This is a genomic window from Comamonas squillarum (genome assembly GCF_025309455.1).
In the GTDB taxonomy this organism is placed as follows: domain Bacteria; phylum Pseudomonadota; class Gammaproteobacteria; order Burkholderiales; family Burkholderiaceae_C; genus Comamonas; species Comamonas squillarum.
Genome location: NZ_CP104377.1, coordinates 4,998,245 through 5,054,724, shown reverse-complemented (window position 1 = coordinate 5,054,724; position 56,480 = coordinate 4,998,245). Strand labels below are relative to the sequence as shown.

Annotated in this window: 50 protein-coding genes and 1 riboswitch (2 of these 51 running past the window's edge); of the genes, 27 read left to right on the top strand and 23 right to left on the bottom strand. The window is 64.3% G+C overall.

The genetic code is table 11. The features are described 5' to 3' along the window. From N4T19_RS22920 to N4T19_RS22905, 4 genes are all read left to right on the top strand, one after another. Positions 1-524, top strand: partial view of a putative selenate ABC transporter substrate-binding protein gene (locus tag N4T19_RS22920; RefSeq protein WP_260719080.1) — the 3' portion only. The gene continues 358 nt to the left of window position 1, outside the view; the window shows 524 of its 882 coding nt (coding positions 359-882); the start codon falls outside the window, past its left edge; it ends in the stop codon at positions 522-524. Positions 525-594: 70 nt separating this feature from the next. After that, a complete protein-coding gene (locus tag N4T19_RS22915) occupies positions 595-1,443 on the top strand; it encodes a phosphonate ABC transporter ATP-binding protein (protein ID WP_260719079.1) in 849 nt (282 codons plus the stop codon). Continuing rightward, positions 1,434-3,008 carry a phosphonate ABC transporter, permease protein PhnE gene (phnE, locus tag N4T19_RS22910; protein ID WP_409935138.1) on the top strand — a complete coding sequence of 525 codons (1,575 nt, stop codon included), beginning with the start codon at positions 1,434-1,436 and terminating at the stop codon, positions 3,006-3,008. The genes N4T19_RS22915 and phnE overlap by 10 nt, the downstream gene beginning before the upstream one ends. A 12-nt stretch (positions 3,009-3,020) precedes the next feature. After that, positions 3,021-4,409 (top strand): PepSY-associated TM helix domain-containing protein, encoded by a 1,389-nt coding sequence (locus N4T19_RS22905; protein ID WP_260719077.1) that lies wholly within the window; start codon positions 3,021-3,023, stop codon positions 4,407-4,409. Positions 4,410-4,483: 74 nt separating this feature from the next. On the opposite strand, the gene N4T19_RS22900 is transcribed toward N4T19_RS22905, so the two are convergent. Next, entirely contained in the window at positions 4,484-5,698 is a 1,215-nt protein-coding gene (locus N4T19_RS22900; RefSeq protein WP_260719076.1) for a sugar transporter, read from the bottom strand. A gap of 114 nt (positions 5,699-5,812) precedes the next feature. After that, positions 5,813-6,334, bottom strand: a complete 522-nt coding sequence (locus N4T19_RS22895; protein WP_116927318.1) for a 6,7-dimethyl-8-ribityllumazine synthase — start codon at positions 6,332-6,334, stop codon at positions 5,813-5,815. 90 nt (positions 6,335-6,424) lie between these two features. Further along, positions 6,425-6,582, bottom strand: a riboswitch (FMN riboswitch). Positions 6,583-6,798: 216 nt separating this feature from the next. On the opposite strand from N4T19_RS22895, the gene N4T19_RS22890 reads away from it, so the two are divergent. After that, positions 6,799-7,332 (top strand): methylated-DNA--[protein]-cysteine S-methyltransferase, encoded by a 534-nt coding sequence (locus tag N4T19_RS22890; protein ID WP_260719075.1) that lies wholly within the window; start codon positions 6,799-6,801, stop codon positions 7,330-7,332. 55 nt (positions 7,333-7,387) lie between these two features. On the opposite strand, the gene N4T19_RS22885 is transcribed toward N4T19_RS22890, so the two are convergent. Beyond that, positions 7,388-8,518, bottom strand: coding sequence for a branched-chain amino acid ABC transporter substrate-binding protein (locus N4T19_RS22885; RefSeq protein ID WP_260719074.1), 1,131 nt, complete (start codon positions 8,516-8,518; stop codon positions 7,388-7,390). A gap of 540 nt (positions 8,519-9,058) precedes the next feature. Between N4T19_RS22885 and N4T19_RS22880 the strand changes: the two genes are divergently transcribed. Genes N4T19_RS22880 through N4T19_RS22870 form a run of 3 tightly spaced genes read left to right on the top strand, consistent with a single transcriptional unit; the run spans position 9,059 to position 10,877 of the window. Beyond that, entirely contained in the window at positions 9,059-9,550 is a 492-nt protein-coding gene (locus N4T19_RS22880) for a hypothetical protein (protein WP_260719073.1), read from the top strand. Between the two features lie 58 nt (positions 9,551-9,608). Further along, positions 9,609-10,061: a hypothetical protein gene (locus N4T19_RS22875; protein WP_182345233.1), complete on the top strand. Its 453-nt coding sequence runs from the start codon at positions 9,609-9,611 to the stop codon at positions 10,059-10,061. 39 nt (positions 10,062-10,100) lie between these two features. After that, positions 10,101-10,877 carry a DUF4124 domain-containing protein gene (locus N4T19_RS22870; protein ID WP_260719072.1) on the top strand — a complete coding sequence of 259 codons (777 nt, stop codon included), beginning with the start codon at positions 10,101-10,103 and terminating at the stop codon, positions 10,875-10,877. Positions 10,878-10,923: 46 nt separating this feature from the next. Here N4T19_RS22870 and N4T19_RS22865 read toward each other — a convergent pair whose 3' ends face one another. Continuing rightward, a complete protein-coding gene (locus N4T19_RS22865) occupies positions 10,924-11,916 on the bottom strand; it encodes an NAD-dependent epimerase/dehydratase family protein (RefSeq protein WP_260719071.1) in 993 nt (330 codons plus the stop codon). Positions 11,917-12,129: 213 nt separating this feature from the next. Between N4T19_RS22865 and N4T19_RS22860 the strand changes: the two genes are divergently transcribed. Together N4T19_RS22860 and N4T19_RS22855 are read left to right on the top strand one after the other, a co-directional pair. Beyond that, positions 12,130-13,185, top strand: a complete 1,056-nt coding sequence (locus N4T19_RS22860) for a CDP-6-deoxy-delta-3,4-glucoseen reductase (protein WP_260719070.1) — start codon at positions 12,130-12,132, stop codon at positions 13,183-13,185. 290 nt (positions 13,186-13,475) lie between these two features. Beyond that, entirely contained in the window at positions 13,476-14,447 is a 972-nt protein-coding gene (locus N4T19_RS22855; RefSeq protein ID WP_116927268.1) for a Bug family tripartite tricarboxylate transporter substrate binding protein, read from the top strand. A gap of 98 nt (positions 14,448-14,545) precedes the next feature. Here N4T19_RS22855 and folK read toward each other — a convergent pair whose 3' ends face one another. The 4 genes from folK to hda are packed head-to-tail and all read right to left on the bottom strand — an operon-like array spanning position 14,546 to position 18,126. Then, entirely contained in the window at positions 14,546-15,097 is a 552-nt protein-coding gene (gene folK, locus N4T19_RS22850; RefSeq protein WP_232539563.1) for a 2-amino-4-hydroxy-6-hydroxymethyldihydropteridine diphosphokinase, read from the bottom strand. Further along, complete coding sequence (pcnB, locus tag N4T19_RS22845) at positions 15,087-16,703, bottom strand: polynucleotide adenylyltransferase PcnB (RefSeq protein ID WP_116927267.1); 1,617 nt, start codon at positions 16,701-16,703, stop codon at positions 15,087-15,089. Before pcnB ends, folK begins: the two co-directional genes overlap by 11 nt. Continuing rightward, positions 16,700-17,398 (bottom strand): histidinol-phosphatase, encoded by a 699-nt coding sequence (locus N4T19_RS22840; protein ID WP_116927266.1) that lies wholly within the window; start codon positions 17,396-17,398, stop codon positions 16,700-16,702. The genes pcnB and N4T19_RS22840 overlap by 4 nt, the downstream gene beginning before the upstream one ends. Before the next feature lie 32 nt (positions 17,399-17,430). After that, positions 17,431-18,126: a DnaA regulatory inactivator Hda gene (gene hda, locus N4T19_RS22835; RefSeq protein WP_021025545.1), complete on the bottom strand. Its 696-nt coding sequence runs from the start codon at positions 18,124-18,126 to the stop codon at positions 17,431-17,433. 410 nt (positions 18,127-18,536) lie between these two features. On the opposite strand from hda, the gene purM reads away from it, so the two are divergent. Then, positions 18,537-19,586 carry a phosphoribosylformylglycinamidine cyclo-ligase gene (purM, locus tag N4T19_RS22830; protein WP_116927265.1) on the top strand — a complete coding sequence of 350 codons (1,050 nt, stop codon included), beginning with the start codon at positions 18,537-18,539 and terminating at the stop codon, positions 19,584-19,586. A 95-nt stretch (positions 19,587-19,681) separates the two neighbouring features. Then, a complete protein-coding gene (locus N4T19_RS22825) occupies positions 19,682-20,800 on the top strand; it encodes an AI-2E family transporter (RefSeq protein ID WP_116927264.1) in 1,119 nt (372 codons plus the stop codon). 465 nt (positions 20,801-21,265) lie between these two features. Here N4T19_RS22825 and ppk2 read toward each other — a convergent pair whose 3' ends face one another. From ppk2 to murJ, 3 genes are all read right to left on the bottom strand, one after another. Beyond that, positions 21,266-22,174, bottom strand: a complete 909-nt coding sequence (gene ppk2 / locus N4T19_RS22820; protein WP_021025542.1) for a polyphosphate kinase 2 — start codon at positions 22,172-22,174, stop codon at positions 21,266-21,268. Positions 22,175-22,256: 82 nt separating this feature from the next. Continuing rightward, positions 22,257-23,105 carry a SirB1 family protein gene (locus tag N4T19_RS22815; RefSeq protein ID WP_116927263.1) on the bottom strand — a complete coding sequence of 283 codons (849 nt, stop codon included), beginning with the start codon at positions 23,103-23,105 and terminating at the stop codon, positions 22,257-22,259. A gap of 160 nt (positions 23,106-23,265) precedes the next feature. Continuing rightward, positions 23,266-24,831: a murein biosynthesis integral membrane protein MurJ gene (gene murJ, locus N4T19_RS22810; RefSeq protein ID WP_116927262.1), complete on the bottom strand. Its 1,566-nt coding sequence runs from the start codon at positions 24,829-24,831 to the stop codon at positions 23,266-23,268. Positions 24,832-24,948: 117 nt separating this feature from the next. Between murJ and rpsT the strand changes: the two genes are divergently transcribed. Continuing rightward, on the top strand, positions 24,949-25,245 hold the full coding sequence (gene rpsT, locus N4T19_RS22805; RefSeq protein ID WP_021025539.1) for a 30S ribosomal protein S20: 297 nt from the start codon (positions 24,949-24,951) through the stop codon (positions 25,243-25,245). A 254-nt stretch (positions 25,246-25,499) separates the two neighbouring features. On the opposite strand, the gene N4T19_RS22800 is transcribed toward rpsT, so the two are convergent. Then, positions 25,500-25,871: a DUF3579 domain-containing protein gene (locus tag N4T19_RS22800; RefSeq protein ID WP_116927261.1), complete on the bottom strand. Its 372-nt coding sequence runs from the start codon at positions 25,869-25,871 to the stop codon at positions 25,500-25,502. A gap of 671 nt (positions 25,872-26,542) precedes the next feature. On the opposite strand from N4T19_RS22800, the gene N4T19_RS22795 reads away from it, so the two are divergent. Together N4T19_RS22795 and argF are read left to right on the top strand one after the other, a co-directional pair. Further along, complete coding sequence (locus tag N4T19_RS22795; protein WP_182345229.1) at positions 26,543-27,745, top strand: aspartate aminotransferase family protein; 1,203 nt, start codon at positions 26,543-26,545, stop codon at positions 27,743-27,745. Between the two features lie 17 nt (positions 27,746-27,762). Then, a complete protein-coding gene (gene argF, locus N4T19_RS22790; protein WP_116927259.1) occupies positions 27,763-28,683 on the top strand; it encodes an ornithine carbamoyltransferase in 921 nt (306 codons plus the stop codon). A gap of 120 nt (positions 28,684-28,803) precedes the next feature. Here the strand turns inward: argF and ahpF are convergent, their stop codons facing one another. Continuing rightward, positions 28,804-30,375: an alkyl hydroperoxide reductase subunit F gene (gene ahpF, locus N4T19_RS22785; protein ID WP_260719069.1), complete on the bottom strand. Its 1,572-nt coding sequence runs from the start codon at positions 30,373-30,375 to the stop codon at positions 28,804-28,806. A gap of 122 nt (positions 30,376-30,497) precedes the next feature. Further along, the gene (gene ahpC, locus N4T19_RS22780; protein ID WP_021025534.1) at positions 30,498-31,061 is read right to left on the bottom strand and encodes an alkyl hydroperoxide reductase subunit C; all 564 of its coding nucleotides are present in this window, start codon (positions 31,059-31,061) and stop codon (positions 30,498-30,500) included. A gap of 409 nt (positions 31,062-31,470) precedes the next feature. On the opposite strand from ahpC, the gene bfr reads away from it, so the two are divergent. Further along, positions 31,471-31,947 carry a bacterioferritin gene (gene bfr, locus N4T19_RS22775; RefSeq protein WP_116927314.1) on the top strand — a complete coding sequence of 159 codons (477 nt, stop codon included), beginning with the start codon at positions 31,471-31,473 and terminating at the stop codon, positions 31,945-31,947. A gap of 435 nt (positions 31,948-32,382) precedes the next feature. After that, complete coding sequence (locus N4T19_RS22770) at positions 32,383-34,518, top strand: TonB-dependent siderophore receptor (protein ID WP_260720331.1); 2,136 nt, start codon at positions 32,383-32,385, stop codon at positions 34,516-34,518. Positions 34,519-34,625: 107 nt separating this feature from the next. On the opposite strand, the gene N4T19_RS22765 is transcribed toward N4T19_RS22770, so the two are convergent. The 3 genes from N4T19_RS22765 to N4T19_RS22755 are packed head-to-tail and all read right to left on the bottom strand — an operon-like array spanning position 34,626 to position 39,886. Then, complete coding sequence (locus N4T19_RS22765) at positions 34,626-35,600, bottom strand: alpha-E domain-containing protein (RefSeq protein WP_021025531.1); 975 nt, start codon at positions 35,598-35,600, stop codon at positions 34,626-34,628. 54 nt (positions 35,601-35,654) lie between these two features. Further along, positions 35,655-37,142 carry a circularly permuted type 2 ATP-grasp protein gene (locus N4T19_RS22760; protein ID WP_116927257.1) on the bottom strand — a complete coding sequence of 496 codons (1,488 nt, stop codon included), beginning with the start codon at positions 37,140-37,142 and terminating at the stop codon, positions 35,655-35,657. Between the two features lie 59 nt (positions 37,143-37,201). Beyond that, positions 37,202-39,886, bottom strand: coding sequence for a DNA internalization-related competence protein ComEC/Rec2 (locus N4T19_RS22755; protein ID WP_260719068.1), 2,685 nt, complete (start codon positions 39,884-39,886; stop codon positions 37,202-37,204). A 157-nt stretch (positions 39,887-40,043) separates the two neighbouring features. Here N4T19_RS22755 and N4T19_RS22750 point away from each other — a divergent pair, with 157 nt between their 5' ends. From N4T19_RS22750 to N4T19_RS22740, 3 genes are all read left to right on the top strand, one after another. After that, complete coding sequence (locus tag N4T19_RS22750) at positions 40,044-40,505, top strand: RidA family protein (protein ID WP_021027680.1); 462 nt, start codon at positions 40,044-40,046, stop codon at positions 40,503-40,505. Between the two features lie 124 nt (positions 40,506-40,629). Then, positions 40,630-41,091 (top strand): RidA family protein, encoded by a 462-nt coding sequence (locus N4T19_RS22745; protein WP_116927256.1) that lies wholly within the window; start codon positions 40,630-40,632, stop codon positions 41,089-41,091. 124 nt (positions 41,092-41,215) lie between these two features. Beyond that, on the top strand, positions 41,216-42,364 hold the full coding sequence (locus N4T19_RS22740) for an MBL fold metallo-hydrolase (RefSeq protein WP_116927255.1): 1,149 nt from the start codon (positions 41,216-41,218) through the stop codon (positions 42,362-42,364). Between the two features lie 39 nt (positions 42,365-42,403). Here the strand turns inward: N4T19_RS22740 and N4T19_RS22735 are convergent, their stop codons facing one another. Together N4T19_RS22735 and N4T19_RS22730 are read right to left on the bottom strand one after the other, a co-directional pair. Continuing rightward, complete coding sequence (locus tag N4T19_RS22735; protein WP_182345223.1) at positions 42,404-43,384, bottom strand: Bug family tripartite tricarboxylate transporter substrate binding protein; 981 nt, start codon at positions 43,382-43,384, stop codon at positions 42,404-42,406. Positions 43,385-43,514: 130 nt separating this feature from the next. Beyond that, on the bottom strand, positions 43,515-44,975 hold the full coding sequence (locus tag N4T19_RS22730; RefSeq protein WP_182345222.1) for an amidase: 1,461 nt from the start codon (positions 44,973-44,975) through the stop codon (positions 43,515-43,517). Between the two features lie 107 nt (positions 44,976-45,082). Here N4T19_RS22730 and N4T19_RS22725 point away from each other — a divergent pair, with 107 nt between their 5' ends. Further along, positions 45,083-45,997, top strand: a complete 915-nt coding sequence (locus N4T19_RS22725) for a LysR family transcriptional regulator (RefSeq protein WP_260719067.1) — start codon at positions 45,083-45,085, stop codon at positions 45,995-45,997. Positions 45,998-46,076: 79 nt separating this feature from the next. Here N4T19_RS22725 and parC read toward each other — a convergent pair whose 3' ends face one another. Together parC and N4T19_RS22715 are read right to left on the bottom strand one after the other, a co-directional pair. Beyond that, on the bottom strand, positions 46,077-48,437 hold the full coding sequence (gene parC, locus N4T19_RS22720; RefSeq protein WP_182345220.1) for a DNA topoisomerase IV subunit A: 2,361 nt from the start codon (positions 48,435-48,437) through the stop codon (positions 46,077-46,079). A gap of 87 nt (positions 48,438-48,524) precedes the next feature. After that, positions 48,525-50,501 (bottom strand): DNA topoisomerase IV subunit B, encoded by a 1,977-nt coding sequence (locus N4T19_RS22715; RefSeq protein ID WP_182345219.1) that lies wholly within the window; start codon positions 50,499-50,501, stop codon positions 48,525-48,527. 239 nt (positions 50,502-50,740) lie between these two features. Here N4T19_RS22715 and N4T19_RS22710 point away from each other — a divergent pair, with 239 nt between their 5' ends. The 6 genes from N4T19_RS22710 to N4T19_RS22685 all read left to right on the top strand — a co-directional run bounded on the left by N4T19_RS22710 (position 50,741) and on the right by N4T19_RS22685 (position 55,580). Further along, positions 50,741-51,964: an MFS transporter gene (locus tag N4T19_RS22710; protein ID WP_260719066.1), complete on the top strand. Its 1,224-nt coding sequence runs from the start codon at positions 50,741-50,743 to the stop codon at positions 51,962-51,964. Between the two features lie 13 nt (positions 51,965-51,977). Then, complete coding sequence (locus tag N4T19_RS22705; RefSeq protein ID WP_182345899.1) at positions 51,978-52,151, top strand: hypothetical protein; 174 nt, start codon at positions 51,978-51,980, stop codon at positions 52,149-52,151. 3 nt (positions 52,152-52,154) lie between these two features. Next, positions 52,155-52,700: a class I SAM-dependent methyltransferase gene (locus N4T19_RS22700; protein WP_260719065.1), complete on the top strand. Its 546-nt coding sequence runs from the start codon at positions 52,155-52,157 to the stop codon at positions 52,698-52,700. A gap of 258 nt (positions 52,701-52,958) precedes the next feature. Beyond that, positions 52,959-53,216: a hypothetical protein gene (locus N4T19_RS22695; protein ID WP_133248204.1), complete on the top strand. Its 258-nt coding sequence runs from the start codon at positions 52,959-52,961 to the stop codon at positions 53,214-53,216. 133 nt (positions 53,217-53,349) lie between these two features. Next, complete coding sequence (locus N4T19_RS22690; RefSeq protein ID WP_260719064.1) at positions 53,350-54,888, top strand: ATP-binding protein; 1,539 nt, start codon at positions 53,350-53,352, stop codon at positions 54,886-54,888. Next, positions 54,885-55,580: a response regulator gene (locus tag N4T19_RS22685; RefSeq protein ID WP_260719063.1), complete on the top strand. Its 696-nt coding sequence runs from the start codon at positions 54,885-54,887 to the stop codon at positions 55,578-55,580. Before N4T19_RS22690 ends, N4T19_RS22685 begins: the two co-directional genes overlap by 4 nt. A gap of 9 nt (positions 55,581-55,589) precedes the next feature. On the opposite strand, the gene N4T19_RS22680 is transcribed toward N4T19_RS22685, so the two are convergent. Together N4T19_RS22680 and mgtA are read right to left on the bottom strand one after the other, a co-directional pair. Further along, entirely contained in the window at positions 55,590-56,309 is a 720-nt protein-coding gene (locus N4T19_RS22680) for an MgtC/SapB family protein (RefSeq protein WP_260719062.1), read from the bottom strand. A 37-nt stretch (positions 56,310-56,346) separates the two neighbouring features. Next, positions 56,347-56,480, bottom strand: the final stretch of a protein-coding gene (gene mgtA, locus N4T19_RS22675) for a magnesium-translocating P-type ATPase (protein ID WP_116927245.1). It continues 2,614 nt past the right edge of the window; 134 of the gene's 2,748 nt are visible here — the last part of the coding sequence; the start codon falls outside the window, past its right edge; the stop codon is at positions 56,347-56,349.

The following is a 56,480-nucleotide window of genomic DNA, read 5'->3' as shown; positions in this document are numbered from 1 at the left end:
TCTTCACCAGCAAGTTCATCACCGCCGACCCCAGCATCCAGACGCTGGCTGACTTGAAGGGAAAGACCTTTGCATTTGGCGCGCCCTCGTCCACCTCGGGCAGCCTGATGCCACGCTACTTTCTGCTGCAAGACGGCCTGAACCCGGAAAAGGATTTCAAGACCGTGGCTTACTCGGGCGCGCATGATGCGACCGTGGCCTTTGTGGCGGCCGGCAAGGCAGAGGCCGGTGTGCTCAACACATCGGTCTGGGACAAGCTGGTCGAGACCAAGAAGGTCGACACCAGCAAGGTGCGCGTGTTTGCCACCACCCCCACCTACTTTGACTACAACTGGACCGTGCGCGGCGACCTGGACCCAGCCATCACCAAGAAGCTGACCGATGCCTTCCTGGCGCTGGACCCAGCCAAGCCCGAGCACAAGGCCATCATGGATTTGCAGCGCGCCTCCAAGTTCATCCCGACCAAGCCCGAGAACTATGCCGGCACCGAAGCGGCCGCCAAGTCCGCCGGTCTGCTCAAGTAAGTGGCCGCCTGGCATGGGCGCTGGTGCAGTGCCCATGCCGCCTCTGCGGCGTTTTTCCAGCATTTGATCCATGAGCTTTGTGCTTGACGATGTGGGCCTGACCCACACCAATGGTTTTGTCGCGCTCTCGGGCATCGGCCTGTCTGCGGCCCAGGGCGAGAGCATTGCGCTGATCGGCCCGTCCGGCGCGGGCAAGACCTCGCTCTTGACGGTGATCGGCACGGCCCACCTGCCCAGCAGCGGCAGCATGCAGGTGCTGGGCCAGGCCTTGCCCAGCGCGCCTGCCAGCCCCACGGCGCGCCAGCTCAAGGCGCTGCGCAGCCTCATCGGCACCGTGCACCAGAGCGCCCCGATTGCGCTGCGCCAGCGCGTGGTCACCGCCGTGCTCGCCGGCCGCCTGGGCCAGTGGCCGCTGTGGAAGGCGCTGGCGTCGCTCGCTTACCCGCAAGACATGGCCGGTGCCCGCGAGGCGCTGGCCCGCGTGCAGCTGGAGGACAAGCTCTTTGCGCGCTGCGACCAGCTCTCGGGCGGCCAGCTCCAGCGCGTGGGCATTGCCCGCGTGCTCTACCAGCAGGCCCGGTTGATCCTGGCCGATGAGCCGGTCTCGGCGCTCGACCCCGCGCTGTCGCTCGCCACCGTGCAGCTGCTGGTGCAAGAGGCCGCCGCGCGCCAAGCCACCTTGGTCGCCAGCCTGCATGCGGTGGACCTGGCGCTGGGCTGCTTTGCACGCATTGTCGGTATCCGCGATGGCCGGATTGCCTTTGACCTGCCCGCCGCGCAGGTGAGCCAGGCACAACTCCAGGCCTTGTACGCCCATGCCGATGGCAGTGCGGCTGCGCTACCCACCTTGGGCAGCATGGCCAGTGCCGCGCCGCAGGTGGCAGCCAGCCCGGCGGCTGACGTGATCACATGCCGCTGATGCCAGCTGCTGCCACCCACACGCACCGCCGCGACCCGGCAGCGCGTGGGCGCCTTATCGCGCTGCTGCTGGCGCTGCTGGTGCTGTGGCCCATGCTGCAGACCTCGGGCTTTTCACTGGCGCCGTTTTTTGACAGCAACAACCTCAAAGTGGTCGGCGGCTTTCTGGCCCAGTTTCTGCCGCCCGAAACCAGCCCGGAGTTTCTAGGCTACCTGGGCCAGGCCAGCTTGGAGACGCTGGCCATTGCCACCGCCGGCATGGCGCTGGCGCTGGTTTTGGCGCTGCCGCTGTCCTATCTGGCGAGCGGCGCTGCGCGCGAAAAGGTCAGCCTCAACCCGATCACCCGCAGCGTACTGACCATTTTGCGCGGTGTGCCCGAGCTGGTCTGGGCGCTGGTGTTTGTGCGGGTGTTTGGCCTGGGCCCCGCCGCTGGCGTGCTGGCCCTGGGCCTGACCTATGGCGGCATGCTGGCCAAGGTCTATGCCGAGATTCTCGAATCGGCCGACCCGGCGCCAGCCCGCGCACTGCGCGCGAGCGGCGCAGGCCGCTTGCAGGCCTTGCTCTACGGCGCGCTGCCGCAAGCGGCGCGCGAGCTGACCTCGTACACCGTCTACCGCTGGGAATGCGCAATCCGCGCCTCGGTCGTCATGGGCTTTGTGGGTGCCGGTGGCCTGGGCCAGCTGATGGACCAGGCCATGAAGATGCTCAATGGCGGCGAGGTCGCCAGCATCTTGCTGGCCTTTATGGTGCTGGTGGCGCTGGCCGATCTGCTGTCCTGGTGGCTGCGCCGCGCGCTCGATACGCCGCCGGCAGCCCGTGCGCTGCCCTTTGGCTGGCGCAGTGCGGCCCTGCTGCTGCTCGGCGCTGCTGGTCTGTGGGCTAGCTTCTGGCTGCTCAACATCGACTGGTCAGCATTGTTCAGCCGCGATGCCGTGCAGTCGATGGGCAGCTTTGTCGCGGGATTCTTCTCGCCCGACCTGAGCGCCGCCTGGCTGCGCAAGGTGGCCCAGGGCGTGTGGGAGACCTTGGCCATCTCCGTCATCGGCAGCCTGCTGGCGGCAATGGGCGGGCTGATGCTGGCCTTGCCGCGCTGGCGCACGCCCTGGAACGCGCTGCTCAACCTGCTGCGCTCGGTGCCCGAGCTGGTCTGGGCGACGATCACCGTGCTGGCCGTGGGCCTGGGCCCGTTTGCGGGCGCCTTGGCGCTGGCCTTGCACACGGCTGGGGTGCTGGGCCGGCTCTATGCCGAGGCCTTGCAGAACACGCCCGCAGCCCCTGCCCGGGCGCTGCGCCTGGCCGGCAGCAGCCGCCTGCTGGCCTTTTGCTATGGCACGCTGCCAGCGGCCGCGCCGCAGCTGCTGGCCTACACCCTGTACCGCTGGGAGATGAACATCCGCATGGCGGCCATCCTTGGCTTTGTCGGCGCTGGCGGCCTGGGCCAGCTGCTGTATTTCGAACTCTCGCTGTTCCACTACGCGCAGGCCAGCACCGTCATCATCGCCATGCTGCTTTTGAGCATGGCGGTGGACTGGAGCAGTGCTGCACTGCGCCGCGCAATGCGCTAACCACGATCCTGGATGTCTCCCTCCACCCGCAAAACCTGGCAGCTGCTGATCCGCAGACTGCATCTGTATATCGGCCTGCTGGTCGCACCGTTCATCGTCGTGGCCGCCGCGACCGGCCTGCTATATGCACTGACGCCCCAACTGGAAAACCAGCTCTACCGCAGCGCGCTGCAGGCCGAATCGGTACCTGGCGCCCAGGCGCAGCTGCTATCCGCTCAGGTGCAAGCCGCCTTACAGTCCTTGCCCACTCCGGCAGCCGTGGTCGCTGTGCGCCCGGCGCCCGATGCGCGTAGCAGCACCCGCGTGATGGTGGCCGATGCGGCGCTGGGCCCCTCCGAGTACCGCAGCCTCTTTGTCAATCCCTATACACTGGCGCTGCAAGGCGACCTGACGGTCTATGGCACCAGCGGCGTGCTGCCGCTGCGCAAGCAGCTCGATCTGCTGCACCGCCAGTTGCTGATGGGCGAATGGGGCCGCACCTACAGCGAGTTGGCGGCATCCTGGCTGTGGGTGGCTGCGCTGGGCGGTGTGGCACTGTGGTGGCTGTCGCGCCCGCAGCGCGCCGGCGCCCAGGTGACTCATCCTCCGCTGCGCCGCTGGCACCATGGGCTGGGCCTGTGGCTGCTGGTGGGCCTGCTGTTCCTGTCGGCCACGGGACTGACCTGGTCGCGCTGGGCCGGCGGCCATTTTGGCCAGGCGCTGCAGCAGATGGGCTGGCAAACGCCACGCCTGAACACCAGCTTGGACACAGCAAACCATGGCACGCATGCGCACCAGCACGCGGCCGACCCGCATGCGGACCATGCCGAGCACCAGACCGCCCCGATGGCGCCAGCCGATAGGCTGCCTATGCCCGAAGACTTTGGTACCGCCTTGGCAATCGCTCGCCAGCACGGCCTGGCATCGGCCAAGCTGGAGATCCGGCCGCCAGCTGCCGCCAACAAGGCCTGGACGGTGACCGAAATCAACCGCTCCTGGCCCACCGAAGTGGATGCGCTGGCGGTGGACCTGGCGAACGGCCAGGTGCTGGACCACAAGCGCTTTAGCGACTACCCACTCGCCTCCAAGCTGACACGCTGGGGCATTGACCTGCACATGGGCAGCTGGGGTGTTTTGAACCAGGCAGTGCTGGTGCTGCTGGGCGCCGGCATTGTCGCAATGGCAGTGACTGGCTGGCTGCAATGGCGCAAGCGCCCGGGCCGCAGCCGCGAGTGGCTGCATGGCCAGCTGACCTTGGTCCACCAATGGCGCCAGTTGCCGCGTGTTTCAGCGTTGGCTCTGTTGCTGGTGGCAGTCGCCTTGGGCTGGCTGCTGCCGGTGCTGGGCTGCAGCCTGTTGGCACTGCTGGCGCTGGATGCCTGGATCTACCTGCGCCGATCGCCCCAAGCCACAAAACGGTAAGCCCAAAAAAATGCCCGGCACACAGGTGGTGCCGGGCAGGTGGATGGTGCTAGGGACGCTCCTTCGCTGGCCAGTTAGTGCGGCACAATGCGCGCCTCCGCCCCTGCGGGGGCAAAGCTGCTGCGCCACTTCCAGCCGGCAAAGGCACACCACAGCACCCCCAGCACGGCAATGCTGCCGCCCACGGGGCCCAGGTAGTGCAGTCCGGCATGCATGCCCACCTGGCTGCCCAGCAAGGCCCCCGCGCCAATGCCGATATTGAAAATGCCCGAGAACAGCGACATGCCCACATCGGTGGCGTCCGAGGCCAGGCGCAGCACCTTGGCCTGCAGCGGCAGCACCATGCACAGCATGACGACACCCCACACGGCGCAGACCAGGTAGAGCGCAGGCGGCCAGCGCGTGCTGGGCAGCAAAAGCCACAGGCAGGCTGTCAGCACCGCCATCGCACCGAGCAAAAAGCCGCGCGGCCAGCGCATGCCAAAGCTGCTGAACAGGATGCTGCCCACGATGCCCATGCCGCCGTACAGCAGCAGCACCCAGGTGGTGACCTGGTTGTTGAGCCCCGCCTCACGCTGGATCAGCGGCTCGATATAGCTGTAGACGGTGAACTGGGCCGTCACCATCAGGATCAGCAAGGCATAGGTGGCAGACAGCGCCGGGCGCTTGAACAGCATCGGAATGCTGCGCAGCGAGCCGGCATTCTCGCTGGGCAGCAGCGGCAGCATGCGCCACAGCACCAGCATGACGGCCAGCGCCAGCACGCCGATGATGCCAAAGGTCGTGCGCCAGCCCAGCGCCTCGCCCACCATGCGGCCCAAAGGCACGCCCAGCACCATGGCCAAGGTGGTGCCGGTGGCCAGCAGGCCCAGTGCCTGCGGGCGCTTGTCCTGCGGCGCAATGCGCACGGCCAGCGATGCGGTGATCGACCAGAACACGGCATGCGCCAGCGCAATGCCCATGCGGCTGATCAGCAAGGTGGCATAGTTCCAGGCCACGGCCGACAAGCCATGGCTCAGGATGAAGAGCGCAAACACCCCCATCAGCAGCTTGCGGCGCTCGACATTCTTGGTCATCAGCATGCAGGGCAGCGACGTCAATGCCACGATCCAGGCATAGATGGTCAGCATCAGGCCCACCTGCTCGGTGCCCATGCCAAAGCTGCCACCAATGTCGCTGAGCAGGCCCACCGGCACAAACTCGGTGGTGTTGAAAACAAAGGCGCCCATGGCCAGGGCAATCACGCCCAGCCAGGCCTGGCGGCGGGTCAAAGATGCGGAATCAGTCATAGCAATAAAAAAGCCGCAACTCCAAAGCGGAGAGCGGCTCGCCAGTGTGCCAAAAAATATTTAGCTGCCCAAGAAACTCAGGGAAAACCCTTTATTACAGGTTGTGGGCGCCTGTCAGGCTGCCAGCGTTTGGGGTTGCAGCTGTTGCAATTGCTGCGCTTCCAGCTTGCGGTGCAGTTGCACGGTGGCCGCGCAGGCGCGGGCCAGCTCGGCGCCCTTTTTCACAAAATGCTGGTGGAAGAAGTCATGGTGCTCCTGCGAGTCATGGAAGTCGCGCGGCGTCAGCACGGCCGAGAACACCGGCACGCAGGTGTCCAGCTGCACGCGCATCAGGCCATCGATCACGGCCGTGGTCACAAACTCATGGCGGTAGATGCCGCCGTTGACCACCAGGCCGCAGGCCATCAGACCGGCGTATTGGCCGCTTTGGGCCAGTCGCTTGAGCAGCAGCGGGATCTCGAAGGCACCGGGCACATCGTAGAGGTCGATCTGGTCGGCGGGCCAGCCTTGCTGGGCCAACTCGGCGAGGGCGGCATCGCGCGCCTGGTGCACGATGTCCGAATGCCATTGCGCGCTGACAATCGCCAGACGTGCGGCCTTGGTGATGGAGTGGGAAATGCTGGAATGCTGATTCATGGTTTTGCTGTCCTTCAATGACCTGAATCAGGGCGCGCGCAAGCCCATGGCAGCACTGCGCGCACCGGCGCAGGGCAGCTATCAGCTTTGCGCGATTCTCTTTCATCCGGACTGTGACCGTCGGCTCTGGCATCGCACCAGATCTGCTGACCTTGCCCGGCCGTAGGCCTTGCAAGCGCTCGCGGGCTCCTGGCTCCTCAAAGCCAGATACCGCCGGTGGGGAATTGCACCCCGCCCTGAGAATAACGCTGAGCCGCTGCCGGCAAGGCCCGGAGTGGACCCAGCCTGCTGCAGCTCGCCGGCCGATTGTAGAGGGGCTGCGATACAAACACCGTCACCCAGGTTTTTGATGCGCAGGTAACTTGTTATACGTGTAGTTTTACCGCTTTAGCCTGCCCGCCTCCACTAAGGCGCCAGCGCTCTACACTGCGGTACCTACGCCCCCCTCATCCCCCATCCCCACCATGGCCCCGCTGAACTTCGTGCTCTCTCACATCCCCAGCCCACAAGGCCCCATCTTGCTGCTCTGCGACGAGCAGCAGCGCCTGCGCGCGCTCGACTGGCAGGGCTATGAAGCGCGCATGGCGCTGCTGATGCGCCGCCAGTACCCGCGTGATGCCGTGCAGATGCACAGCAGCGCGGCCCCGCCAGCGCCGGTGGCAGATGCCCTGGCCGCGTATTTTGATGGCGAGCTGCAGGCGCTCGATCGCCTGGCGCTGGCACTGGGCGGCACCGATTTCCAGCGCCAGGTCTGGACGGCATTGCGCGCCATCCCGGCGGGCAGCACACGCAGCTATGCCAGCCTGGCCACGCAGATCGGGCGGCCGGCCGCAGTGCGTGCGCTGGGCATGGCCAATGGCGCCAATCCCATCAGCATCGTGCTGCCCTGCCACCGGGTCATCGGCAGCGATGCCTCGCTCACCGGCTACGCAGGCGGTCTGGCGCGCAAGCAATGGCTGCTGGCGCATGAAGCGAGGCACAGCAAAAAGCCCGCCTAGGCGGGCTCGGGGGTTGGGATCGGCACCCTTGCAGATGCCCAGAGCCACCGGCAGCTTACTCGCCGATAGGCGTCTTCTTGCCGTCGATGTAGTGGCTCAGCGTGTACAGAGGCACCTTCAGCTCGCCGTTTTCCTGGAAGGCAATCTTCGCGGTCACGCCGTTGTACTCGGACTTGCGCAGCTCGGGCAGGTACTTCTTGGGATCGGTGGAATCGGCACGCTTCATCGCGTCAACGATCAGCATGGTCGCGTCGTAGAAGTAAGGGCTGTAGACCTGGAACACGCCAGGGTTCTTGGCGTCGTAGCGCTTCTTCCATTCGATGCCGCCAGGCATCTTGGCCAGCGATGCACCGCCGTCGGCGCAGACCACATTGCCCAAGGTCTTGGTGCCCGTAGCCAGCTTGGCCAGCTCGGCCGTGCAGATGCCATCGCCGCCGAAGAACTTCACATTGGTCATGCCCAGCTGCACCATCTGGCGCAGCATGGGGCCCGCTTGTGCATCCATGCCGCCGTAGAAGATCGCATCGGGCTTCTTGGCCTTGATGGAGGTCAGGATGGCCATGAAGTCGGTGGCCTTGTCGTTGGTAAACTCCGACGCCACGATGTTCACGCCCTTGGCGCCCGCATCCTTCTTGAACACATTGGCCAGGCCTTGGCCGTAGGCGGTGCGGTCATCGATCACGGCCACGTTCTTGAGCTTCAAGGTATCGGCCGCATAGCCAGCCAGCGCAGCGCCCAGCGCGTTGTCGTTGGCAATGATGCGGAAGACGCCGGGGTAGCCGGGGCGGGTCAACTCAGGGTTGGTGGCCGCGCCGGTGATGAAAGGCACACCGCAGTCATTGAAGATCTTGGACGAGGGAATCGCCACACCCGAGTTCAGAATACCGGCGACCGCGGCGACCTTGTCATCGCAAAGCTTTTGCGCAGCGGCCGTGCCTTGTTTGGGGTCCGCCGCATCGTCTTCGGCCACCACTTCGAACTTGATCTTCTTGCCCCCGATGGTCACACCCTGGGTGTTAAGGTCTTCCACGGCAAAGCGCACGCCCGTGACGTTGTCCTTGCCATAGTGCGCCTGAGGTCCGGACAGCGGACTCATCGTACCGATCTTCACCACCTCCTGTGCGTTGGCAGCTACCGCCACACCTGCCACCAGCATGGCCACTGCGGCCTTGATACTTTTATCCATTGCGTCGTACTCCATCAAAAGCGTCTGTTAAGCGCCACCGGTACCGGCGTGTGCCGCCTCGCCCACTTGTAATGGGGGCAGCACACCTGGTACATCATCGAACTCGATAGCGTGAGTGAGATTTTTTATCTACCTGGGCCTACGACGGTATTAGGACAAGTCCTGTAAAAATAGCGACACAGTGGGTTTGAAATCGCATATAAGCGCCAGCGTGCAACACATTCCAGCGATTGCTGCATTGCATCAATCGACAGGCTGTGGCCGGTAATGAACCAAATTTCTCGATACTGACTCTTAAGAAGATAGCCCTGGTGTTCAGGGATGTCTCCTGCATGCGACGCCAGCGTGTCTGTAAAGATTGGAAAAACAACGCAGGACTGTGATGCAGCCGTCAACCCCCGAGGCCGGAAAAACGTCTTTACCTACATGGGCCCAAGTCTCCGGTATTGAGGGTGTAACGGTTAGCATTGGGAATCGCGATTGCTGGCCTTATGGCATCAACGCTAGTCCATGCCACCACACAACCAGAAAGGCTCAGATATGAACCATCGTCACTTGCTCAGCATTGCCACCATCGCGCTAGGCGCGCTGGTTACCACCGGCTGCGTTGCCACCGGCAGCGACGGCTACTACAGCGATGCAGGCTATGGCAGCTATGGCGGCGGTTACGGCTATGGTTACCAGCAGCCCTCGCAAACCATCTATGTGCAGGATCGCTACAACGACGACCGCTACTACCGCGAGCGTGACCGTGATCGCGACCGTGCGGCCCGCGAGCGTGAAGCGCGTGAACGCGAGCGTGATCGGGACCGTGACCGCCAGGCGCGTGAACGCGACCGCGACCAGCGCGCCCGTGACGAAGACCGCCGCCGCGCGCTGGAGCGCCAGGCACAAGACCGTGAACGCCAAAACCGTGAGCGCGACCGCAACCGCTTTGGCGAGAGCCGCCACCAGCAGGAATGCGCCGCGGCTGCACGCCAGATTGCAGCGGGCAGCGACAATGTGCTGACCCCCAGCCGCCCCTGCCGCTGATACCGCTGACCGGCCCACGTGCTGAGCGCGCGGGCCCATCCAACAAGGAGTTTCCACCATGCGTACCATTCGTCTCGGCACGATGGCCATCGCCGCGGCCAGCGCCCTGCTCTTGGGCGGCTGCGTGGTCGCACCCGCAGACGGCGTGTACTACGGCGATGCCTACTCGACCTATTCCACCCCGACCTATGGCTACGGCTATGGGGGTTACGGTTACGGCTACAACAGCTACCCCTACTACGGCAGCAGCTCTTTGGTGATCCAAAGCTCGCCAACCTATGTGTATGGTGGTGGCCGGCCTTACTACCGGCCTGGCGGCGGCTACTACCGCCCCGGCGGTGGCTATGACCGCCCAGGGCATGGCGGCAGCAGCCGCCCACCCTCACGCCCGCAGCAGCTCGCGCCCGGCACCGGCTCCAACTTTGGCCGGCCCTACGGCTCTGGCCCCCGCCCTGCAGCGCCCGCTTCGCGCCCCAATGGCGGCCGGTTTGGCGGGCAGTTCCAGCGCTAACCGCGGCGCCTAGACCCTGTGCAACGACGGGCCTCTCCGATGCGCCATACGCCACAACCCCGGCTGCCCCGCTTCCGCCTCGGCACTTGGCTGGGCCTGTGGTGCGCCTGTGCACTGGCCGCGCCGATCGCCCACGCGCAGGTTACCCGCTGCGTGGACCCGGGCACGGGCAAGGTGACCTATACCGATGGCGCCTGCGCCAGCGGCGCGCGTGCGACCGAGATCGAGCGGCGCAAAACCGATGAGGAACTGGCCCAGGACCGTGCCCGCGAGCAGGAGGCGCTGCAGGCCAAGGCCGAGCGGCGCGAGCAGGAGCTCGTCCAGCGCAGGCTGCAGGCCGACGAACGCGCCGAGGATTTGGCGCAACGGGCTGCCAACCGCCCCTCGCGCAGCAACCCCGCACAGTCCGCCGCCTGCCATCAATCGCGGGAGCGCTACAGCGCTGCCTCCGACGCAGCGGCTGACAAGGCCATGGGTAGCAGTGCGCAGCTCGAAGCGGCCAAGCGCCAGATGGAACTCGACTGCCTGGGCCCCGAGGCCTACAGCCGGCTCGAAGCGAGCCGCCCCGCGCCCAGCGCCGTGCTGCCCGCCGATCCCTACTGGGACCGCTACCCCTATGGCCGCCCGCCGCCACGCCCTCCAGTGGTAACCCCTCCAGCCCCGGCACCCAGCATCACCCGCTGCGATGTGTTCAAGTGCGTGGATGCCCAGGGCTACTCACACCCCCGGGGCCAGATTGGCGAGACCGTGCGGCCCCCCAGCCCCAGCGCCAACCCGCGCAGCTGCCGCAGCCAGGGCGGCACCGCGCCCTGCTAGCTGCCCTCTGGTAGCGGCTGCAAAAGCGCCCGCTTTCTGCCTGCGTTCAAGCGTCTGGGCCTTGAGCTTCGCCAGGCCCCACCAGATACACCGCCGCCTGCAAGCCATGGTGCACCGTCTGGTAGCGCAACACCACACCCAACTCATGCCGCATGCGGCTATTGCTCAGGCGACGCGACTCGCGCATAAAGCTCAGCAAGGTGGGGCTCAGTTGCTGCTCGGCCTCGGCCAGGCTGATGCGCGCGGGGTGCGGCAGGCGCCACAGATCAGCAGCCAGGTCAAAATAATCGCCCATCGGCATCGCGGAGTCATCGGCCACATTGGTGATGCGCTGGGGCCGGCCTCGCCACAGCGCCCGCTCGACGGCACGCGCCAGATCATCGGCGTGGATATGGCTGGTGTAGACATCGTCCTCACGCCGCAGCAGCGGCGTGCCGCGCTGCAGCCGCCCCAGCGGGGTTCCGCCCTCGCGGTCGCCGGCATAGATACCGGGGATGCGCAGCACATGCACCGCCGCGCCACTGGCCCCAAAGCGCAACGCCCATGCACGCAGCTGGCGCTCGGCATCGACCCGGCGCAGCGCCCGGGCGGTGCTGGCACGCAGCGGATGGGTCTCGGTGACCCAGGCCCCGTCCCAGTTGCCATAGACACCGCTGGTGGAGCCATAGACCAGGCGCGGCGCCTGGCCTGCACGGCCCACCAGCGCGCGCAGCAGGTGGCAGGTGCGCAGATCACGCGAGGCCGCCGCTGGCGCAGCTCCCGCAGCGGGCTGCGCAGGGGGGGCCAGGTGCACCACCCGCTGGGCCAGGCCCGCCAGCCGGCGCAGGCTGCGCGGGTCATCGAGGTTGCCCAGCAAAGGGGTAGCGCCCAGGGCGCGCAGACTCTCAAAGCGCTGCGGCGATGAGCTGAGCGCCCGCACCAGCGGGCCGCGCGCCGCCCGTGCATCCTGGCCCGGGCGCTGCCACAGCCGCAGCAGCCGCTGGCCGACATCGCCACAACCCACGATCAACACCCGCTGGCGCCGAAAACGCGCCGGCAAGGCCTGGCCTGCTGCGATGGCGCAGCGCTGTCGGGGCCCGCTTCGCGGGCTTTGGTTTAAAGGCACAATAAGCTTTCGTGGTTCAAATGGGCGGGGGCGCACACTGCAGTCTAGCGTCTCAAGCTGCTTGCAAACGGCTGCCCACCCCCCACTTATGCAAGCCCAGGCGCCGATGAGCGCCATTGTTTTGTGTCGATAAGGAATTTTGGTGCAATGAGTTCTTCGTCCAGCGCGTTTCACATCTCGGTCCTGCCCAGCGGACGCGCCTTTGCCACCCAGGCCTCGGAGGCCATCCTCACCGCTGCAATCCGCAGCGGCGTGGGCCTGCCCTATGGCTGCAAGGATGGCGCCTGCAGCTCCTGCAAATGCAAGAAGCTCAGTGGCACGGTCGTGCATGGTCCGCACAGCGAACGCGCGCTGAGCCCCCAGGAAGAGGCCGACGGCATGATCCTGCCGTGCTGCGCCGTGCCCACCAGTGATGTGGTGATCGAGTCGCGCCATGTCACCGATGAAAGCGCCTTTCCTATCAAGAAAATGCCGGTGCGCGTACAGACCATCGAGCGCCTCTCGCCCGATGTGGTCAAGCTGCGCCTGCAGCTGCCGGCCGCCGACAGCTTTCGCTACCACGCGGGCCAGTACATCGAGTTTTTGCTCGCCGGCGGTGTGCGCCGGGCGTATTCGATAGCCGTCGCGCCGCACCACCAGGAGACCGCGCCCGGCTTGGAGTTGCATATCCGCCACACGCCAGGCGGTCTTTTTACCGACCATGTGTTTGGCGCGATGAAGGAGCGCGAGATCCTGCGCATTGAAGGCCCGTTTGGCAGCTTCTATCTGCACGAGGGCGACAAGCCCATGGTCTTTCTGGCCTCGGGCACCGGCTTTGCGCCGATCAAGGCACTCGTCGAACATCTGCAGCACCACGACATCCAGCGCCCGGTGGTGGTGTACTGGGGCGGCCGGCGCCCGCAAGACCTGTACATGCACGACTGGATGCTGGAGCGCAGCGCTGAGATGCCCCAGCTGCGCTATGTGCCGGTGGTCTCCAACGCCCTGGCTGAAGACGGCTGGCAAGGCCGCAGCGGCTTTGTGCACCAGGCGGTGCTCGATGATTTTGCCGATCTGTCGGGCCACGAGGTCTATGCCTGCGGCGCGCCGATCGTGGTGGATTCGGCCCGTGCCAGCTTTACCAGCCAGCGCGGCCTGCCCGAAGACGCTTTCTTTGCCGATGCCTTTGTGACCGAAGCGGACAAGCAAAACCAGATCGTCTGAACAGCTGCGCCGCACAATGCCTGACATGGCGCAATCGCGCCCCTGTCCGACTGCCGCGTCACAGCAGCTACACGGCACAGCCGCTACACTAGAAAGTTTGGAGCCGCGAACACATCCCTTGGTGGGTGGTTGCCCCGTCTTGGCCTACCTTTGTACGGCCCAGGGCTGGGTGCCCAGCCTCCAACGCAAACCTTTGGTTGACTGGGCTGTGCTGGCGGCACTCAGGGGGTAGTACCTGCACACCGCAGGCGCTGCGTCGTTATTCACTCTCCTCAAGAAGACACACAAGCATGCAACGCAGAAATATCCTGTTATCCACCGTTTTGGCTGCCACCGCCTTTGCAGCACCGGCCGCATTTGCGGCCGATCCGGTGATCCGCCTGGTCGTGCCCTACGCGCCCGGTGGCCCACTGGATGTCACCTCGCGCATTCTGGCCGAACGTGTCCGCGACCAGCTGGGCACCGTGGTGATCGACAACAAGGCAGGCGCTGGCGGCAACATCGGTGCCGACATCGTCGCCAAGGCCGCGCCAGACGGCCTGACCATCGGCCTGTCGGCCACCGCCACGCACGCGGTCAATCCCTGGCTCTACACCAAGATGCCTTTCAACGCCGCCACGGACTTCAGCGCCATCACCCAGATGGTGCGTGTGCCCAATGTGCTGGTGATGAACACCGAGCGCGCCAAGTCGCTGCACATCAGCAATGTGCAGGACCTGATCGCCTACGCCAAGAAAAACCCGGGCAAGCTCAATTTCGGCAGCGGCGGCAACGGCAGCTCCGGCCACCTGGCCGGCGAGATGATGAAGCGCCAGGCCGGCATTTTTGCCGTGCACGTGCCCTACCGTGGTGCCAATCCGGCCCAGCTCGCGCTGCTGTCGGGCGAGGTGGATTTCAACATCGACAACCTGGCGGCCGCCTCGGCCAACATCCACAGCGGCAAGCTCACGGCTCTGGCTGTCACCAGCCTGCATGCCAGCCCCATGCTGCCAGGCGTGCCACCGCTGGCCGACACGCTCAAGGGTTTCGAGATCGACACCTGGTGGGGCCTGGTGGCACCGGCCAACACCCCGCCTGATGTGATCAACCGCCTCAACAAGGCCTTCACCGATGCGCTGAAGGACCCGAGCACCAAGACCCGCTTTGCCAGCCTGATGGCCGAGCCCGTGCCCACCACGCCGGCCGAGTTTGACAAGTTCATGGCCTCCGAGCGCAACAAGTACGAATCGGTGGTCAAACTCTCTGGCGCCAAGGTCGACTAAGCGCCGCGCTGCGCATCCCTAGCGCCCAGCAAAAAGCCCCGCCAGCGAAGCTGCTGCGGGGCTTTGTTCTTGTGGGGTGGAGTCTCTTTCTCGCTCGCTCAGCGCCACCAGTCCGGCCCCTGGCTGCGCTGCACGCCCTGCGCCAAAAGCGGCTGCAACTGCGCATCGCTGACCCAGGCCGGCTGCAGCTCTTGCAGCGGCGCCAGCACAAAGGCCCGTTGCCACATGCGCGGATGGGGCAGCTCCAGATCGGGCATCGCGATCGAGGTGTCGATGTCCGCATACAGCAGCACATCCAGGTCCAGGGTACGCGGGGCATTGCGGTAGGGGCGCTCGCGGCCGGCGGCCAGCTCCAGCTGCTGGAGCAGCAGCAAAAGCTGGTGCGCTGACAGCGCTGTGCGCAGCTCTGCGACCGCGTTCAGGTAATCGGGCCCTGAGGAATCCACTGGCCGGCTGGCATAGAGCGACGAGACCGCCTGCACCGCCACGCCCGTGCTGCGGGCCAACTGCTGCAAGGCCTGCGCCATCGCAGCACCCCGGTCGCCCAAATTGGCACCCAGGCCTATCCAGGCGCGCAAGGTCTGCCCGGCGGGCGGTGCGGCATCACCATTGGCCAGGCGCTCGGCCTGGCCCGGCACGTCAGTCACCATGGCCGGCGGCATCGGCGCCGTTGCCGCCAGCTGCAGCAGCGCCGGCGTCCGCGCCACCGGGTTTGCGGCGGCGGCGGCGGCGCTTTTTGGCTGGCGCATCGGCGCTGCCTGCGCTGTCGCTGTCCATGGCCTGCTGGGCCACCTGGTCCAGGCTGGAATCCTCTTGCGCCTCAGAGGCCGCAGTCGGCTTTCTCGGTGCACGCTTGGGTTTGGCCGCGCCCGTCTTGGGCTTGGCGCGCTGCTCTTCGCGCACCTGGGCGATCAGGTCTTCGCGGCGGGCCTCATCGGCCTGCTGGAACTCCTGCCACCAGTTGGCCAGCGCTTCGTCGACCTCGCTGACATCGGCGCGCAAACGCAGAAAATCGAAGCCGGCACGGAAACGCGCCTGCGCAATCATGCCAAACGGCGTGCTGCCGGTGCGCTTTTCAAAGCGCGGCTGCATCACCCAGATCTCACGCATGTCGGCGGCGAGCTTGCCCCGGCCGGAGACATCGCCAATGCGGTGGTGGAAGACATCGTCGATCGCATCCTGCAGCGCAGGGTGCGGGTGCTCGCCCTTGAGCATGCGCTTGTCCCAGCCGGCCTTGACGTCCTGCCACAGCACGCAGGCGAGCAGGAAGCTCGGCGCCACGCTCTTGCCTTCGGCCACGCGGCGGTCGGTGTCCATCAGCGCGGCCTGCACGAAAGGCAGGTCGGCGCGGTCCACCACGACATCCAAGAGCGGGTAGATGCCCTTGGCCAGGCCCAGCAGGCGCAGCTGCTCGATCGAGGCCAGCGAATGGCCCGTCTGCAACAGCTTGAGCATCTCGTCAAACATGCGGCTTTGCGGCACTTCCTGCAGCAGCTGCGCGCATTCGACCAGCGGCTTGGCGGTCTTGGGGTCGAGCGTGAAGCCCTTCTTGCTGAGCTTGGCGGCAAAGCGCACGGCGCGGATGATGCGCACCGGGTCTTCGCGGTAGCGGGTGGCCGGGTCGCCAATCATGCGCAGCACATGCTTTTGCGAGTCGCGGATGCCCTTGTGGTAGTCCACCACGATCTGGGTCTGCGGGTCGTAGTACATGGCGTTGACGGTGAAGTCGCGCCGCGCCGCATCCTCGTTCTGGGGGCCCCAGACGTTATCGCGCAGCACGCGGCCGCTTTCGTCGACCGCCAGCTTCATGCCGGCCAGCGCCGCCTTGCTGGTTTTCTCATTGCCCTGCACCTGCTCGGCCTTGGAGCTGTCCAGAAAGGCGCGGAAGGTGGTCACTTCGATGACCTCGTTCTCGCGGCCACGGCCATAGACCACGTGCACGATGCGAAAACGCCGGCCGATGATGAAGGCGCGGCGAAACAGGCTCTTGACCTGCTCGGGCGTGGCATTGGTCGCCACGTCAAAATCCTTGGGGCGCAGGCCCAGCACCAGATCGCGCACCGCGCCGCCGACGATATAGGCCTCAAAGCCCGCTTCCTTCAAGGTGCTGCACACGTCCAGCGCCCGGCGGTCCACCAGCTTGGGATCGATGTTGTGCACATCAACGCCCACTTCCTCGCGCTTGCCAAAGGGGTTCTTGGTCTTGCTGGCGGCCGTTGCCTTGCCCAGCAATTTATCGATGATGGTCTTGATCATGCGTGAGGCTCCAGCAGGTCCAGGATGCGCCAGCCGCGTTCGGCGGCGAGTTGGCGCAGGCGCGCGTCGGGGTTGGTCGCCACGGCAGTATCCACCTTTTCCAACAGCGGCACGTCGTTCATCGAGTCGCTGTAGAAGATGCTGTCTACGCTGTCCCAGCTCAGGCCGCGCTCGGCCATCCAGGCTTCCATGCGGGTGACCTTGCCGGCGCGCATCGTCGGCACACCGTCGATCTCGCCGGTGATCCAGCCAGAAGCGTCGCGCGCCAGGTTGACGGCCAGCAGGTGGTCGACGCCCAAGGCCTTGGCAATCGGGCGGGTCACGAATTCATTGGTGGCGGTGACGATCACGAGGGTGTCGCCCGCATCGCGGTGCTGCTGCAGCAGCGCCAGCGCTGCCGGCTGGATATGCGGCGTGATCACTTCCTGCATGAAGGCGCGGTGCGCTTCATCGGCGGCCTCAGGGCCGAGCTTGCGAATGGCCTCGGTGGCAAAACGCACATAGGCATGGATATCGAGCGTGCCTTTTTGGTAATCGGCAAAAAAGGCCGCATTGCGGCTGCCAAACTCCTGCTTGTCGCACCAGCCCTTGCGCAAGGTGAACTCCCCCCATTCGTAATCCGAATCGAGCGGCAGCAAAGTGTGGTCCAGGTCAAAAAGCGCAAGCCTTGTGCTTGTGCCAGCAGAGTTATTCATTCAAAAAATCTCGGTTGTAGCTGCAAGACCATTTACTCCGTCTCCAGCATGTCCTTGAGCAAGGGGATCGTCAGGCCCCGTTTGTTGCGCAAGGCAAAATTGTCCAGGTGGTCCAACAGTTGCATCAGGCTGCCCAAATCGCGTGAGAAGCGTTTGAGCATGTAATCCATCACATCGTCGGTCAATACCAGGCCACGTCGTTTGGCTTCATCCTTGAGCACATCCCTGCGCTGCGCTTCGCTCAGCAGGTGCAGCTGGTAGATCTCGCCCCAGCCCAGCCGGGTGCGCAAGTCGTCACGCAGTTTCAGGTCGGACGGCGGGACATCGCCAGCGGCCAGCACCCAACGCCGCGCACCGGTGGCCGGGCTGGTAGCGTTGACGAACCAGTTGAAGGCCGCCGCCTGCTGCACCGGGTTGTAGAACTGCACCTCGTCGAGGATCACGGCCGACCAGCGCTCGTTGAAGGCGCTGGGAAAGCGGGTGCTCGCATCGAGCCAGCCCACCGGCGCGCCCTGCTCACGCAAGGCTTCGGCCACCGCGCGCAACACATAGGTCTTGCCGCAGCCCATCTCGCCCCACAGGTAAGTGGGCACCGTTGAGCGCGGCGCGTCCCAGGCTTCATTGACCTGGGCATGCAAATGCGCAAGCGCTGCCTGGTTGGAGCCCGCAAAAAACCGGTTCAGGCTTGGCGCTGGCGCCAAACCCAGATCCAATGCCATTTGCTTCATGCGCCAACTCCTATCCGCGCCCAAGCCCGCCGTGCAACATGCACTGCGTTGTGGGTCATCAGATAAAAGGAAATCTCACGCATGGCTGCGTTCAATGAAAGAAAGCGTTCAGTGTGGTTGGCGCGATGCGCGCCAACTTGGGGCGCCCCTGCTCGGTTATGCAGTGGCCAGGGCCCTACATGCAAACCCGTTGATTTTAGTCGGTAGTCACGGCTGTGTGACACAAAAGGCCCCTCTGCCCCATTTATGCATGAAATCGGCCACAAAGCAGGCCGCCCCTGCGCGCTTTGGCGGTAACAGTGCACACCGGACGGGCATTCTGCCCCCTCGGGTATGGCTTGCGACATAAAATCGGCGTTTCTGGCCCCCGTTGGGTCAGCTTGTCAGCTTTATTGCCTTTGTAGTCCCTCATGAGCTCTTCCAATTCCTCCACCCCCCTTTCGTACAAAGACGCTGGCGTTGATATTGACGCTGGCGACGCGCTGGTCGAGCGCATCAAGCCCCTGGCCAAGAAAACCATGCGCGAAGGCGTGATGGCGGGTATCGGTGGTTTTGGCGCGCTGTTTGAAGTGCCCAAGCGCTACAAGGAGCCGGTGCTGGTGTCCGGCACCGACGGCGTGGGCACCAAGCTGCGCCTGGCCTTTGAATGGAATATGCATGACACCGTGGGCATCGACCTGGTGGCCATGAGCGTCAACGACGTGCTGGTGCAAGGCGCCGAGCCCCTGTTCTTCCTCGACTACTTTGCCTGCGGCAAGCTCGATGTGGACACGGCAGCGGCCGTGGTGGGCGGTATCGCCAAGGGCTGCGAGCTGTCGGGCTGCGCGCTGATCGGTGGTGAAACCGCCGAGATGCCCGGCATGTACCCGGACGGCGAATACGACCTGGCCGGTTTTGCCGTCGGCGCGGTCGAGAAAAGCAAGATCCTGACCGGCCAGAATGTGCAAGCCGGCGACGTGGTGCTGGGCCTGGCCTCGCATGGCGTGCATTCGAACGGCTTCTCGCTGGTGCGCAAGTGCATCGAGCGCGCACAAAGCCAAGGCGGCCTGCCCGAGACGCTCGACGGCAAGCCCTTCAAGAACGCCATCATGGAGCCCACGCGCCTCTACGTGCTCAATGTGCTCAAGGTGCTGGCCGCGCAGCCCATCAAGGCGCTGGCGCACATCACCGGCGGCGGCCTGCTGGAGAACATTCCCCGCGTGCTGCCCGAAGGCCTGGGCGCGCAGCTGGTCAAGGGCAGCTGGCCCCAGACCGAGCTGTTTGCCTGGCTGCAAAAGACCGCCGGCATCGATGACATCGAGATGAACCGTACCTTCAACAACGGCATCGGCATGGTGGTGGTCGTTCCCGCAGAAAGCGAGCAGGCCGTCAAGGACGCCTTCTCCGCCCTTGGTGAACAAGTGTGGACGATTGGCAGCATCGGCCCCCGTGGCGCTGAGGCTGCGGTCACGGTGCGCTAAGCTTCCCCGGCAGGGCAGGCGCACCAAGCCGTCTGCCCTGCGCGCAGCAAGGGCCAGATTCTGGCCTTCCGACTCGCTCAGATGGATGGCCTACCATGCAACCGGATTCCGCAAAGTCCCCGTCCAACAGCCCCGCACCCGGCCAGCCGGCCAGCGGCGCTGGGGACCAGCCGCATGTTTGGCGGCCGCCTCCTGCGCATTGGGGCGTCAGGGTGGCCTCCTATGTGCTGATGGCTGCGGCCTTGCTGCTGATCATGCTCAATGGCCTGCTCGTGGGCCTCTTGGCCGCCTGCGCCGGCTACACCTTCACCTTGTTTCTGGTGCACAAGATCCGAGAGTTGAGCCGCCTGCCCACCTCGCTGAACACGCCCCCTCCCCTGTGGATGGAATACCTGGCGGTCACCATCGTGCTGGTGGTGCCGGTGGTGCTGGTCACGCTGGGCCTGATCCACTCCCAAGGCTATCTGCTCAACGCACCGCAGCAGTACCGCGAGATGCTGGTCTCGATGGCCAAGACCTTGCTGGACCTGCGCAGCAAGCTGCCGCCCGAGCTGGCCAATGTGCTGCCCGATGGGGTACAGGACCTGCAGCAGCGCGCTGCCGAATACCTGGGCACCAAGGCAGGTGCCATTGCCAATATGGGCCGGCTCTGGCTCACCGGCCTGCTCTATGTGTTTGTGGGCCTGTTGATTGGCGCGCTGGCCGCCGTGCGCCACAGCCGCCATTCCCACGCGCCACTGGCCTACCAGCTGCAGCTGCGCGTGCAGCGCTTTGGCGATGCATTCCGCCAGATTGTCGCAGCCCAGTTCTGGATCGCCCTCTTCAACACGGTGCTGACCGCCATCTTCCTGCTGGGCATTCTGCCGCTGATCAATATGCGCCTGCCCTATAGCGGCGCGCTCATCATGCTGACCTTTTTTGGTGGCCTGATCCCCATCGTCGGCAACTTGGTCTGCAATGCCGTCATCACCACCGTGGGCCTGTCAGTCTCGCCGCTGACCGCCGTCGCCTGCCTGGCTTTCCTGGTGCTGATCCACAAGGCCGAGTACCTGATCAATGCCAAGGTCGTCGGCGCCAAGACGCATATGGGCGTCTGGGAGTTGCTGTCGGTGATGTTTGTTGCCGAGGCCATTTTTGGCCCTGCCGGGCTCGTGGCGGCGCCACTCTTTTACGCCTATCTGAAAAAAGAGCTGTTTGCGGCGCGGCTGATCTAACACCCGCCTCTGTGGCGTTGCACCTTTGAACGGGGTGCGGATGCCTACCCACGCTCTCTTCGCCACAAGCACCGCGCCGGGCACCTTCAAGCCCCCCATGCGCAAGAGATGCTGCTGGACGACGGTATCTCCTCAACACGGCTTCGCCGCCTGCAGGCGCCCCCCATGTGACCAGCAGCTGGATCGGCCAACTTTCCCTACGGCCATGCCGTCGATAACCGATGGGCGCTCTGCCAGTATCGGCACAACACAGGCGTAAAAAAACCTCGGTGATAAAACCGAGGCTCTTTGTGTTGAATGATCCGAAATCTTAATTAGAGCCGTAACACAACCCTTGATACGTCGTTGCCTCGCCGGCCGCGCCCTGCCTTGTCGTACTACTGTACTGCCTGCGGCAGGACGCCTAGTCGGGGACGCCTAGTCTCAACCGCAAACCTTCGGTTTGCTGGGTCGTGTTGCCGGCTCTTAATAGACTTCCGGAACATACATGGAAGCGGGCACGGGCAGGCGGCTGTAGTCCGGATGGCGGATCCGGTCGGGCAGCACGACATTCTCATGGTCCACATCGGTGTAGGGCACCTGGGCCAGGAAGTGCGCGATGCAGTTGAGGCGCGCTTTTTTCTTGTCATCGGCATGCACCAGCCACCAGGGTGCCTCAGGAATGTGGGTGCGCTCCAGCATCACTTCCTTGGCCTTGGTGTATTCCTCCCAGCGGACGCGGCTTTGCAGGTCCATCGGCGAGAGCTTCCACTGCTTGAGCGGGTCATGGATACGCCCCAGGAAGCGCAGGTGCTGCTCTTCGTCACTGATCGAGAACCAGTATTTGACCAGCAAGATCCCCGAGCGCACGAGCATCTTCTCAAACTCAGGCACGGTGCGGAAGAACTCTTCGTACTGGTCATTGGTGCAAAAGCCCATGACCTTTTCGACACCAGCGCGGTTGTACCAGCTGCGGTCAAACAGCACGATCTCGCCAGCGGCGGGCAGGTGTGCCACATAGCGCTGGAAGTACCACTGCGTGCGCTCGCGGTCGTTGGGGGCCGGCAAGGCTGCCACGCGCACCACGCGGGGGTTGAGGCGCTGGGTGATGCGCTTGATCACACCGCCCTTGCCTGCGGCATCGCGCCCCTCGAACAGCACCACCACCTTCTGGCCGGTGTGCTGCACCCAATCCTGCAGCTTGACCAGCTCGCCCTGCAGCCTCAAGAGCTCGCGGAAGTACTGGTAGTCATGCTCCGTCATCCCTGCGGCGAACGGCGCGCCCAGCATTCCGTCTTCCATCTCGAGCTCCAGAGACTCGTCGTAATCATCCATCACATCACGCGCAATCTTGTGCATGACGTCTTCTGGTGAAATTCCCAATCGATCTTTCATAGTGGCGCATCCCTAGTGCCGCTATCTTGCCGAAATTGTGTGACGACAGAATGACAAAGAAATGTCAAAACTACGTCATACGTTACATTCGTTGCAAATCTAGCAAAGCCGCACGTATATAGGCCGCATCTTCTGGATTGCCGGTCTGGTTCAGGTAGGTTTGCAGATCTTCCCGGGCCCGGTCATGCACGCCCAGCTCTGCATAAGCCAGGCCCCGGTCGCGCAACTCCGTCCATTCGCTGGGCAGCAGCACCAGCAACCGGTTTTGCACCTCAATGAGCTTGGCCCAGTTCTTGTCGCTGCGGTAGACCTCCTTGAGGTTGGAGAGCATGCGCGCAATGATGTCGCGCGGGGTGGCGGCCTGCAAATACAGGCCCAGTGGCACATCGTCTTCATCGACGCGGTGAAACGCCTTTTGCATGGGCTCGAGCATCTCGGCGAGCATATTGCTGGAAAACGACTGGCCCGACAGCGGGTCCAGGACGATCTGCCCTTCTGCCACGCTCACCTTGAGCAGAAAATGGCCGGGAAAGCAGATGCCATGCGCGGGCAGCTGCAAAGCGGTGGCCAGCTCCAGCCAGATGACCGCCAGCGACACCGGAATGCCGCGCCGGCGGTGCAGCACGGCATTGAGGCAGCTGTTGTCGAGCGCATAGAAGTCATTGGGATTGCCTTGAAAACCCCAATCGGCATAAAAGCGGTGGTTGAGCGCCTTGAGCCGCGTCAGCGCACTGCGGCTGCTGGCATCGCGGCTCTCCATCAGCTGGCCCAGCAGCTTGTCGACCTCGTGCAGCACCTGCTGGGTGTCCAACTGCGGGTATTCGATGCAGGCCACGGCAGCGGCCGCTTCCAGCAGCGGAAAACCATCGTCACTGCTGACCAGCGATTCGAAATGCTCCAACGGTGTGGGGATAGAAAAGCGGAAGTCCATACACATCCCAACTACAGCGCCTTCGCATACATCGCTGGCACTCTCGGGCGCTGCCAGTGCCATGGTTTCCATGTATACCACCAGATGGGCTGGCCAGCAGGGTCTGCGTGATGGAAATCACGCAAAAGCCGCATATTCCCTAATAGAGGGAACTATTCTGTCAGCGGCGCAACATAGCGCGCAGCTTCAGGCCGGACAAGGCCAGCACGCCAAAGTACAGCAGCACGGCCCCCAGCATCCACAGCGCCAGCAGGCCCACGCGCTCGAGGCGTTGCGCGCCCAGCGCGACCCAATCGGTCATCTGCGCGCCCCAGGCCAGAAAGATGGCCAGCAGCGCGACGGCCAGCGACACCCGGGCCAGAAAGATCCACCAGCCCGGCCGGGGTTGGAAGCTGCCACGCCGGATCAAGCCCACCAGCAGCCACAGCGCATTGACCACCGCACCCAGGCCGATCGACAAGGCCAGCCCGGTATGGGCCATCGTAGGCACCAGCACCAGATTCAACAGTTGCGTCAGCACCAGCACACAGATGGCAATCTTCACCGGCGTGCGGATGTCCTGGCTGGCATAGAAGCCAGGCGCCAGCACCTTGATGGCCACCATGGCCAATAGGCCCACGCCATAGCCTTGCAGCGCCAGCGCAATCTGGCTCACGTCCGAGCCCTTGAGCGCGCCGTAGTGGAACAGCACAGCCACCAGGGGCTTGGCAAAGACCAGCAGGCCGGCGGCACAAGGGGCGGCCAGCAGCACCACAATGCGCAGGCCCCAGTCGAGCATGGCGCCGTAGCGCTCATCATCACCGGCCGCCTTGGCCGATGACAGCTGCGGCGTCAGCACCACCCCCAGCGCCACGCCCAGCAACGCGGTGGGGAACTCCATCAGGCGGTCAGCGTAGAACAGCCAGGTGACGCTGCCCGGCGCCAGGTAGGAGGCAATCTGGGTGTTGATCATCAAAGAGATCTGGGCCACGCCCACGCCCAGCAGGGCGGGTGCCATCAGCGACAGGATGCGGCGCACGCCGGCATCGGACCAGGCCTGCCTGATGACCGAGGGCCGGCACGAAATACGCGGCAGCATGCCGATGCGGCGCAGCGCAGGAAACTGCACGACCAGCTGCAGCACGCCGCCGGCCATCACGCCAACGGCCATGCCATAGATGGGCTCCAGACCATGGCTGCGCATCCAGGGCGTCAGCGCCAACGCCGCCACAATCATGCTGACATTGAGCAGCACCGGCGTGAAGGCCGGCACGATAAAGCGCTTCCAGGTATTGAGCACGCCCGCGGCCAGCGCCACCAGGGACATGAAGCCGATATACGGAAACATCCAGCGCGTCATCAGCACGGCAGCGTCATAGCTGTGCGGGTTCTGGCGCAGGCCACTGGCCAGCAGCCAGACCAACGCGGGCGCGGCCACCACCCCGATGACGCAGGTCAGCGCCAAGATCCAGAACAGCACCGTGGCCACGCTGTGCACCAAGTCACGTGTGCGCTCCTCGCCTTCCTTGGTCAGGGTGGTGGCCAACACCGGCACAAAGGCCTGGCTGAAGGCCCCTTCTGCAAACAGGCGCCTGAACAGGTTGGGAATGCGAAAGGCAACGTTGAACGCGTCGGTCAGTGCGCTGGCACCAAACATGGTGGCCATCAGCAGATCGCGGGCAAGCCCTGTGATACGCGAGAGCAGCGTAAACAGGGAGACGGTGGAGGCGGCTTTGAACAGTGACACCCGGGCAGTGTAGCCGCGCCGCTGGCGGGAAATTGGCGGCAATCTGGATTTCTGAGTAAACAGCGGCTATAATGCCCGATTCACTGAAAACATCCGCAGACTCAAAGGACACTCATCATGGCATCTAAGCCAGTCAAAAAGAACCCCCGTTTGGCATCCGGCCGCAAGCGCGCCCGCCAAACCATCAAGCTGAACGCCGCCAACACCTCGCTGCGTTCCAAGTACCGTACCGCTATCAAGAACGTGGAAAAGGCTGTTGCCGCTGGCGACAAGACCAAGGCCACCGAACTGTTTGCCAAGGCGCAATCCGTGCTGGACACGATCGCCGACAAGGGCATCTTCCACAAGAACAAGGCTGCTCGCGATAAGAGCCGCATTGCTGCCAAGGTCAAGGCCCTGGCACTGGCCGCCTAAGCCCATTAGGCAATCGCACGGGCAGGATCCCCTGCCCGCCGTTTGTAACGGGTGCGCTCTCAGTGAACTAAAAAGCCGTCGCAAGACGGCTTTTTTCGTTGTACCTGCCGTTTCTTTGCAGCGCCGGGTAAGAAGGGCCACCCTGCGCCCAGCCCAGCAGACTAGGCGCCCATGCATAGCGCCCATGGGGCAGCCGATGCACCGCTGGCACGCGCACCAAGCCAAATACTGGCCCGCAAAAAAGGCCTGAAAACTCAGGCCTTGGTGGTGGTGTTGCCGGTGCTGCCGGCCGGACTGGCGGGGCCGCCAGTGTGGCCTGGCGCCTCCGGAATCAGGCAGGCATCGGTGGTCTGCAGGCCATTGTCGCGCGCAAAGTTCATCACAAAGTCCCAGGCCATCGGCTCGTGCACCTGCAACTCCCGCTTGACGATCACGCATTTGGCGCCATTCATCGTCGTGGGAACACACCAGGGCGAATAGCCCAGATGACCACCACGGCGCATGCCGCCGGGACGAAACTGGCTCATCACCCCCGCCAGACGCTCCGCCCAGTCACTGGGGCGAAAGGTCTTGCCATTCTGGGTCAGGCCCAGAATGAAAACTTCTTGAGATGTGGGAGAAACCATGGGATGGAAGCCTCTGATAGACGCCTGAGCACAGGATCACTGCCTCAGGCCAAACCCGTATTTTAACTCTTATATAAGAGATACGCACGCGCAAGGCATAAGTTCAAAACATCATCAAATGCAAGAAGTGCATAACTTTGCGCAGCATGCCAGGGCCGCCGCAGCGGATATGCCCAAGCCATAGAACCTGTTCAAAGTCTCCTCGCGCCGCGACAGTGTCTTTGCGGGATGGGATGCGAGGGGGGCGCCCAGCCGCGCAATACCGCAGCAATAGCCCAGCTATTGCGAGGATTTGCAACAACGCAGACCGCCCCTGCCCGGGCGGCCGCAAAGCCACTGTCCCTACGGGTTGGAGTGAAATCGGGCGATTTCTGCGCGCTGGCCCTTGCTTGCACCCCGGTGCAAGCTGCGGACCAGCCCTTCGAACTCATCCCGGTTGCACTCCAACGCGGCTGCGTAGAGACTTTGACCAGGTTCTTAGCGCTGCGTAGTCTAGCCTGCCGAGATTGGGCCTCGCCCGCGCTCTGGCTCCACTGCGATTCTGTGATGCGCATTCTTCACTAGTCTGTCGCTACGCAGCCCCTAGAATGGGACTTCCGCTGGTGCCATGCCATAGGGGCGTGGGGCCATGGCGGATTTTTTGATTCTGTTTCTTTTTTCCGGAGATTTCCATGCAAGACACCGTCAAGCCTTCTGAGCCCCATGTGATGACTACCTATGGCCGCGTGCCGGTCGCACTGGAGCGAGGCCAGGGCGTGCGTGTGTGGGATGTCAACGGCAAGGAATACCTCGATGCGCTGGGCGGCATCGCCGTCAACACGCTGGGCCACAACCACGGCAAGCTGGTCGCCGCGCTGCACGACCAGATGACCAAGTTGATCCACACCAGCAACTACTACTATGTGCCCGGCCAGGAAAAGCTCGCAGCCCTGCTGGTCGAACGCTCGAAGATGACCAATGTCTTTTTCTGCTCCACCGGTCTGGAAGCGAACGAGGCATCGATCAAGATCGCGCGCAAGTACGGCGTGGACAAGGGCATCGAAAAGCCGGTGATCGTCGTGTTCGACCATGCCTTCCATGGCCGCTCGATTGCCACGATGAGCGCTACTGCCAACCCCAAGGTTCGCAACGGCTTTGGCCCGCTGCTCGACGGTTTTCTGCGCGTGCCGGCCAATGACTTCGTCGCGCTGCAGGAAGCGACCGAAGGCAACTCCAATATTGTCGGCGTGATGATGGAGCCCATCCAGGGCGAAGGCGGCCTGCACCCAATGCGCGCCGACTTCATGAAGCAAGTGCGTGCGCTGTGCGACGCCAAGGACTGGCTGTTCATTGTCGATGAAATCCAGGCCGGCATGGGCCGCACCGGCAAGTGGTTTGCCCACCAGTGGGCCGGCATCGTGCCCGATGTGATGTCGCTGGCCAAGGGCCTGGGCTCGGGCGTGCCAGTCGGCGCGGTCGTCGCCGGCCCCAAGGCGGCCAAGGTGCTGCAGCCAGGCAACCACGGCACCACCTTTGGCGGCAACCCGCTGGCCATGCGCGCCGGTGTGGAAACCATTGCCATCATGGAAGAAGAAGGCCTGCTGGCCAATGCCACCAAGGTGGGCGACTACCTCCAGGCCGCGCTGAACGAGGCGCTGGCGGGCACGCCCGGCTTTGTCGAAGTGCGCGGCCAGGGCCTGATGATCGGCGTGGAGCTGAACAAGCCTTGCGGCGAGCTGATCACGCGCGGCGTGCAAGAAGCCGGCCTGCTGTTCAGCGTGACCGCCGACACCGTGATCCGCATCGTGCCACCGCTGATCCTGACCGAAGCCGAGGCCGATGAGATCGTCGCCAAGCTCGTACCGCTGGTCAAATCCTTCCTGGCAGGCCAATAAGGCCAGAAGAGAACGCAATGAAACACTATCTGCAATTCCAGGATTTCACGGCTGACGAATACGAATACCTGCTCAAGCGCGCGGCGCTGATCAAGCAGAAGTTCAAGGGCTATGTGACCCACCACACCCTGGCCGACCGCACCTTGGCGATGATCTTCGAGAAGGCCAGCACGCGCACGCGCGTGAGCTTTGAGGCCGGCATGTACCAGCTGGGCGGCTCGGTGGTGCACCTGACCACCGGCGACAGCCAGCTGGGCCGCGCCGAGCCCATCGAGGACAGCGCGCGCGTGATCAGCCGCATGACCGATCTGGTGATGATCCGCACCTTCGGCCAGGACAAGATCGAGCGCTTTGCAGCGCACTCGCGCGTGCCGGTCATCAATGGCCTGACCAACGAGTTCCATCCCTGCCAGATCCTCGCTGACATCTTCACCTTTATCGAGCACCGCGGCTCGATCCAGGGCAAGACGGTCGCCTGGGTGGGTGATGGCAACAACATGGCCAACACCTGGCTGCAGGCAGCCAACCTGCTGGGCTTCAAGGTCCATGTCAGCACGCCCAGCGGCTACGGCATCGACGAGCAACTGGCCTTCAGCGGCCGCGCCTACGACAAGGGCTGCTACCAGCTGTTCAGCGACCCGCAAGAGGCCTGCAAGGGCGCGGACCTGGTCACCACCGATGTGTGGACCAGCATGGGCTATGAAGAGGAAAACGAAAAGCGCAAGAAGGCCTTTGCCGACTGGTGCGTGGACCTCGACATGATGGCCGTGGCCAAGAAGGACGCCCTCTTCATGCACTGCCTGCCCGCCCACCGGGGCGAAGAGGTGCAGGCCGAGGTCATCGACGGCCCGCAGTCGGTCGTCTGGGACGAGGCCGAAAACCGCATGCATGTGCAAAAGGCGTTGATGGAGTACCTCCTCATCGGCAAGCAGGGTTAAACCGCCACGCCACCGCTAGCCCTGCTTGGACTGGCTGAGCCACCTCGGCCCCTCTAGATGTAGCAATGCCCCGAACCTTGTGGTTTCGGGGCATTGTTATTTCAGCGCTGATCCGGCAGATCAGGCAGCCGGAGCCGTGGTGCGGATCAGGTGGTCAAACGCGCTCAGTGCGGCAGTCGCACCGGCACCTGCGGCGATGACGATCTGCTTGTACGGCACATTGGTGCAGTCACCAGCGGCAAACACGCCGGGCAGGTTGGTGTGGCCCTTGGCGTCGATCTCGATCTCGCCAAACGGGGTCAGCTGCACGGTATCCTTGAGCCAGCCGGTGTTGGGCAGCAGGCCGATCTGCACAAAGATGCCTTCGAGCGCGACGGTCTTGATCTCGTCGTTCGTGCGGTCCTTGTAGGTCAGGCCCGTCACCTTCTTGCCGTCACCGTTCACTTCGGTGGTCTGCGCATTCAGGATGACCGTCACATTGGGCAGGCTGCGCAGCTTGCGCTGCAGCACGGCATCGGCCTTCAGCTCGGCGGCAAACTCCAGCAAGGTCACGTGCTGGACCACACCGGCCAGGTCAATGGCCGCCTCGACACCGGAGTTGCCGCCACCGATCACCGCCACGGGCTTGCCCTTGAAGAGCGGGCCATCGCAGTGCGGGCAGTAGGTCACGCCCTTGGTGCGGTAGGTATCCTCACCGGGCACATTCATGTTGCGCCAGCGCGCGCCGGTCGACAGGATCACCGTGCGGGCCTTGAGCTTGGCACCCGACTCGGTCTCGATCTCGATCATGCCACCTTCCTGCGCTGCGGGCGTCAGGGACTTGGCAGTCTGCAGATTCATGATGTCGACTTCGTAGTCGCGGATATGGCTCTCCATCGCGGCCGCAAACTTGGGGCCATCGGTCTTGCTCACGGAGATGAAGTTCTCGATATCCACGGTGTCGAGCACCTGGCCGCCCAGACGCTCGGCGGCAATGCCGGTACGGATGCCCTTGCGTGCCGCATAAATCGCAGCGGCCGCGCCAGCGGGGCCACCGCCGACGATCAGCACATCAAAGGCGTCCTTGGCCGAAATCTTTTGCGCTTCGCGGGCTGCCGCGCCGGTATCGACCTTGGCAACGATCTCGGCGAGCTCCATGCGGCCCTGGCCAAAACGCTGGCCGTTGACGAACACGGTGGGCACGCCCATGATTTCGCGCTCTTGCACTTCCTTTTGGAACAGGCCGCCATCGATCGCGGTGTGCGTGATCTTGGGGTTGAGCACGGACATCAGGTTCAGCGCCTGCACGACGTCCGGGCAGTTGTGGCAGGACAGCGAGTAGAAGGTCTCGAAGTGCAGCGGTGTGTCGATGTTCTTGACCTGCTCGAGCAGCTCAGCGGACTCCTTCGAGGGGTGGCCGCCCACTTGCAGCAGCGCCAGCACCAGCGAGGTGAATTCATGGCCCAGCGGCACACCGGCGAAACGCACGCCGACATCGGTGCCCGGGTTGGTGATCAGGAAAGACGGCTTGCGCACATCGGCCGCATTGTCTTCGACCACCGTGATCTTGTCGTTCAGTTCTTTGATATCGGCCAGCAGCTGGCGCACTTCTTTCGACTTGTCACCGTCATCCAGGGTCGCCACCAGCTCGACGGGCTTGGTCAAGCGCTCCAGGTAGGCTTTCAGTTGGGCTTTCATGGTGTTGTCGAGCATGGGACTTCCTTCAAACTTCTCGTGGCCCGCCTTGGGGCGTTGCAGCACTTTTCAAAAAACAAAGCCCGGGCGCCAGGCACCCGGGCGTCTACTACGTTGGAATTGCAGCAGTGATTAACAGCTTAGATCTTGCCAACCAGGTCCAGCGATGGAGCCAGGGTCTTTTCGCCTTCTTGCCACTTGGCAGGGCAGACTTCACCGGGGTGCGATGCCACGTACTGGGCAGCCTTGATCTTGCGCAGCAGGTCTTCTGCATTGCGGCCGATGCCTTCAGCGGTGATTTCCATCGCCTGGATCACGCCTTCTGGATCAACGATGAAGGTGGCACGGTCTGCCAGGCCTTGGCCTTCGCGCAGGCAGTCGAAGTTCTGGCTGATTTGCCAGGTTGGGTCACCCAGCATGGTGTACTTGATCTTGGCGATGGTGTCCGAGGTGTCGTGCCAGGCCTTGTGCACGAAATGGGTGTCGGTCGAGACGGAATAGACTTCCACGCCCAGCTTTTGCAGCTCAGCGTAGTGGTCGGCCACATCGCCCAGTTCGGTGGGGCAGACAAAGGTGAAGTCAGCAGGGTAGAAGAAGAACACAGCCCACTTGCCCAGGACGTCTTTTTCGGTCACTTCGATGAACTTGCCATCCTTGAATGCTTGCGTCGCGAAAGGCTTGATCTTGCTGTTGAGTACGGACATGGTGGTTTCCTTCTGTTGAGTAAAAAACGATTGACAGGAGTCAGTGTAGAAAGATCTTCATAATTGAGCAATTCAATTAATACAATCATTTAGATTTAAACAAGCTATTATTCAAGCACTGACCCAAGGCAGATAGCTATATGCGGGCTGGTGCCTATTTTGCAAGCCTGCGCAGTGCAGCACGCCTTGTTCGCTGCAACTTAGCACAGCGCCATGACAGCGCAGTTGCGCTGCAGCAAGCCGCATCATGCAAGCAAGGGACGGGCTGCGTCAAATGAGAACACGACTCAGCCTTACACGCAGCCAGAGCAAAAGCACGGGGGATAAGCACCGCGGGGTTTGGTTGCTTGACCTTTCGCAAGGACAATAGCCCCAACACCCGTTAATGACACAAGAGAAGGAGCCCACCATGAAAGGCGATCCCAAAGCCATCGGTTTTCTGCAAGCGCAGCTGAAAAACGAACTCACCGCGATCAACCAGTATTTTCTGCATTACCGCATGTACAAGCACTGGGGTCTGGACAAGCTGGCCAAGAAGGAATACGAGGAATCCATTGGCGAGATGAAGCATGCCGACTGGCTGATGGACCGCATCTTCATGCTCGACGGCCTGCCCAACCTGCAGGACCTGGGCAAGCTGCAGATCGGTGAAGACGTGCCGGAGGCACTGGCCTGTGACCTGCGCCTGGAGCAAGCCGCCCAAGCCACCATCAAGGATGGCATCGCCCACTGCGAAAGCGTGCGTGACTATGTCTCGCGCGACCTGCTGCAAAAGATCCTGGACGACACCGAAGAGCACATCGATTTTCTCGAAACCCAGCTGGACCTGATCGACAAGGTCGGCATCCAGAATTACCTGCAGTCCATCATGGGCGAGGTCGAATAAGCCCCGCCTCCAGCAACGCCACGCAAAAAGGACCTTCGGGTCCTTTTTGTTGTATCTGCCGCACAAACCTGCTTGCATTGATGGTTAAACAATAATCATTCAAAACTTCTATTACACTGCGCGTTCATCTTTCTTCGCACGCCAGCATCGTTTGTTTACCGATGCCAGCCAGCGCACCGGGTCACCCCACACTGCCATGCTGCGTGCACGACTATCCCTTCGCCTCGCGGTCTACAGGCCGCAGTTGGACGCCTTGGATGCCAGCACCTGCATCCACAGCGCAGCCTCCCTGCATGGCAGCGGTCAGGCCCGGTAAAGCTCAAGTGCTGACCCTTTCAGCGCGCCGTTTTCCGCGTTCAACACCCGATTACCATGTCTGACACCGCTATCCCAACAGCCGCGCCACGTGCGCTGCACACCGCTTTACACACGGCCATGTGGGCTGCCCTGGCCTGCTGGGGCGGCAACGCATTGGCACAAAGCACGCAACCGGTAACTGCTACGCCGGCAGAAACCACGCTCGCCCCCATCACCGTGCAAGGCGAGAGCCAATCCGAGACAGCCACCGGCCCGGTCAAAGGCTTTGTCGCCAAACGCGCCATCTCGGCCACCAAGACCGACACCCCGCTGATCGAGACCCCGCAAGCGATCAGCGTGGTGACGCGCGACCAGTTTGAAGCCCAGGGCGTGACGACCCTGCGCGAGACCACACGCTATGCAGCGGGCATCAACTCCAGCTATTTCGACAACCGCGTCGACAGCTTCAAGGCGCGCGGCGGCGATGTCAGCCAGTACCAGGATGGCCTGCTGCGCACCTATGGCACCTACAACAACATCAAGGTCGAACCCTATACCTTGGAGCGGGTCGAGTTTCTGCGCGGCCCCTCTTCGGTGCTGTATGGCCAGGGCAGCGTCGGCGGCGTGCTCAACCTGACCAGCAAACGCCCGCTGGACCAGCCCCAGCGCGAGCTGCAGGTTCAGCTGGGCAGCCACAGCCGCAAGCAGATTGCCAGCGATATCACCGGCCCCATCGACGACGACGGGCGCTGGCTCTACCGCCTAGTGGCGGTGGGCCGTGACAGCAACACCCAGGTCGACCATGTCAAGGACGACCGCCTGGTCATTGCGCCGTCGCTCACTTTCAAGCCCTTTGCCGGCACCTCGCTGACCTTGCAGGCCATGTACCACAAGGACAAGAGTGGCTCGATCACCCAGTTCTTCCCCTGGCAAGGCACGCGCCTGTCCAGCCCCTACGGCCAGATTCCGACCAACACCTTCATCAGCGAGCCCAACTTTGACAAGTACGATTCCGAGAACAAGTCCTTTGGCTACCTGTTCAGCCACCAGCTGAACGACAGCTGGACCCTGCGCCAGAACCTGCGCCGCACCACCAGCGAGGTGGACTACCGCACGCTCTACACCAGCTTTGCCGCCAACGCCGCAGCGGGCCGCCCTGCCCGGCCGGTGTTCGATCCCGATGGCCGCACCGTGCAGCGCGATGCCGTCTGGCAGGTCAATGGCGGCCGCATGCTGCTGGTCGATACCCAGCTCGAAGGCAAGCTGCAGACCGGTGATGTGCAGCACACGCTGCTGGCCGGTATGGACTGGCAGCGCAATACCACCAGCCAGGCGAGCTGGCGCGCGCTGGGCACACCGCTCGATGTCTACAACCCGGTCTACGGCTCGTTCACGCCGCCCACGGCATCGCAATTGGTGCAGGCGCCCAATGTGTCGCAGCGCCAGCTGGGCTTTTACCTGCAGGACCAGCTGCGCTGGGGCGACTGGAGCGCCACGGCGGGCCTGCGCCGCGACCATGCCAAGACCGAGACCGAAGGCCGGCCCGCAGCCGCTGCCGACGATTCGGCCTGGACCAAGCGCGTAGGCTTGACCTACCAGGCCGGCGGCGGCTGGGCGCCTTATGTCAGCTATACCGAGTCCTTCCAGCCACTGGGCGGCGTGGACTTTTACGGCACGCCCTACAAACCGCAGCGCGGCAAGCAGGTCGAAGCCGGTGTGAAGTGGATTCCCGAAGGCCGGGGCATCTCGGGCTATGCGGCTGTCTACAGCCTGCGCGAGCAAAACCGCAAGACCAATGACCCGGCCAACCCGCTCAACAGCCTGCAGCTGGGTGAAGTCAAGACCCAGGGCTTTGAAGCCGAGATGACCGCCAGCCTGGCCAAAAGCTGGGACTGGACCGTCGCCTATGCCTATACCGACGCCAAGATCAGCCGCAGCAATGCGGGCGACCAGGGCCAGCGCGTGGCTGCCGTCTCGCGCCACATGGCATCGAGCTGGCTGATGCACCGCTTTGCCAGCCAGGGGCGCGGCGGCTGGAGTGTGGGCGCGGGCATGCGCTACACCGGCTCGCAGTGGTCGGGCACCAGCGCCATCGACACGCCCTCCTCGCTGCTGACCGATGCGATGGTGGCTTATGACAGCGGTGACTGGCGCCTGGCCTTCCATGCCAACAACCTGACTGACAAGGTCGTGATCACACAGTGCCTCTCACGCGGCGACTGCTTCTACGGCGAGCGCCGCAACTTCCTGCTGACTGCGACCTACCGCTACTGATCACCACCGATCACCCTGGATCGCGGGCAGCAAAATGCCCGCGCGGTGGATGCAAAAAAGGCTGCGATGACAACCGCAGCCTTTTGCCTTTCTGGCCAGCCGGACCATCAGGCAGCCACTGGCTCCGTGGTGGCCAGAAAATCCTGGCCAATGCGGCCGCCCAGCGCATGCACGCGCTCCAGAAAGCGCACCAGGAAGGCATGCAGGCCGGTGGCCAGCAGCTCATCGATGCGGCCATACTGCAGCTCGGCCAGGAGCAGGCCGGCCTGGCGCTGGGTTTCGGCCGAGTGGTCGTTGGCAACGGCCTGCAGAATCTGCACCACCTCGTACATGCTGGCATGCAAGGAGCGCGGCATGTCGCGCCGCAGGATCAGCATCTCGGCCACACGCTCGGGCGTGATCACATTGCGGTAGACCTTGCGGTAGACCTCGAAGGCCGAGACGCTGCGCAAGATCGCGCTCCAGTGGTAGAAGTCCGAGGGCTGGCTGCCCTTGCCCGGCTGGTAGGAGCCGTGGTAGTCGTTCTTGACGGCATGGAAACGCACATCCAGGAGGCGGGCCGTGTTGTCGGCCCGCTCGATGAAGGTGCCCAGGCGCAAGAACAAAAAGGCATCGTCTTGCAGCATCGTGCCCGAGACCACACCGCGCGAGAGGTGCGAGCGGTGCTTGACCCACTCGAAGAACTTGGCCGGATCGGTCTCGAACTTCTTGGCCTTGAACAGCCGGTTCATATCGAGCCAGGTCAGGTTCTGCGTCTCCCAGGCCTCGGTGGTCAAGGCGCCACGCACGGCACGCGCGTTCTCGCGCGCGGCCAGCAGGCAGCTGTAGATCGATGAGGTATTGGTCTCGTCGCGCACCATGAAGTGCAGCACCCCATCGAGGGTGATCTCGTCATGGCGCTCATAGTAGGCAGGCAGCAGCTCGCTGATGGACAGCACGCTTTGCCAGGCCTTGGTCGCTGCGGTCGCGGACTGCGGCAGCATGGAGGTCTCGTAGCTCACATTGAGCATGCGGGCTGTGTTCTCTGCCCGCTCGGTGTAGCGGGACATCCAGTAGAGGTGATCGGCGGTTCGGCTCAACATAGTGACATTCTTTCGCTAGGCAGATGGATGGCTTTCAAACAAGAACCTCCGGGTTCACTGCTGCATGCCATCCCATTCGCTGTAATCGTCCTCCGGGCCGCGCAGCACCCAGGTGTCCTTGGTGCCCCCGCCTTGCGAGGAGTTGACCACCAGCGATCCATCCTTGAGCGCCACGCGCGTGAGGCCCCCGGGCACCATCTGCACCTCCTTGCCGCTCAGCACAAAGGGGCGCAGATCGATGTGGCGCGGCGCAATGCCGCTTTCCACATAGGTGGGGCTGCTCGAGAGGCTCAAAGTGGGCTGGGCGATATAGCCATTGGGCTTGGCCTTGAGCACCGCGCGGAAGGCCTCGATCTCGGCGCGCGTGGAGGCCGGGCCGATCAGCATGCCGTAGCCGCCAGCGCCATGCACCTCCTTGACCACCAGCTCATCGAGGTGGTCCAGCACATAGGCCAAGTCATCGGGCTTGCGGCACATCCAGGTCGGCACGTTCTTCAGGATGGCCTCTTCGCCCAGGTAGAAGCGGATCATCGCCGGCACATAGGGGTAGACCGATTTGTCATCGGCCACGCCCGTGCCCACTGCATTGCAGATGGCCACATTGCCCTTGCGGTAGGCGCGCATCAAGCCGGCGCAACCCAGGGTGGAGCTGGAGCGGAAAACGGTGGGGTCGAGAAAGTCGTCATCGACACGGCGGTAGATCACATCCACCCGCTGCAGACCCTGCGTGGTGCGCATGTAGACCACATCATCGCGCACCAGCAGGTCCTGGCCTTCGACCAGCTCCACGCCCATCTGCTGGGCGAGGAAGGCATGCTCAAAGTAGGCGCTGTTGTACATGCCCGGCGTCAGCACCACCACCGTGGGGTTGTTGGCCGCCTGGTTGGGCGCACTGGCACGCAAGGTGTCGAGCAGCATATCCGGGTAATGCGCCACCGGCGCCACCGCATGGCTGCTGAACAGGCTGGGAAAGAGGCGCATCATCATGCGGCGGTTTTCCAGCATGTACGACACGCCCGAAGGCACGCGCAGGTTGTCTTCGAGCACATAGTAGGTGCCGCTGCCGTCCACCTCGGCTGCGCGCACGATATCGATGCCGGCGATATGCGCATAGGTGTCCAGCGGCACATGCACGCCCCGCATCTCGGGCCGGTACTGGCTGTTGTCCAGCACCAGGTCGCGCGGAATGATGCCGGCCTTCAGAATTTCCTGGTCGTGGTAGACATCGTGGATGAAGCGGTTGAGGGCGGCCACGCGCTGCACCAGGCCCTTTTGCATCTGGGCCCATTCCTGCGAGGGGATGATGCGCGGGATCAGATCAAAGGGAATCAGGCGCTCGGTGCCCGAGCCGTCTTCGTCCTTTTCGCCATAAACCGCAAAGGTGATCCCTACGCGGCGGAATATCAGCTCGGCCTCCTCGCGCAGGGCCTGCATCTTCTCGAAGGGCTGCAGCTGCAGCCATTTGGCATAGCTTTGGTAGTGCGCTCTTTCGGCACCTGCTGCATAAGGCAGGCCCTGGTACATCTCATCGAACTTTTGCATCGCAAAATCCTTTCTGGCACCAGCAGCTTAGCAAGTTTCGCGCCACCCAAAACTAAGTACTAACCTTCATCAAGAATTAGTGCTTGATTTGTTTTGTTAATATCCAATATGCCGCTTGTCTGGCCCTGCTGGGCAGCCTGGTGGCGCCAATAGCGCGGCCGCTTTTGCCGCTCGCACAGCAGCGTCTGGGGCTGGTCGGAGCGCCAGTGCGCCGCACCGCAATGGACCGTGTTGCGCAGCACAATCTGCATCTCTTGGTAACGCTGCTGCACCCGCGCAGCCGGGTGCCTGAAGCGGTTGCGGTAGCCCGTTTGTGCCACCACCCAGCGCGGGCGCACCGCCTCCAGCAGCGGTCGCGTGGACGAGGTGTTGCTGCCGTGGTGCGGAGCCAGCATCAGATCGGCGCGCAACACCGACGGCTCGCCCGCATAGCGCTGCACCAGCGCCCCCTCCTGGGCCCGCTCAATATCGCCGGGCAACAAGGCGCTGGCCGCATGGCCGCCACGCGCGGCCGCCTCGATGCGCAGCACGCAGCTGTGGGCATTGCCCGAGCTATCCCTTGGAATGGAACTGTCTGTGGCACCCAGCTCCTGCGCCCCCGGAAACAGAACGCTGAAATGCACTCCATCCCAGGTCCACGTCTGGCCCGCAGCACAGTCTTGCCAGGGCGCTTCGGCAATGCCCAGCCGCTGGCGCTCATAGGGCAGCAGCGAGCCCAGCACGCCCACCGGCCGGAGCTGCTCCGCCACCGCCTGGGCACCGCCCGTATGGTCCACATGGGCGTGGCTGAGCACCAGCAGATCGAGCCGGCCGCTGTCCAGCCCGCGCACGCCCATCGCCCGCATTGCCGGCACCACCACCCGGTCGCCTGCATTGCTGCCAGACCCGTACAACGGGCCCGCGTCATACAGCAGGCTGTGCCTGGCCGTCTGCACCACCACCGCCTGGCCCTGGCCCACATCCAGCGCCCAGAGCGCAAACTGGCCATGGGGCGGCCGCAGCGGCTGCCAGAACAACGCGGGCAGCAGGCAAGGCAGGCCCAGCAGCCGCAGGCGCCAAGGCCAGGGCAGCACCAGCCAGATGCCCCCCAGCACGGCAACGAACGCTGCCCAGCCCGGCGCTGCGGCCAGCCACAACGCGGCATGGGGCCAACTGGCCAGCCACTGCAGCGCCACCATCAAGGGCTGCAGCGCCCAGGCTGCGGCCGTCCACAACGGCCGCAGCACGGCGCCCAGCAAGGCCAGCGGCGTGACCACCCAGGTCACCCAGGGGATGGCCAGCAGATTGGCCACAAAGCCGACCAGCGACACCTGGCCAAACAGCAGCAGGGACAAGGGCGTGATCGCCAGGGTCACCACCCACTGCTCGCGCAGCAGCTTGGCGGCGGCAGCGCATGCGCCGCGCAGGCCGCGCTGCGCCCTGCCCTGCTCGGGCAGCGCAGCGCTGCGGCTGCTGCCCCCTCGGTCGGATGCAAACAAGATACCGACTGCCAGAAAACTCAGCCAGAACCCCGCCTGCAGCAAGGCCATGGGCTGGGCCAGCACTACACAGACACAGGCCAGCAGCCAGCGCATATGCCAGGGCCATTGCCGGCCAGTCGATGCCAGCACGGCCACCACCACCAGCATCAGCACCGTGCGCTGCGCGGGAATGCCCCAGCCGCTGAACAGCGCATAGAGCCCCGCACACAGCACCCCGCCCCACAAGGCCACATGGGGTGCCGGCAGCCACAGACACAGCGCCGGGCTGCGCCGCCAGGCCATGCGGATCAGCGCCGCCGCCACCCAGGCAAACAAGGTGATATGCAGGCCCGATATCGCCATCAGATGGGCCACGCCGGTGGTGCGGAAGACGCGCCAGTCCTCGCGGTCAATCGCACGCTGCTCCCCGGTCACCAGCGCCACCAGCACGCCGGCGATGCGCGCCTGCTCTGCCGCCTGCGCCTGGCCCGGCGGGGCAAGGCGCTGCACCATCGCATCACGCACCGCCTGCCGCCAGCGCTCTACCACATGGCCTTGGCCGGAGGCCAGCAGCTGCGGCCCCTGGGCCTGGCCGTGGCGCACATAGCCCGTGGCCTGCACGCCCTGCTCCCACATCCACATCTCGTAGTCAAAACCATGCGGATTGAGGCTGCCATGGGGGGCACGCAAACGCAGCGGCAGCCGCCAGCGCTGCCCCGCCTGCAGCAGCGGAAGATCAGCGTCTGCCGACGCAGGCGGCTCGGGCGCCACACCCGAAAAAGCCCGGTGGTCGGCACGGTACCAGGACAGGTCGATCAGCGGCGGCACTGCCACCGGCGCACCCTTCTGCCCGCCTTGCCCAACCTGCCAAGCCTGCCCGGTCTTGAGCCGAAAGCGCTGGCCGCCGGTGATCGGCAAAGGCATGGCGACGATGACGCCCTCGACCTGCAGGTCTAGCCCTTCCAACGCTGGCAGCAGCTGCTTTTGCGCCTGATGGGCGGCACGCATGCCCGCCAGGCCCAAGGCCAGCGCAGCGGCAGCCAGACAGCACAGCGCGCGATCCAGCCACGGCAGCGGCCCGCGCCAGCGGCTCAGCAGCAAGCTGGCCACGGCCCCCAAGAGCGCCAATGCCGCGTACTGCCAGACAGGCGCCAAGCTGGCCTGCTGCAGTTGCAGGGCCGTACCCGCCAGGATGCCCCAGAGCCAGGCCGCCGGTCGCCAGTAGCCCGCCCAGCCCGGCCCCACACTGCGCTGGACTGCCCGCTTGCAGGAAGAGGTCTCCATCATCTCCACATGCTAGGCAGCGCTGCCTGCAGGTCCGATCAGGGCTTGCCCTAGAGTTCGCCGGCGCCCCTCTCAGGCGACATGGGAAACGGCGCCCTGGCAGGGCATTTGTGCCACACTGGGCGCTTTGCCCCGCCTCCACTTTTGAAAGGACTCCATGAGCGTTTACGACAAACTCCAGGCCCTCGGCATCAGCCTGCCGCCACTGGCGGTGCCCGCTGCCGCCTATCTGCCCTATGTACAGACCGGCAACATGGTGTTTTTGAGCGGCCATATCGCCCGCAAGGATGGCAAGCCCTGGGTGGCGCAGTTTGGCCGCAACATCAACACCGAAGAAGGCAAGCTCGCAGCCCGCGCGGTGGCCATCGACCTGCTGGGCACCTTGCAGCATGCCGCCGGTGGTGATCTGAACCGTGTCAAGCGCGTGGTCAAGCTGATGAGCCTGGTCAACAGCACCGGTGACTTCACCGAGCAGCACCTGGTGACCAATGGCGCCAGTGAGTTGTTCGCCGAAGTGTTTGGCCCTGAAAAGGGTGCCCATGCCCGCAGCGCCTTTGGCGTCGCCCAGATTCCGATGGGCGCCTGCGTCGAGATCGAGCTGATCGCCGAACTCGCTTGACATCTGCACCACGCGATGCGGCGCCCATGCCCTGCGGGTATGGCGCCGCATTGTTTTTGCATGCCACCGCAGTCGGCCATGCCTCTAAGATGCCTGTCTTCTACCCAGCAAGGACAACACCGGCATGAGCATCTACGACCAACTCAAAGCACTGAACATTGAACTGCCGCCCGTGCGCACACCGGCTGCGGCTTACGCACCGTTTGCACAAACCGGCCAACTGGTCTTTATCAGCGGCCACACGGCCAGCAAGAACGGCCAGCCCTGGACCGGCAAGCTAGGCAAGACCATGGACACCGCCGAAGGCCAGCAGGCAGCGCGCGCGGTCGCCATCGACCTGATGGGCACCTTACAAGCAGCAGTCGGTGGCGATCTGAACCGGGTCAAGCGCATTGTCAAGCTGATGAGCCTGGTCAACAGCACGGAAGACTTCACCGAGCAACATCTGGTCACCAACGGCGCCAGCGAATTGCTGGCCCAGGTGTTTGGTCCCGACAAGGGGGCGCATGCCCGCAGCGCCTTTGGCGTCGCCCAGGTCCCCCGGGGCGCCTGTGTCGAGATCGAACTCATCGCCGAAGTGGAATAAATCTGTTGATTAATCAATAGATTTTTCGCTAAATCCCTACAAAAGCCGCAGCCATGCGGCTTTCTTATGGGCGCCGTATCATGGCAATCGCTTACCGCATTCCCCTGCCTGATTGACACACCCCATGCAAGAGCCCCACCCCGCGTCCTCCTCCAGCAACACCACCCGCGGCAACGGCGGCTTTCAGCGCCTGCGCAGCGGCTGGCTGGTGGCCACTGCCTGCTCATTGGTAGCCTGCGCCTCCACCCCCGACGAGGACAGCCAGCGCCGCTACCAGGCATCGCCCCAGTATTCCTCGGCCGACAAGCGCTTTCAGAACCCGCCCAACCCGGCGGCCAAGCCCCATGCCGGCGGCTTTCAGATCTGGTCGCGCTTTTTGTTTGGCGACAAGAGCGGCACCACTCCGCAGGACAGTATTCCGGTCCACACCGTCACCCCGGCGCAGCTGCAAGCGCTGCCCACCGATGCCAACCATGTGATTCGGCTCGGCCACTCGTCGCACCTGCTCAAGCTCCAGGGCCAGTATTGGCTGATCGACCCGGTGTTTGGTGAGCGCGTATCGCCGTTCAGCTTTATCGGCCCCAAGCGCTTCCACCCCACGCCGCTGCCCTTGCAGGACCTGCCGCCGATTGCCGGTCTCATCCTGTCGCACGACCATTACGACCACCTGGACGAGCCGACGATCAAGTTCCTGCTGGGCAAGGTCGAGCGCTACTTTGTGCCGCTGGCCGTGGGCGCGCGCCTGCGCGACATGGGTGTGGCGTCCGAGCGCATTGTCGAGCTCGACTGGTGGCAGCAGGAGCAACACGCCGGTGTCGAGGTCACCGCCACGCCCAGCCAGCATTTCTCGGGCCGCACGCTCAATGACCGCAACAGCACGCTCTGGGCATCCTGGGTGCTGCAAACCGGCGGCCAGCGCATCTACTACAGCGGCGATACCGGCTACTTTCCCGGCTTCAAGGCGATTGGCGACAAGTTTGGCGCGATGGACCTCGCGCTGATGGAAAACGGCGCCTACGACGCCTACTGGCCCTCCGTGCACATGACACCGGAAGAAACCATCCAGGCCTTTACCGATGTGCGCGGCCAGGTGCTCTACAGCGTGCACAACAGCACCTTTGCGCTGGCCATGCACGGCTGGCGTGAGCCGCTGGACCGGCTCGCGGCGCTGGCGCAGCAGCAGGGCATCCAACTGGCCACGCCAGAAATCGGCGAGGTGCTGACCGTGGGCCAGCCGCGCAGCAACAAGCAGTGGTGGGAAGCGCTGCGTTAAGCGCTTTTTTTCCCTACGTCAGCACCGCTCGCCCAAGACTTACTCCACCTCGATCTGCGCGCGCTGCGCCACATCGCGCATCAGCGGCAGCTCGCGTTCCACCCGGGCCTGCAGCGCACGGCCATTGCCCCAGGCGGGCGTCAGGCCAATGCTTTCGAGCTTTTGCTGGGTAGCGGGCTGGGCCATCACATCGGCCAAGGCAGCTTCGAGCTTGGCGCGCACCGGCTCGGGCAGGCCAGCAGGCGCCAGGAACGCAAACCAGGTGCTCATGTCAAAACCAGGGTAGCCGCTTTCGGCCACGGTCGGCACCTCGGGCAGCAAGGCCAGGCGCTGGGCGCCCAGCGCGGCAATCGGCTTGATCTTGCCGGCCTTGATGAGCGGCGTGGTCGCCACCACGGTGTCCACCGCCAACTGCACCTGGCCCCCCATCAACGCGGTCAGGCTCGGTGTGCTGCCGTTGAAGGGCACATGCAGCATGCGCATGCCGGTTGCCGTCTTGAGCATCTCGCCGGCAAAGTGCACCGACGAGGCCGGGCCGAAGGAGCCGTAGGAAAAGCGGTCCGGCGCCGCCTTCGATTGCGCCACCAGGTCCTGCAACGACGTGGCCTTGACGGCATTGTTCGCCACCAGCACCAGACCCATGTCAGCCACCAGGCCCAGCATGCTGAAGCTGCGCATCGGGTCATAGGGCAGCGCCTTGCGCACCACCGGGTTCATCGCCAAGGTGGAGCTGGCACCCAGAAACAAGGTATAGCCATCGGCAGCCGACTTGGCCACCTGGCCGCCCGCCACGGCCGTGCCTGCCCCCGGCCGGTTCTCCACAAACACCGACTGGCCCAGTTTGTCACTGAGCTGCGAGGCCAGCAGCCGTCCCAATATATCCGTGGCCCCGCCGGGTGCAAAAGGCACCACCAGCTTGATCGCACGGTCAGGGTAGCCATGCGCCAGCACTGGGCGCCATGCCAGGCCGGCAGCGCCTGCGGCCAGGTAGGTCAAAAAGCGGTGACGGGATATCGGCATGGACATGGGATCTACCTTTTTTGCGGAAAACGAGGGCAAGGGAGGGATCAGACAGGCGTTGCAGCAACGCCTTCCTGGGTGGGAGCGCAGCCTTAGAAGACGCGCCGGGTCAACGATCTACAGCGTGCTGTCAGCCCAGCAAAGGGCTGCGCACCCGGGCATGGCCGCTGGCCTGGTCATAGGCATGGCCGATTTGCAGCAGCGCCTTGTCCGACTGCGTGGGCCCGATGATCTGCAGGCCGGCAGGCAGCCCGTTGGGGCCAAACCCGGCCGGTACCGACAAGGCCGGCAAGCCCGCCATCGTGGCGCCCACCACCGTCTGCATCCAGCGGTGGTAGGTGTCCATGCTGCGGCCGCCCACGGCATGGGGCCAGTCCAGCTCGGCGTCGAACGGAAACACCTGCGCAGCGGGCAGCACGACAAAGTCATAGCGCTCGTACAGGCGGCGCAGCACCTCGTACCAGCTGCTGCGCACCTTGGCGGCGGCATAGATATCCATGCCCGACAGCGCGCGGCCGCGCTCCATCTCCCACAGCGCCTCGGGCTTGAGCAGCGCACGCTTTTGCGGGTCGTCATACAGCGCCGCATTGGCGCCTGCCACGCTGAAGCTGCGCAGATCAATCCAGGCGCGCCACAGCTGCTCCAGGTCAAAGTCGGGCAGCACCTCATCGACCGTGCAGCCGATGTCGGCAAAGGCGCCCAGCGCCGCGCGGCAGGTCTCGAGCAGGCCCGGCTCGGTGGGCAGGTGCCCGCCCAGGTCACCCAGCCAGGCGATCTTGCGGCCCCGGAAATCGCGCTCCAGGCCCTGGCCCCAGTCCTGCGCGCCTTCGCTGCGGCGCGTGAGCGGCAAGCGCGCATCAAAGCCCGCCTGCACCGACAGCAGCAAGGCCAGATCGGGAATATCGCGTGCCATGGGCCCGGCCACGCTGAACTGCTGGAAGAACACCTCATCGCCCGGGCCATGCGGCACGCAGCCCACGGAGGTGCGCAGGCCGTAGACATTGTTGAAGGCCGCCGGCGTGCGCAGCGAGCCCATCATGTCCGAGCCATCTGCCACGGGCAGCATGCGCAAGGCCACCGCAACGGCTGCACCGCCGCTGCTGCCACCGGCCGAGCGGCTCTGGTCAAAGGCATTGCGGGTGGTGCCGTAGACCGGGTTGTAGGTGTGGCCGCCCAGGCCAAATTCCGGTGAATTGCTGCGCGCCACAAAGAGCGCTCCGCCCGCGCGCATGCGCTCAAAAATCACCGCATCGCTGCTGCTGACCTGGCCCTGGAAGATCGGCGAGCCCTTGGTGGTGACCATGCCGGCGGCCGGCGAAATGTCTTTGGGCGCCTGCGGAAAACCGTGCAGCGGCCCGCGGCTCTTGCCCTGGGCCAGTTCGGCATCGAGCTGTGCGGCTTGGGCCAGCAGCGGCTCGCACGGCATGGGCGCGACCAGCGCATTCACCTGGGGGTTCAACCGGTCAATCTGGCCCCAGAAGGCCTGCAGCACCTCGGTGCAGGACAACTCGCGCCGCTGGATGGCTGCCGACAGCGCCACGGCGCTCAACTCGACGATGCTGTGGTCGGCAGGAACAGGCTGGGATGGCATGGAATGTATGTCTCTTGGATGTCAGAAAAATCCAGCATAGGCAATGCGGCCTATTTCGACAATCACAATTTTTTGCGGTTATCGTTGCGTTTTTTGCAAAGCAGACCATGACTCCCTCGCAGCACCTCCAGGACACCGCCATCCGCTACTTTCTGGAAGTCGTGCGCAGCGGCTCGGTGAGCGAGGCCGCACTGCGCCTCAATGTCTCGGCCTCGGCCGTCAGCCGCCAGATCGCATCGCTGGAGGAAGTGCTGCAGGTGCCGCTGTTCGAGCGCCGCCCGCGCGGCATGGTCGCCAGTGCGGCCGGTGAGCTCTTGGCCACCCATGCCAAGCGCCATGCCTTGGATGCCGAGCGCGTGGTGGCCGATATCGAGGCACTGCAAGGCCTGCGCCGGGGCCAGGTGCGGGTCTGCGCATCGGCCGGCTTTGCGTTTGAGTTTTTGCCTCTCGCGATGGTCACGTTTCGCGAGCAGCACCCGGGCATGCAGTTCCAGCTGGTCTCGGCCTCGCCCGCCCAGGTGACCCAGGCGGTGCGCAATGGCGAGGCCGATGTGGGCCTGACCTACAGCCGCGCCGCCGTGCGCGATATCGATGTGCAGCACCGCCAGAATTCGCCGGTCATCCTGATCATGCCACCCGGCCACCCACTGGCCCGTTTTGCCAGCGTCAGCCTGGCGCAGATGCAGCCCTACCCGCTCGCGCTGCTGGACGACGGCAATACCGCGCGCCAGCTGTTTGACATTGCCAGCGGCCAGCGCGGCCTGGTGTTTGACCCGGTGCTCGAGAGCGGGCAGTTCGATGCGCTGGTGCGCTTTGTGCTGCACGGCGGCGGGCTCACCCTGGGCGGCGAGGTCACCGTGCGCGAGTATGTGCGCCGGGGCCTGCTGCACACCGTGCCCATCCGCGAGCGCGGCATGCATGCGCGCTCCATCGAGCTGCAAACGCTGACGGGCCGCAACCTGCCCCGGGGCGTGCGCGCTTTTGTCGACCATCTGCGGGCGCTGTTGCCCGCGCCGCGCTGATCGGCGCTGCAACGGCGGGCCATGAAAAAGCCCTGCCGGGCAATGCCGGGCAGGGCTTGGTCGTGCATGACCGCGCGCTTTATTCGACGCGGAACACGGCGCTGGGCTTGAAGCCCAGGTCTGCGAGCTTGCCCTTCTTGGCGCGTCCGGCCTTGGCGTTGTTGAGGCTGCGGATCTCAAGGGTTTCCTCACGGGCCTTGCCGCCGCGCCCCAAGCCTTCGATGCGGATGCTGCGCGTGTAGACGGCCACACCGGCCAAGCGGTCCTTGTCTTCCAGGTCAATGAGCTTGAGCCCCTTGCCGCCCTTGGCCATGTGGTTGAGCTCGCCGATCTCGAAGGTGAGGATGCGGCCACCCACCGAGGCGCAGGCCACGTGGCTGGCATCGGCCAGCGGCTGGCTACCGCTGCTGCCCGAGATATGCGAGGGGGCGCAGAGCGTGTCGCCCTCGTCCAGGCTGACAAAGGCCTTGCCGCCCTTTTGGCGTGAGACCATGTTTTCCACCAAGGCCGTGAAGCCATACCCCGCGCTGCTGGCCAGCAACAAATGGGCCGACAGCGGACCGGCAAAGTAGTACTGGATCTGGGTGCCCGCTTCCAGCTCCATCAAGGTGGTCACCGGCTGGCCATCACCGCGGCCGCCGGGCAGGTTGGCCACGGCGACCGAGTAGACCCGGCCGTTGCTGCCAAAGACCAGCAGCTGGTCGACCGTGCGGCATTCAAAGGTGCCATAGAGGCTGTCACCCGATTTGAAGCTGAAGCTGTCGGCCGCATGGCCGTGGCCGGTACGCGCGCGCACCCAGCCTTTTTCCGACACGACGACGGTGACCGGCTCATCGACCACCTTGACTTCGGCAACCGCCTTTTTCTCTTCCTGGATCAAGGTGCGGCGCGCATCGGCGAACTGCTTGGCGTCCGCTTCGATCTCCTTGACCATCAGGCGCTTGAGCGAGGCGGGGTTGGCCAGAATGTCTTCGAGCTTGCCCTGCTCTGCGCGCAGCTCGCTCAGCTCCTGCTCGATCTTGATCGCTTCCAAGCGGGCGAGCTGGCGCAGGCGGATTTCCAGGATGTCGTCGGCCTGGCGCTCGCTCAGGTCAAAGCGCGCCATCAGCGCGGCCTTGGGCTCGTCGCTGGCGCGGATGATGGCGATCACCTCGTCGATATTGAGCAGAATGGTCTGCCGGCCTTCCAGGATATGGATGCGGTCGAGCACCTTGGCGAGCCGGTGCTCGGAGCGGCGCGTGATCGTCGTCTGGCGGAACTCGATCCACTCTTCCAGCATCAGGCGCAGCGACTTTTGCGTGGGCTTGCCGTCGATGCCGATCATCGTCAGGTTGACCGACGAGGAGCTCTCCAGGCTGGTGTGCGCCAGCAGGCAGGTGATCAGCTCGGACTGCGGCGTCTTGCCGGTCTTGGGCTCGAACACCAGGCGCACGGCCGCATCCTTGCTCGACTCGTCGCGCACCACATCGAGCAATGACAGCACCGTGGCCTTGAGCTGGCTTTGCTCCTGGGTCAAGGTCTTCTTGCCGGTCTTGATCTTGGGGTTGGTCAGGTCCTCGATCTCTTCGAGTACCTTTTGCGAGGAAACGCCCGGCGGCAGCTCGTTGACGACCAGCTGCCACTGGCCACGCGCCAGCTCTTCGATGGTCCAGCGCGCACGCACCTTGATCGAGCCGCGCCCCGTACGGTAGGCGTCGGCAATGTCCTTGTCGCTGCTGATGATCTGGCCGCCACCGGGGAAGTCCGGGCCGGGGATGATCTGCTGCAGGTCGAAGTCGGTCATCGCCGGCTTCTTGATCAGCGCCACGCAGGCATCGGCCACCTCGCGCAGGTTGTGGCTGGGGATTTCGGTGGCAAGGCCCACCGCAATGCCGCTGGCGCCGTTGAGCAGCGAGAACGGCAGGCGCGCCGGCAGCTGGCTGGGCTCCTGGGTGGAGCCGTCGTAGTTGGGCACAAAGTCCACCGTGCCCATGTCGATCTCGTCGAGCAGCAGGCTGGTGATCTTGGACAGGCGCGCCTCGGTATAACGCATGGCCGCTGCGCCATCGCCATCGCGGCTGCCAAAGTTGCCCTGGCCGTCGATCAGCGGGTAGCGCTGGGCAAAGTCCTGGGCCATGCGCACCAGCGCGTCATAGGCCGATTGGTCGCCATGCGGGTGAAAGCGGCCCAGCACATCACCAACGACACGGGCGCTTTTGACCGGCTTGGCCGCCGTCGCGCGGTTGGGGCCGCTGTAGCCCAGGCCCATGCGCTCCATCGCAAACAGGATGCGTCGCTGCACGGGCTTCAAGCCATCGCAGACGTCTGGCAGTGCGCGGCCCTTGACCACCGACAGCGCATATTCCAGATAGGCGCGCTGCGCGTAATTGCCCAGGTCCAGGCTGTCGCCGTCCTCGGGCACCGGGTTGGACAGCAGGTCCTGACCGTTCTCTTCACTCATAGGGGTTCAGCTTTCTTTGCTTGTGGCACGGCTGCGCGCGGCTGGCTTGGGTTCGATTGTTTATTCAGCGGCGTGGGCAGCAGGACATCAGATATCAATTTCGACCTCGTGGCCGTGCAGCTCCATCAGGTCGCGGCGGGCCGCAGCCTCGCCCTTGCCCATCAGCTGGGTCATGACCTCACGGGTTTGCAGCACATCGGTCTGGCTCAGACGCACCGGCAGCAGGCGGCGGGTGTCCGGGTTCAGCGTGGTTTCCCACAGCTGCTCGGCATTCATCTCGCCCAGGCCCTTGAAGCGGCTGACCTGGCATTTCTCGCGCGGCACACCATCCTTGGCGGCCTTGTCGAAGATGGCATGCATCTCGGCCTCGTCGAGCGCATAGACCTTGGCCGCAGGCTTTTTGCCCCGGGCAGGAATATCGACGCGAAACAGCGGCGGCCGCGCCACACAGACATGGCCCTTGTCGATGAGCTGCGGGAAATGCTTGAAGAACAGGGTCAGCAGCAGCACCTGGATGTGCGAGCCGTCCACGTCGGCATCGCTCAGGATGCAGATCTTGCCGTAGCGCAGACCGCTCAGGTCCACCTCGTCATCGGGGCCATGCGGGTCCACGCCAATGGCTACCGAGATATCGTGGATTTCGGTATTGGCAAACAGGCGGTCGCGGTCCACTTCCCAGGTGTTGAGTACCTTGCCGCGCAGCGGCAGGATGGCCTGGGTTTCCTTGTCGCGGCCCATCTTGGCGCTGCCTCCGGCCGAATCACCCTCGACCAGAAACACCTCGTTATAGGCCAGGTCGCGGCTTTCACAATCGGTCAGCTTGCCGGGCAACACGGCCACGCCGCTGCCCTTGCGCTTTTCCACCTTCTGGCCGGCGCGCTGGCGCGTCTGCGCCGCCTTGATCGCGATCTCGGCGAGCTTCTTGCCGTATTCGACGTTCTGGTTGAGCCACAGCTCCAGCGCTGGCCGCACCATGCCCGAGACCAGGCGTACGGCATCGCGCGAGTTCAGGCGCTCCTTGATCTGGCCCTGGAACTGGGGATCGAGCACCTTGGCCGAGAGCACATAGCTGGCACGGGCAAACACATCCTCGGGCATCAGCTTGACGCCCTTGGGCAGCAACGAGTGCAGCTCGATAAAGCTCTTCACGGCCTGGAACAGGCCATCACGCAGCCCGCTTTCATGCGTGCCGCCCGCCGTGGTCGGGATCAGGTTGACATAGCTCTCGCGCACCGGCTGGCCTTCATCGGTAAAGGCCACGCACCACGATGCCCCTTCGCCCTCGGCAAAATGGTCATCGCTGCGGCCGGCAAAACCCTCGCCCTCGAACACGGGGATGATCGGGTCGACCGGCAGGGTCTGCAGCAGGTAGTCCTTGAGGCCACCCTTGTACTGCCAGGTCTGCGTCTCGCGGCTCTTGTCCTGCGTCAGCTGCACGCTCACGCCGGGCATCAGCACGGCCTTGCTCCGCAGCAGGTGTACCAGCTCGCCCATCGGCAGGTGGCTGGATTCGAAATACTTGGCATCGGGCCAGACGCGCACCGTCGTGCCCTGCTTGCGGTCCCCGCTGACCATCGCGCGCACCTGCAGAGGCTCGACCACATCGCCACCGGCAAAGGCCATCGTGGCGACCGAGCCATCGCGGTGCACCGTCACCTCCATGCGGGTGGCCAAGGCGTTGGTCACCGAAACCCCCACGCCATGCAGACCGCCCGAGAAGCTGTAGGCGCCGCCCTGGCCCTTGTCGAACTTGCCGCCCGCGTGCAGGCGGGTGAACACCAGCTCCACCACCGGCGCATGCTCTTCGGGGTGCATGCCAAACGGAATGCCCCGGCCATCGTCCTCGACACTGATGGAGCCATCGGTGTGCAGATAGACGCGGATCTTCTTGCCAAAGCCGGCGAGGGCCTCGTCGGCCGCGTTGTCGATCACCTCCTGGATGATGTGCAGCGGATTGTCGGTACGGGTATACATGCCCGGGCGCTGCTTGACCGGCTCAAGCCCCTTGAGAACCCGTATCGAGCCCTCTGCGTATTCACTGGTAGACGTGTTTTTGCTTGCCATAACTTTCCATTCTAGCGGCTGCCATTGTAAATAGCTGTATAGATAAACAGGTGGAACTTGTTGACGATTCACGACGCTTGGCCGCAAAAGCCTGCAATGGGCTTGGACAGCCACCGGGCAATATGCGGGCGACAGCCGGTTTTTGGCGTTGGAGTAACAATTTCTAGAACGTGCTTACGATCTCCCCGCGCGTAGAGACCGCAATCACGTTCTTAAATAACGAGACACATCCCCTGACTATGCAAAACAACGCACAACGATTGTCCATGGCCCGCGTGCTGCTGTGTGGCGGCGCCGTAGTGACCCTGTCCATGGGCATCCGCCACGGTTTTGGCCTCTGGCTGCAGCCGATCACCCAGGAGATGGGCTGGACGCGTGAGTCCTTCGCCTTGGCGCTGGCGGTGCAAAACCTCAGCTGGGGCCTGATCGGCATCTTTACCGGCATGCTGGCCGACCGCTTTGGCGCCAGCAAGGTGCTGGTCTGCGGCGCGCTGCTGTACGCGCTGGGCCTGGCCGGCATGGCCTGGGCGCCCAATACGCTGATGTTTGCGCTCACCGCCGGCCTTTTGATCGGCATGGCGCAAACGGGCACCACCTATGCGGTGATCTATGGCGTCATCGGGCGCCAGTTGCCAGCCGAGAAACGCTCCTGGGCCATGGGGGTGGCCGCGGCCGCGGGCTCCTTTGGCCAGTTCTTCATGGTGCCGGTCGAGGGCCAGCTGATCGCCAGCCTGGGCTGGCAGAACGCGCTGCTGGTCTGCACAATCCTGGTGCTCACCATCGTGCCGCTGGCCATTGCGCTGCGCGAGCCCAATTTCCACGCGCTCAAGCACAGTGCTGCCGGTGGCGCGCAGCAAACCATTGCCCAGGCTGTGGCAGAGGCCTTTCGCAACCCCAGCTTTTTGCTGCTGACCGCAGGCTACTTTGTCTGCGGCTTCCAGGTGATGTTCATCGGCGTGCACATGCCCAGCTACCTGAAGGACTTCGGCCTGCCGCCGCATGTGGCCAGCTATTCGCTGGCGCTGATCGGCCTCTTTAACATCTTTGGCACCTACCTGGCCGGGTCGCTCGGCCAGCGCATGGCCAAGCGCTACCTGCTCTCGGGCATTTATTTCATCCGCGCCATCGCCATCGTGGTTTTCCTGCTGGTGCCCTTGTCGCCCTGGTCGGTCTATGTCTTTGCCGCAGTGATGGGCTTTTTGTGGCTGTCCACCGTGCCGCTCACCAACGGCGCCATCGCGCAGATCTTTGGCGTGCAGCACCTGTCCATGCTCAGCGGATTTGTGTTCTTCAGCCACCAGATCGGCAGCTTCCTGGGCATCTGGTTGGGCGGCTACCTCTATGACCGCACCGGCAGCTATGATGTGGTTTGGTATGTGGCCATTGGCCTGGGCGTATTCGCCGGCCTGGTCAATCTGCCGGTCAAGGAAGAGCCCGTGCAGCGGCTGCCGCTGGCGGCCTGATAACCGAACTTTCATGCAACAGCCTGCACCACCCACCGCCCCCACTGCTGGCGCCGCGCCGCTGCGCGGCTGGCAGCGCGCCGCCATCTGGCTACTGGTGGCGGTGCTGCTGGCGCTGGTGTTCATGCTCTACGCGCAACCGGAATTCATGGTGCAGATGGCTGACCATGTCTGGGCCTGTTTCTAGCGCATGCCCCATAGCCCCGCCCCCTCGCCCTGGATCACCCGCTTTGCGCCACTGATACCTGCAGGCGCCCAGGTGCTGGACCTGGCCTGCGGCCAGGGCCGCCATGCCCGCTACCTGCAGGCCCAGGGCTCGCGGGTAACCGGCGTTGACCGCGATGGCGCGGCGCTGCAGTCGCTGCAGGCGGACACGGCGGGAGAATGGCTGCTGGCCGATGTCGAAAACGGGGCCTGGCCGCTGGAAGGCCGGGCGTTCGACGCGGTGGTCGTCACCCACTATCTGTGGCGCCCGCTATGGCCGCACATTCTGGCCAGTGTGGCGCCCGGCGGGCTGCTGCTGTACGAGACCTTTGCCCAAGGCAATGCCGCCTATGGCAAGCCTTCCCGGCCCGACTTCCTGCTGCAGCCCGGCGAGCTGCTGCAAGTCTGTGCCAGCTGGTCTGTCATCGCCTATGAGGCAGGGCTGCTGCGCAACCCGGACCGGGTGGTGCAGCGGATTGCGGCACGCCGCCCGCTGGACGGGGCGCCCATCCCGGCTGCGCTGCTGGCCTGAGCCCCGGCCCGCTTTGCATAACTTTGCGGCGCACGCAATGGCGCCCGCTCCTGCGCCAAGCCAATAGGCATGCGGTTTTCGCTTTGTCACACCTGCCACAAAGCTGGCCCAACTTCCTCCACATTTGGCTCCTATAGTTCAGTCATGGGCTCTGCGGAGAGGCGTAAACACACTCCAGTTTCTCTGTTTCACCCGCTTCTTTCTGTCCCACACCAGATCGCGGCCTGGCCGCAGAGCCTCTTTTTACAAAGGAATGCCATGAGTTCTCAACCACTTCGCCACCGTCTGCTGTGCAGCACCGCCGTGACTGCAGCCCTCTGGATCGCCACCGCCCAGGCTTACGCGGCCAGCCCCGCCAAGCCCGCGCCGTCCAAGCAAGCCATTGAGGCCTGCCAGGGCAAGAAGGCCGGCGAAGCCGTGCAACTGACACTGGACAACGGAAAAACAGCCAAAGCCACCTGCCGCATGGTCGGCAAGCAGCTGGTGGCGCAGCGCGGCGCCTCCATCGGGCCCTAAGGGCCGGTGATGACGTCCTGATCAAGCAACCCTTTTACACACCCACGCACTGTGTAAGAGAATAGCCGGGCAGGCATTGCGTCTGCCCGTTTTGCCGTTTGTGCCCACACCGCCATTGCCCCACCCGCCCTCTGTGACCACACCCCGACTTCAGCTGTTTCGCTTTACCCGTCTGCAAACGCGGGTGCTGCTGGCCATGGTGCTGCTGCTGCTGGGCCTGCTGCTGGGGTTTTTCGGCTTTTCGTACTGGAGCCTGCAGCGCGGTCTGGGCGGCTATGTGGCGCAGATCGAGCTGGGCCGGCTGGAGTACCTGGAGAGCCAGCTGCGGCGCGAGTATGCCAAGGATCCGCACTGGGTCTCGCTGACGTCGGAGCGCTGGAATGCGCTGACCCGCTTTGGCAGCCAGGCGGCCGTGCCCGTTTCGCCCCCGGCGGAGAGCGAGGCGCCGCGCCGCGCCACGATTGGCCCCATGCTGACCCAGCAATTGCGCCCCATTGAACGCCACCCCCTCTCCCAGCGTTTGGGCCTGCTCGACAACCAGGGCAAGCTGCTGGCCGGTGTGCCGCCCACACTAGGCAGCGCCAAAAACCCGCTGTTCGACAGCCAGCATATGCTGATCGGCACCTTGACGCTGAACCAGCCCGAAGACCTGAAAAACCAGATCGACAGTGCCTTTTTGAAGGAGCACCTGGTGTTCCTGGCCATCACCGGTCTGCTGGGCCTGCTGCTGGCCGGGGCCCTGTCCTGGTGGCTGAGCCGGCGCTGGATTCGCCCCATCGAGGCATTGAGCGAAGGCGCCAAAGCCTTTGCCAGCGGCCAGCTCGACTACCGCATTGCAGTCGCAGGCCACGACGAGCTGGTGGAGCTGGCCGACCGCTACAACCACATGGCCGAGCAGCTATCCCAGGCCCAGGCCCAGCAGCATGAATGGCTGACCCAGGTGGCCCATGAGCTGCGCACTCCGCTGGCCGCAGTGCGGGCCGAGATCGAGGCAGTGCAAGACGGCATCCGCAGCTTTGATTCGCAAACCGCTGCGCGCCTGCACCGCCAGATTCTGCGCTTGACCCAGCTGGTCAGCGACATGCGCGCCACCATTCCCACGGCCCTGGTCGTGCACGCGCCCGAGGCCGCCCCCGCGCTGCAGCTGACCGCCCACCTGCCCGCCACGGCCCGCCCGCTCGATATGCGGGCGCTGACCATCGAGGCCGTGGAAGCCGTGCAGATCCGCTTTGGCCAAGCCGGCATCGCACTGCCCACGGCGCAAGAGCTGCAGCATGCGCTGCCGCCCGCCTGGGTGCAGGGCAATGCCCAGCAGCTGCATCAGGTGCTGAGCAATATTCTGGAAAACAGCCTGCGCTACACCGATGCCCCCGGGCGGCTGAGCATCAGCGCCAGCCTGCACGGGCCCGCGCCCGAGTCGGGCCAGCGCTGGCTGGAGCTGCACCTCGATGACAGCAGCCCCTCCGTGCCGCCTGCAGAGCTGCCCCGCATTTTTGAACGCTTTTACCGCGTAGAGACTTCGCGCAGCCGCGCCAGCGGCGGCTCGGGCCTGGGGCTGGCGATTTGCAAAAGCATTGTGCAAGCCCATGGAGGACAATTGCAGGCCTCCATCTCGTCCTTGGGCGGGCTGCGCCTTACCTTGATCCTGCCCTTGATAGACCCTGTTGCATGAACACTGCCAAACCCCACATTCTGTACGCCGAAGACGAGGCCGATATTGCCTCGGTGGTCATCGACTACCTGCACCATGCCGGCTTCGAGGTCGAGCATTTTGCCGATGGCAGCCAAGCCATGGCGGCGCTGCGCGCACGCCCGCCGCAGCTGGCCATTCTTGACCTGATGCTGCCCGGCACCGATGGCCTGAGCATTCTGCGCGAATGCCGCGCCCGCCAGATCTGCCCCGTCATCTGCCTGACTGCCAAGGTCGAAGAAGTGGACCGCCTGGTGGGCCTGGAGATGGGCGCCGACGACTACATCTGCAAGCCATTTTCACCGCGCGAGCTGATTGCCCGCGTCAAGGTGATCTTGCGCCGCCATGCGCCGCCCGCCCCTGGTGCGCCAGCCAGCCTGGCCGCCAGCGACTGGCAGCTGGACGAGACCACCAGCCAGGCGAGCTGGCGCGGCCAGGACCTGGGCCTGACGCGGCGCGAGTTTGCATTGCTGCACATCCTGCAGCGCCACCCCGGCAAGATCTACCCGCGCAGCCAGCTGCTGGACCTGGCCTATGCCGATGCGCTGGAGGTGAGCGACCGCGCGATCGACAGCCATATCAAGAACCTGCGCAAGAAGCTGCGCACCGTCATGGGCGATGACGCGGACTGCATCCGCTCGATCTATGGCGTCGGCTTTGCCTTTGAAGGCTAAAGCCACGATTCAATCCCGCGTGCTGGGGCTCCAGAACGCCTGGCGCACGCCCGGCTTGGCCGCCAGCTGCTGCACCATCGCATCGAGCTCGTCACCCTCCACCGATTGCGCGGCCAAGGTCGCTTCGATGACGACCTCGGCCTCGCCAAAGGGCTGGATGTCGATGTCGCCGGGCGGGTAGCCGCCGCGCTCGAGCACATCCTGCAGCATGGCCAGCGCCAGCCGCTGGTGCAGGCGCTCGGCCACGACAAACACGGCATTGGTCATTTCGGCGGAGGCCACATCCAGCGGCTTGCGGTTGATGGCGTTGACCAGCGGCCGCAGCAAGGTATTGGCCGCCAGCACCAGCACGGTGCCCAAGGCCGCCTGCACGATCAGATCGGCGCCTGCGGCAGCGCCCACTGCGGCCGATCCCCACAGTGTCGCAGCCGTGTTCAGACCGCGCACATTGCCCTCTTCGCGCATGATGACACCGGCGCCCAGAAAGCCGATGCCCGAGACCACATAGGCCATCACACGCACCGCGCCATCCGGCCCGGCAATGGTGTTGGCGCTGTCGACAAAGATGGCCGCCCCAACGGCGACCAACACATTGGTGCGCAGCCCGGCCGTGCGTTGGCGGTACTGGCGCTCCAGGCCAATGACCGTGCCCAGCACAAAGGCCGTGACCAGGCTGATGGCCGTGTTGATCAGCGAATTGAGTTGTGTGTAGTTCAGCGCATCGAGCATGGCGCCCTCCTCTGTAAATGATTATTTTTAACGCCGTTTATTGCCAGCCGTAGCGACGGATGTACCACTTTTTCATGACTTGCGTAAGACCCATATAGGCCAGCAACACGGCAACGAGGAACACAAAGTACAGGCCAGGCAGGGGCTCGAGCTTGAAATAAGGGGCCAGCG

Bases quoted from the DNA above. Each gene is read 5' to 3' on its own strand.
- N4T19_RS22915 (WP_260719079.1), top strand. From the start codon at position 595: ATGAGCTTTGTGCTTGACGATGTGGGCCTGACCCACACCAATGGTTTT.
- phnE (WP_409935138.1), top strand. From the start codon at position 1,434: ATGCCGCTGATGCCAGCTGCTGCCACCCACACGCACCGCCGCGACCCG.
- N4T19_RS22905 (WP_260719077.1), top strand. From the start codon at position 3,021: ATGTCTCCCTCCACCCGCAAAACCTGGCAGCTGCTGATCCGCAGACTG.
- N4T19_RS22900 (WP_260719076.1), bottom strand. From the start codon at position 5,698: ATGACTGATTCCGCATCTTTGACCCGCCGCCAGGCCTGGCTGGGCGTG.
- N4T19_RS22895 (WP_116927318.1), bottom strand. From the start codon at position 6,334: ATGAATCAGCATTCCAGCATTTCCCACTCCATCACCAAGGCCGCACGT.
- N4T19_RS22890 (WP_260719075.1), top strand. From the start codon at position 6,799: ATGGCCCCGCTGAACTTCGTGCTCTCTCACATCCCCAGCCCACAAGGC.
- N4T19_RS22885 (WP_260719074.1), bottom strand. From the start codon at position 8,518: ATGGATAAAAGTATCAAGGCCGCAGTGGCCATGCTGGTGGCAGGTGTG.
- N4T19_RS22880 (WP_260719073.1), top strand. From the start codon at position 9,059: ATGAACCATCGTCACTTGCTCAGCATTGCCACCATCGCGCTAGGCGCG.
- N4T19_RS22875 (WP_182345233.1), top strand. From the start codon at position 9,609: ATGCGTACCATTCGTCTCGGCACGATGGCCATCGCCGCGGCCAGCGCC.
- N4T19_RS22870 (WP_260719072.1), top strand. From the start codon at position 10,101: ATGCGCCATACGCCACAACCCCGGCTGCCCCGCTTCCGCCTCGGCACT.
- N4T19_RS22860 (WP_260719070.1), top strand. From the start codon at position 12,130: ATGAGTTCTTCGTCCAGCGCGTTTCACATCTCGGTCCTGCCCAGCGGA.
- N4T19_RS22855 (WP_116927268.1), top strand. From the start codon at position 13,476: ATGCAACGCAGAAATATCCTGTTATCCACCGTTTTGGCTGCCACCGCC.
- folK (WP_232539563.1), bottom strand. From the start codon at position 15,097: ATGGTGACTGACGTGCCGGGCCAGGCCGAGCGCCTGGCCAATGGTGAT.
- pcnB (WP_116927267.1), bottom strand. From the start codon at position 16,703: ATGATCAAGACCATCATCGATAAATTGCTGGGCAAGGCAACGGCCGCC.
- N4T19_RS22840 (WP_116927266.1), bottom strand. From the start codon at position 17,398: ATGAATAACTCTGCTGGCACAAGCACAAGGCTTGCGCTTTTTGACCTG.
- hda (WP_021025545.1), bottom strand. From the start codon at position 18,126: ATGAAGCAAATGGCATTGGATCTGGGTTTGGCGCCAGCGCCAAGCCTG.
- purM (WP_116927265.1), top strand. From the start codon at position 18,537: ATGAGCTCTTCCAATTCCTCCACCCCCCTTTCGTACAAAGACGCTGGC.
- N4T19_RS22825 (WP_116927264.1), top strand. From the start codon at position 19,682: ATGCAACCGGATTCCGCAAAGTCCCCGTCCAACAGCCCCGCACCCGGC.
- ppk2 (WP_021025542.1), bottom strand. From the start codon at position 22,174: ATGAAAGATCGATTGGGAATTTCACCAGAAGACGTCATGCACAAGATT.
- N4T19_RS22815 (WP_116927263.1), bottom strand. From the start codon at position 23,105: ATGGACTTCCGCTTTTCTATCCCCACACCGTTGGAGCATTTCGAATCG.
- rpsT (WP_021025539.1), top strand. From the start codon at position 24,949: ATGGCATCTAAGCCAGTCAAAAAGAACCCCCGTTTGGCATCCGGCCGC.
- N4T19_RS22800 (WP_116927261.1), bottom strand. From the start codon at position 25,871: ATGGTTTCTCCCACATCTCAAGAAGTTTTCATTCTGGGCCTGACCCAG.
- N4T19_RS22795 (WP_182345229.1), top strand. From the start codon at position 26,543: ATGCAAGACACCGTCAAGCCTTCTGAGCCCCATGTGATGACTACCTAT.
- argF (WP_116927259.1), top strand. From the start codon at position 27,763: ATGAAACACTATCTGCAATTCCAGGATTTCACGGCTGACGAATACGAA.
- ahpF (WP_260719069.1), bottom strand. From the start codon at position 30,375: ATGCTCGACAACACCATGAAAGCCCAACTGAAAGCCTACCTGGAGCGC.
- ahpC (WP_021025534.1), bottom strand. From the start codon at position 31,061: ATGTCCGTACTCAACAGCAAGATCAAGCCTTTCGCGACGCAAGCATTC.
- bfr (WP_116927314.1), top strand. From the start codon at position 31,471: ATGAAAGGCGATCCCAAAGCCATCGGTTTTCTGCAAGCGCAGCTGAAA.
- N4T19_RS22770 (WP_260720331.1), top strand. From the start codon at position 32,383: ATGTGGGCTGCCCTGGCCTGCTGGGGCGGCAACGCATTGGCACAAAGC.
- N4T19_RS22765 (WP_021025531.1), bottom strand. From the start codon at position 35,600: ATGTTGAGCCGAACCGCCGATCACCTCTACTGGATGTCCCGCTACACC.
- N4T19_RS22760 (WP_116927257.1), bottom strand. From the start codon at position 37,142: ATGCAAAAGTTCGATGAGATGTACCAGGGCCTGCCTTATGCAGCAGGT.
- N4T19_RS22755 (WP_260719068.1), bottom strand. From the start codon at position 39,886: ATGGAGACCTCTTCCTGCAAGCGGGCAGTCCAGCGCAGTGTGGGGCCG.
- N4T19_RS22750 (WP_021027680.1), top strand. From the start codon at position 40,044: ATGAGCGTTTACGACAAACTCCAGGCCCTCGGCATCAGCCTGCCGCCA.
- N4T19_RS22745 (WP_116927256.1), top strand. From the start codon at position 40,630: ATGAGCATCTACGACCAACTCAAAGCACTGAACATTGAACTGCCGCCC.
- N4T19_RS22740 (WP_116927255.1), top strand. From the start codon at position 41,216: ATGCAAGAGCCCCACCCCGCGTCCTCCTCCAGCAACACCACCCGCGGC.
- N4T19_RS22735 (WP_182345223.1), bottom strand. From the start codon at position 43,384: ATGCCGATATCCCGTCACCGCTTTTTGACCTACCTGGCCGCAGGCGCT.
- N4T19_RS22730 (WP_182345222.1), bottom strand. From the start codon at position 44,975: ATGCCATCCCAGCCTGTTCCTGCCGACCACAGCATCGTCGAGTTGAGC.
- N4T19_RS22725 (WP_260719067.1), top strand. From the start codon at position 45,083: ATGACTCCCTCGCAGCACCTCCAGGACACCGCCATCCGCTACTTTCTG.
- parC (WP_182345220.1), bottom strand. From the start codon at position 48,437: ATGAGTGAAGAGAACGGTCAGGACCTGCTGTCCAACCCGGTGCCCGAG.
- N4T19_RS22715 (WP_182345219.1), bottom strand. From the start codon at position 50,501: ATGGCAAGCAAAAACACGTCTACCAGTGAATACGCAGAGGGCTCGATA.
- N4T19_RS22710 (WP_260719066.1), top strand. From the start codon at position 50,741: ATGCAAAACAACGCACAACGATTGTCCATGGCCCGCGTGCTGCTGTGT.
- N4T19_RS22705 (WP_182345899.1), top strand. From the start codon at position 51,978: ATGCAACAGCCTGCACCACCCACCGCCCCCACTGCTGGCGCCGCGCCG.
- N4T19_RS22700 (WP_260719065.1), top strand. From the start codon at position 52,155: ATGCCCCATAGCCCCGCCCCCTCGCCCTGGATCACCCGCTTTGCGCCA.
- N4T19_RS22695 (WP_133248204.1), top strand. From the start codon at position 52,959: ATGAGTTCTCAACCACTTCGCCACCGTCTGCTGTGCAGCACCGCCGTG.
- N4T19_RS22685 (WP_260719063.1), top strand. From the start codon at position 54,885: ATGAACACTGCCAAACCCCACATTCTGTACGCCGAAGACGAGGCCGAT.
- N4T19_RS22680 (WP_260719062.1), bottom strand. From the start codon at position 56,309: ATGCTCGATGCGCTGAACTACACACAACTCAATTCGCTGATCAACACG.